General features: G+C 41.2%; 54 protein-coding genes, 2 tRNA genes and 2 pseudogenes (2 of these 58 cut by a window edge). 28 read left to right on the top strand and 30 right to left on the bottom strand.

Going from position 1 to position 57,671, the window contains the following annotated elements:
- A protein-coding gene (locus tag V7783_RS09810; RefSeq protein ID WP_335678564.1) for an FAD-dependent oxidoreductase crosses the window boundary here: on the bottom strand, positions 1-415 show its 5' end (the start). The gene continues 833 nt to the left of window position 1, outside the view; only the first 415 of its 1,248 coding nucleotides appear in the window; its start codon is at positions 413-415; its stop codon lies off the left edge, out of view.
- 176 nt (positions 416-591) lie between these two features.
- Between V7783_RS09810 and miaB the strand changes: the two genes are divergently transcribed.
- Genes miaB through lnt form a run of 5 tightly spaced genes read left to right on the top strand, consistent with a single transcriptional unit; the run spans position 592 to position 6,078 of the window.
- On the top strand, positions 592-2,037 hold the full coding sequence (miaB, locus tag V7783_RS09805) for a tRNA (N6-isopentenyl adenosine(37)-C2)-methylthiotransferase MiaB (RefSeq protein ID WP_335678563.1): 1,446 nt from the start codon (positions 592-594) through the stop codon (positions 2,035-2,037).
- Between the two features lie 51 nt (positions 2,038-2,088).
- Positions 2,089-3,126 carry a PhoH family protein gene (locus V7783_RS09800; RefSeq protein WP_335678562.1) on the top strand — a complete coding sequence of 346 codons (1,038 nt, stop codon included), beginning with the start codon at positions 2,089-2,091 and terminating at the stop codon, positions 3,124-3,126.
- A 28-nt stretch (positions 3,127-3,154) separates the two neighbouring features.
- Positions 3,155-3,613 (top strand): rRNA maturation RNase YbeY, encoded by a 459-nt coding sequence (gene ybeY, locus V7783_RS09795; RefSeq protein WP_064668080.1) that lies wholly within the window; start codon positions 3,155-3,157, stop codon positions 3,611-3,613.
- 22 nt (positions 3,614-3,635) lie between these two features.
- On the top strand, positions 3,636-4,517 hold the full coding sequence (gene corC, locus V7783_RS09790) for a CNNM family magnesium/cobalt transport protein CorC (RefSeq protein ID WP_335678561.1): 882 nt from the start codon (positions 3,636-3,638) through the stop codon (positions 4,515-4,517).
- Entirely contained in the window at positions 4,498-6,078 is a 1,581-nt protein-coding gene (lnt, locus tag V7783_RS09785) for an apolipoprotein N-acyltransferase (RefSeq protein ID WP_335678560.1), read from the top strand. Before corC ends, lnt begins: the two co-directional genes overlap by 20 nt.
- Positions 6,079-6,229: 151 nt before the next feature.
- Here the strand turns inward: lnt and V7783_RS21210 are convergent.
- Positions 6,230-6,454 (bottom strand): annotated as a pseudogene (locus V7783_RS21210) (DUF6429 family protein).
- Between the two features lie 200 nt (positions 6,455-6,654).
- Between V7783_RS21210 and V7783_RS09775 the strand changes: the two are divergent.
- Together V7783_RS09775 and V7783_RS09770 are read left to right on the top strand one after the other, a co-directional pair.
- Positions 6,655-6,894 carry an RNA recognition motif domain-containing protein gene (locus V7783_RS09775; RefSeq protein ID WP_064668085.1) on the top strand — a complete coding sequence of 80 codons (240 nt, stop codon included), beginning with the start codon at positions 6,655-6,657 and terminating at the stop codon, positions 6,892-6,894.
- Positions 6,895-7,194: 300 nt separating this feature from the next.
- On the top strand, positions 7,195-8,820 hold the full coding sequence (locus V7783_RS09770) for a M28 family metallopeptidase (RefSeq protein WP_335678559.1): 1,626 nt from the start codon (positions 7,195-7,197) through the stop codon (positions 8,818-8,820).
- A gap of 48 nt (positions 8,821-8,868) precedes the next feature.
- On the opposite strand, the gene V7783_RS09765 is transcribed toward V7783_RS09770, so the two are convergent.
- The 3 genes from V7783_RS09765 to V7783_RS09755 form a co-directional block, all read right to left on the bottom strand.
- Positions 8,869-9,813, bottom strand: coding sequence for a general glycosylation pathway protein (locus V7783_RS09765; protein WP_335678558.1), 945 nt, complete (start codon positions 9,811-9,813; stop codon positions 8,869-8,871).
- A gap of 220 nt (positions 9,814-10,033) precedes the next feature.
- A complete protein-coding gene (locus tag V7783_RS09760; protein ID WP_064668088.1) occupies positions 10,034-10,336 on the bottom strand; it encodes a DUF6172 family protein in 303 nt (100 codons plus the stop codon).
- Positions 10,337-10,495: 159 nt separating this feature from the next.
- Positions 10,496-11,017, bottom strand: coding sequence for a VC2046/SO_2500 family protein (locus V7783_RS09755; RefSeq protein ID WP_335678557.1), 522 nt, complete (start codon positions 11,015-11,017; stop codon positions 10,496-10,498).
- A 112-nt stretch (positions 11,018-11,129) separates the two neighbouring features.
- Here V7783_RS09755 and V7783_RS09750 point away from each other — a divergent pair.
- Positions 11,130-11,214, top strand: a tRNA-Tyr gene (locus tag V7783_RS09750).
- A gap of 48 nt (positions 11,215-11,262) precedes the next feature.
- Positions 11,263-11,347: transfer RNA gene (locus V7783_RS09745), tRNA-Tyr, on the top strand.
- Between the two features lie 74 nt (positions 11,348-11,421).
- Here V7783_RS09745 and V7783_RS09740 read toward each other — a convergent pair.
- A complete protein-coding gene (locus V7783_RS09740; protein WP_335678556.1) occupies positions 11,422-12,123 on the bottom strand; it encodes a M48 family metallopeptidase in 702 nt (233 codons plus the stop codon).
- A 115-nt stretch (positions 12,124-12,238) separates the two neighbouring features.
- Here V7783_RS09740 and V7783_RS09735 point away from each other — a divergent pair, with 115 nt between their 5' ends.
- The 3 genes from V7783_RS09735 to V7783_RS09725 all read left to right on the top strand — a co-directional run bounded on the left by V7783_RS09735 (position 12,239) and on the right by V7783_RS09725 (position 17,811).
- The gene (locus V7783_RS09735; RefSeq protein WP_335678555.1) at positions 12,239-13,219 is read left to right on the top strand and encodes an ion channel; all 981 of its coding nucleotides are present in this window, start codon (positions 12,239-12,241) and stop codon (positions 13,217-13,219) included.
- Between the two features lie 255 nt (positions 13,220-13,474).
- Entirely contained in the window at positions 13,475-16,822 is a 3,348-nt protein-coding gene (locus V7783_RS09730; RefSeq protein ID WP_335678554.1) for a PAS domain S-box protein, read from the top strand.
- Entirely contained in the window at positions 16,822-17,811 is a 990-nt protein-coding gene (locus V7783_RS09725) for a response regulator (RefSeq protein WP_335678553.1), read from the top strand. The genes V7783_RS09730 and V7783_RS09725 overlap by 1 nt, the downstream gene beginning before the upstream one ends.
- A 13-nt stretch (positions 17,812-17,824) precedes the next feature.
- Here V7783_RS09725 and V7783_RS09720 read toward each other — a convergent pair whose 3' ends face one another.
- Together V7783_RS09720 and V7783_RS09715 are read right to left on the bottom strand one after the other, a co-directional pair.
- Positions 17,825-18,214, bottom strand: a complete 390-nt coding sequence (locus tag V7783_RS09720; RefSeq protein ID WP_335678552.1) for a VOC family protein — start codon at positions 18,212-18,214, stop codon at positions 17,825-17,827.
- Entirely contained in the window at positions 18,214-18,879 is a 666-nt protein-coding gene (locus V7783_RS09715) for an HD domain-containing protein (RefSeq protein ID WP_404821537.1), read from the bottom strand. The genes V7783_RS09720 and V7783_RS09715 overlap by 1 nt, the downstream gene beginning before the upstream one ends.
- 138 nt (positions 18,880-19,017) lie before the next feature.
- Between V7783_RS09715 and V7783_RS09710 the strand changes: the two genes are divergently transcribed.
- Positions 19,018-20,208: a class I SAM-dependent methyltransferase gene (locus tag V7783_RS09710; RefSeq protein ID WP_301561957.1), complete on the top strand. Its 1,191-nt coding sequence runs from the start codon at positions 19,018-19,020 to the stop codon at positions 20,206-20,208.
- 34 nt (positions 20,209-20,242) lie between these two features.
- On the opposite strand, the gene V7783_RS09705 is transcribed toward V7783_RS09710, so the two are convergent.
- The 3 genes from V7783_RS09705 to hrpA all read right to left on the bottom strand — a co-directional run bounded on the left by V7783_RS09705 (position 20,243) and on the right by hrpA (position 24,881).
- On the bottom strand, positions 20,243-20,539 hold the full coding sequence (locus tag V7783_RS09705) for a PilZ domain-containing protein (RefSeq protein WP_335678551.1): 297 nt from the start codon (positions 20,537-20,539) through the stop codon (positions 20,243-20,245).
- An 8-nt stretch (positions 20,540-20,547) separates the two neighbouring features.
- Complete coding sequence (locus V7783_RS09700) at positions 20,548-20,925, bottom strand: response regulator (RefSeq protein ID WP_335678550.1); 378 nt, start codon at positions 20,923-20,925, stop codon at positions 20,548-20,550.
- 68 nt (positions 20,926-20,993) lie between these two features.
- Complete coding sequence (gene hrpA, locus V7783_RS09695; protein WP_335678549.1) at positions 20,994-24,881, bottom strand: ATP-dependent RNA helicase HrpA; 3,888 nt, start codon at positions 24,879-24,881, stop codon at positions 20,994-20,996.
- Positions 24,882-25,064: 183 nt separating this feature from the next.
- Between hrpA and V7783_RS09690 the strand changes: the two genes are divergently transcribed.
- The gene (locus V7783_RS09690; protein WP_335678548.1) at positions 25,065-25,358 is read left to right on the top strand and encodes a hypothetical protein; all 294 of its coding nucleotides are present in this window, start codon (positions 25,065-25,067) and stop codon (positions 25,356-25,358) included.
- 67 nt (positions 25,359-25,425) lie between these two features.
- Here the strand turns inward: V7783_RS09690 and V7783_RS09685 are convergent, their stop codons facing one another.
- The 8 genes from V7783_RS09685 to pspA form a co-directional block, all read right to left on the bottom strand.
- Positions 25,426-25,770, bottom strand: a complete 345-nt coding sequence (locus V7783_RS09685) for a 4a-hydroxytetrahydrobiopterin dehydratase (RefSeq protein WP_335678547.1) — start codon at positions 25,768-25,770, stop codon at positions 25,426-25,428.
- A 9-nt stretch (positions 25,771-25,779) separates the two neighbouring features.
- On the bottom strand, positions 25,780-26,577 hold the full coding sequence (gene phhA / locus V7783_RS09680; RefSeq protein WP_335678546.1) for a phenylalanine 4-monooxygenase: 798 nt from the start codon (positions 26,575-26,577) through the stop codon (positions 25,780-25,782).
- A gap of 212 nt (positions 26,578-26,789) precedes the next feature.
- Positions 26,790-27,971, bottom strand: a complete 1,182-nt coding sequence (gene megL, locus V7783_RS09675; RefSeq protein ID WP_335678545.1) for a methionine gamma-lyase — start codon at positions 27,969-27,971, stop codon at positions 26,790-26,792.
- Between the two features lie 128 nt (positions 27,972-28,099).
- A complete protein-coding gene (locus tag V7783_RS09670) occupies positions 28,100-29,143 on the bottom strand; it encodes a TIGR01620 family protein (protein ID WP_149980749.1) in 1,044 nt (347 codons plus the stop codon).
- Positions 29,140-30,555 carry a YcjX family protein gene (locus tag V7783_RS09665; protein ID WP_442961357.1) on the bottom strand — a complete coding sequence of 472 codons (1,416 nt, stop codon included), beginning with the start codon at positions 30,553-30,555 and terminating at the stop codon, positions 29,140-29,142. The genes V7783_RS09670 and V7783_RS09665 overlap by 4 nt, the downstream gene beginning before the upstream one ends.
- A 55-nt stretch (positions 30,556-30,610) precedes the next feature.
- A complete protein-coding gene (gene pspC / locus V7783_RS09660; protein ID WP_335678544.1) occupies positions 30,611-31,012 on the bottom strand; it encodes an envelope stress response membrane protein PspC in 402 nt (133 codons plus the stop codon).
- Entirely contained in the window at positions 31,009-31,242 is a 234-nt protein-coding gene (gene pspB / locus V7783_RS09655; protein ID WP_335678543.1) for an envelope stress response membrane protein PspB, read from the bottom strand. Before pspB ends, pspC begins: the two co-directional genes overlap by 4 nt.
- Positions 31,243-31,302: 60 nt before the next feature.
- Entirely contained in the window at positions 31,303-31,962 is a 660-nt protein-coding gene (pspA, locus tag V7783_RS09650) for a phage shock protein PspA (protein WP_064668107.1), read from the bottom strand.
- A gap of 187 nt (positions 31,963-32,149) precedes the next feature.
- Between pspA and pspF the strand changes: the two genes are divergently transcribed.
- The 6 genes from pspF to V7783_RS09620 are packed head-to-tail and all read left to right on the top strand — an operon-like array spanning position 32,150 to position 38,502.
- Complete coding sequence (gene pspF / locus V7783_RS09645) at positions 32,150-33,208, top strand: phage shock protein operon transcriptional activator (protein WP_335678542.1); 1,059 nt, start codon at positions 32,150-32,152, stop codon at positions 33,206-33,208.
- Between the two features lie 18 nt (positions 33,209-33,226).
- Complete coding sequence (locus V7783_RS09640) at positions 33,227-34,834, top strand: ABC transporter substrate-binding protein (RefSeq protein ID WP_335678541.1); 1,608 nt, start codon at positions 33,227-33,229, stop codon at positions 34,832-34,834.
- Entirely contained in the window at positions 34,834-35,868 is a 1,035-nt protein-coding gene (locus V7783_RS09635; protein ID WP_064668110.1) for an ABC transporter permease, read from the top strand. The genes V7783_RS09640 and V7783_RS09635 overlap by 1 nt, the downstream gene beginning before the upstream one ends.
- Entirely contained in the window at positions 35,855-36,748 is an 894-nt protein-coding gene (locus V7783_RS09630) for an ABC transporter permease subunit (RefSeq protein WP_145241450.1), read from the top strand. The genes V7783_RS09635 and V7783_RS09630 overlap by 14 nt, the downstream gene beginning before the upstream one ends.
- Positions 36,749-37,741: a peptide ABC transporter ATP-binding protein gene (locus V7783_RS09625; protein WP_335678540.1), complete on the top strand. Its 993-nt coding sequence runs from the start codon at positions 36,749-36,751 to the stop codon at positions 37,739-37,741. It begins immediately after the preceding gene.
- Positions 37,741-38,502, top strand: coding sequence for an ATP-binding cassette domain-containing protein (locus tag V7783_RS09620; protein ID WP_335678539.1), 762 nt, complete (start codon positions 37,741-37,743; stop codon positions 38,500-38,502). The genes V7783_RS09625 and V7783_RS09620 overlap by 1 nt, the downstream gene beginning before the upstream one ends.
- A 369-nt stretch (positions 38,503-38,871) precedes the next feature.
- Here V7783_RS09620 and V7783_RS09615 read toward each other — a convergent pair whose 3' ends face one another.
- The 6 genes and pseudogenes from V7783_RS09615 to V7783_RS09595 all read right to left on the bottom strand — a co-directional run bounded on the left by V7783_RS09615 (position 38,872) and on the right by V7783_RS09595 (position 43,070).
- On the bottom strand, positions 38,872-39,156 hold the full coding sequence (locus V7783_RS09615) for a hypothetical protein (RefSeq protein ID WP_335678538.1): 285 nt from the start codon (positions 39,154-39,156) through the stop codon (positions 38,872-38,874).
- A gap of 111 nt (positions 39,157-39,267) precedes the next feature.
- Positions 39,268-39,798, bottom strand: coding sequence for a hypothetical protein (locus V7783_RS09610; protein ID WP_335678537.1), 531 nt, complete (start codon positions 39,796-39,798; stop codon positions 39,268-39,270).
- Positions 39,799-39,871: 73 nt separating this feature from the next.
- Positions 39,872-40,636, bottom strand: a complete 765-nt coding sequence (locus V7783_RS09605; protein WP_335678536.1) for a hypothetical protein — start codon at positions 40,634-40,636, stop codon at positions 39,872-39,874.
- A gap of 221 nt (positions 40,637-40,857) precedes the next feature.
- Positions 40,858-41,038 (bottom strand): annotated as a pseudogene (locus V7783_RS21205) (hypothetical protein); the annotation flags it as partial.
- A gap of 168 nt (positions 41,039-41,206) precedes the next feature.
- Entirely contained in the window at positions 41,207-42,214 is a 1,008-nt protein-coding gene (locus tag V7783_RS09600) for a S41 family peptidase (RefSeq protein WP_335678535.1), read from the bottom strand.
- 352 nt (positions 42,215-42,566) lie between these two features.
- Positions 42,567-43,070, bottom strand: coding sequence for a transposase (locus tag V7783_RS09595; protein WP_442961360.1), 504 nt, complete (start codon positions 43,068-43,070; stop codon positions 42,567-42,569).
- Positions 43,071-43,233: 163 nt separating this feature from the next.
- On the opposite strand from V7783_RS09595, the gene V7783_RS09590 reads away from it, so the two are divergent.
- From V7783_RS09590 to V7783_RS09555, 8 genes are all read left to right on the top strand, one after another.
- Positions 43,234-44,025 carry a trypsin-like serine protease gene (locus tag V7783_RS09590; protein ID WP_064668116.1) on the top strand — a complete coding sequence of 264 codons (792 nt, stop codon included), beginning with the start codon at positions 43,234-43,236 and terminating at the stop codon, positions 44,023-44,025.
- A 143-nt stretch (positions 44,026-44,168) separates the two neighbouring features.
- The gene (locus tag V7783_RS09585) at positions 44,169-45,062 is read left to right on the top strand and encodes an alpha/beta hydrolase (protein ID WP_335678534.1); all 894 of its coding nucleotides are present in this window, start codon (positions 44,169-44,171) and stop codon (positions 45,060-45,062) included.
- Positions 45,063-45,454: 392 nt separating this feature from the next.
- A complete protein-coding gene (locus V7783_RS09580; protein ID WP_335678533.1) occupies positions 45,455-46,456 on the top strand; it encodes a sensor histidine kinase in 1,002 nt (333 codons plus the stop codon).
- On the top strand, positions 46,456-47,166 hold the full coding sequence (locus V7783_RS09575; RefSeq protein ID WP_064668119.1) for a LytR/AlgR family response regulator transcription factor: 711 nt from the start codon (positions 46,456-46,458) through the stop codon (positions 47,164-47,166). The genes V7783_RS09580 and V7783_RS09575 overlap by 1 nt, the downstream gene beginning before the upstream one ends.
- A 19-nt stretch (positions 47,167-47,185) precedes the next feature.
- A complete protein-coding gene (locus V7783_RS09570; RefSeq protein ID WP_064668120.1) occupies positions 47,186-48,040 on the top strand; it encodes an acyl-CoA thioester hydrolase/BAAT C-terminal domain-containing protein in 855 nt (284 codons plus the stop codon).
- Positions 48,041-48,654: 614 nt separating this feature from the next.
- Positions 48,655-50,025 (top strand): serine hydrolase domain-containing protein, encoded by a 1,371-nt coding sequence (locus tag V7783_RS09565; protein WP_335678532.1) that lies wholly within the window; start codon positions 48,655-48,657, stop codon positions 50,023-50,025.
- A 335-nt stretch (positions 50,026-50,360) separates the two neighbouring features.
- Positions 50,361-50,612 carry a type II toxin-antitoxin system Phd/YefM family antitoxin gene (locus V7783_RS09560; RefSeq protein ID WP_016710239.1) on the top strand — a complete coding sequence of 84 codons (252 nt, stop codon included), beginning with the start codon at positions 50,361-50,363 and terminating at the stop codon, positions 50,610-50,612.
- On the top strand, positions 50,609-50,869 hold the full coding sequence (locus V7783_RS09555) for a Txe/YoeB family addiction module toxin (protein WP_335678531.1): 261 nt from the start codon (positions 50,609-50,611) through the stop codon (positions 50,867-50,869). Before V7783_RS09560 ends, V7783_RS09555 begins: the two co-directional genes overlap by 4 nt.
- 143 nt (positions 50,870-51,012) lie before the next feature.
- Here the strand turns inward: V7783_RS09555 and ppiD are convergent, their stop codons facing one another.
- The 5 genes from ppiD to clpP all read right to left on the bottom strand — a co-directional run.
- The gene (gene ppiD / locus V7783_RS09550) at positions 51,013-52,917 is read right to left on the bottom strand and encodes a peptidylprolyl isomerase (protein WP_335678530.1); all 1,905 of its coding nucleotides are present in this window, start codon (positions 52,915-52,917) and stop codon (positions 51,013-51,015) included.
- A gap of 171 nt (positions 52,918-53,088) precedes the next feature.
- Positions 53,089-53,391: an HU family DNA-binding protein gene (locus V7783_RS09545; protein WP_301562686.1), complete on the bottom strand. Its 303-nt coding sequence runs from the start codon at positions 53,389-53,391 to the stop codon at positions 53,089-53,091.
- A gap of 185 nt (positions 53,392-53,576) precedes the next feature.
- Entirely contained in the window at positions 53,577-55,937 is a 2,361-nt protein-coding gene (lon, locus tag V7783_RS09540) for an endopeptidase La (protein ID WP_301561951.1), read from the bottom strand.
- A gap of 150 nt (positions 55,938-56,087) precedes the next feature.
- Entirely contained in the window at positions 56,088-57,371 is a 1,284-nt protein-coding gene (clpX, locus tag V7783_RS09535; protein ID WP_064668126.1) for an ATP-dependent protease ATP-binding subunit ClpX, read from the bottom strand.
- 134 nt (positions 57,372-57,505) lie between these two features.
- On the bottom strand, positions 57,506-57,671 hold the 3' portion of the coding sequence (clpP, locus tag V7783_RS09530) for an ATP-dependent Clp endopeptidase proteolytic subunit ClpP (protein ID WP_064668127.1). It continues 452 nt past the right edge of the window; only the last 166 of its 618 coding nucleotides appear in the window; the start codon falls outside the window, past its right edge — the gene reads right to left on this strand; it ends in the stop codon at positions 57,506-57,508.

Genomic DNA, 57,671 nt, shown 5'->3' with positions numbered 1-57,671 from the left:
AGTTATTTTCAATTAAATGACCTAGATGAGTGGTATTTATATCAAGGCAATCAAACAATAAATTATCGCCCGTTCGTTCAAACGCTTCCAGTTGTCGGTAAGGCGCATGACGATGTGCGCGCAAAGTAGCCATAGCGCCGAGCTCGTCTAATAAATTTTCTGAAAAGCGATTAATTGCCGATACGCGAATATCAACTTTGTCACTAGCAAGAACGTCAGCGGCATTAATTACACGCTGTTCAATCACCCTTACTTGGCATCCTTGTTTTGCAAGCTGCACTGCGGTAGCTGCACCGACCATCCCACCGCCGACAACAATAACCTTATTTTTCATCATTTTTACATCACTAATTTGGCTATTTTCAGTGCGTTTGATTGTATCGTACTTCTGTTTATTAGTGCGAGTGAGTTTCATCTTAATCCGCTATAAAAGACGCTTTGTTTGACTTCAATTCACAAACATAAAAACTATACTTGGATCTAAGCGGGTATCCAGCTAAAATACGCGTCCTTTAAGTAAGCGAACGTGCCACTTATCCTGTTTAGCGCACAATCGTGCCACTACCGAATTGAAAACGAGGCTATATTTCAATGAGTAAAAAGCTGCATATTAAAACCTGGGGTTGTCAGATGAATGAATACGACTCTCAGAAAATGGCTGATCTTCTCGATGCAACCAACGGCTACCAGTTAACTGATGAAGCTGGGGATGCAGATGTAATCCTACTCAATACCTGTTCAATTCGCGAAAAAGCGCAGGAAAAAGTATTCCACCAACTAGGTCGTTGGAAGCTACTTAAAGATGATAAACCTGATCTAATCATTGGTGTTGGTGGGTGTGTAGCCTCACAAGAAGGTGATTCAATTCGCCAACGCGCACCTTTTGTAGACGTAATTTTTGGCCCGCAAACTCTGCACCGCTTACCTGAAATGATCAAACAAGTGCAAGGTAACAAAGGCAGCTCTGTGGTCGATATTTCTTTCCCTGAGATTGAAAAGTTTGACCGTTTACCAGAGCCAAAAGCCGATGGCCCGTCTGCATTCGTTTCAATCATGGAAGGCTGCTCTAAATACTGTACATTCTGCGTAGTGCCTTATACCCGTGGTGAAGAAGTAAGCCGCCCGCTTGATGATGTATTACTGGAAGTTGCACAACTTGCTGAACAAGGTGTACGCGAAGTAAACTTACTAGGTCAAAACGTAAATGCTTATCGCGGCGAAACCCATGATGGTGAAATTTGTTACTTCTCAGATTTAATTCGTTATGTAGCGGCTATTGATGGTATCGACCGTATTCGTTATACCACCTCGCACCCGGTAGAATTTACACCAGACATCATTGACGCATACGCTGACGTGCCGGAACTTGTTGATCATTTACATTTACCAGTCCAAAGTGGTTCGGACCGTATTCTTAACTTAATGAAACGTGGCCATACTGCGATTGAGTACAAGTCAACAATTCGTAAGTTACGTAAAATTCGTCCTAATTTAAGTATGTCATCAGACTTTATCATCGGCTTCCCTGGTGAAAGCACTGCTGACTTTGAAGCCACCATGAACCTTATCAATGATATTGGTTTTGATATGAGCTTTAGCTTTATCTACAGCGCACGCCCAGGTACACCTGCAGCAGACTTACCTGATGATGTGAGCGAACAAGAAAAGAAAGAGCGTTTATACCTGTTACAAAATCGTATTACCCAAATGGCGCAACAGATCAGTCGCCAAATGTTTGATACAGAGCAACGCATCCTAGTTGAAGGTCCATCGAAGAAGAATCCGATGGAATTACGCGGTCGTACTGAAAATAACCGTGTTGTTAACTTTATTGGCCCACACACTGTGATCGGTCAGTTTGTTGATGTACGTATCACTGAAGCACTACCAAACTCTTTACGTGGTGACTTAATTCGTACAGAATCAGAAATGAACTTACGCCGCGCAATTACACCAGCTGAGATTTTAAGTAAAGCAGCAAAGCCAGAGCCGCAAGTAATCCCTGATGAATTAGGTGTTGCGACTTTCGTTCCGTAGGCGAAATTTACTGTGCCAGCCTTGGCTGGCACATCAAAATAGGAAGCAATTTTGAGTAATCAATTAAAAAAATTAGAGATTTATTTAGAACCCTCCGACAATAAACGTCTTTCCTCTTTATGTGGTCCGTTTGACGAAAATATCAAACACATTGAACGCCGTTTAGGTGTTGAAATTACTCATCGCGATAACTACTTTAAAATCACCGGAAAAACCACCAGCGCATTTGCCGCGATGGAAATTCTCAAAGACTTATATGTCGAAACTCAGCCGGTCCGTGGTGTTATTACCGAAATTGAAGCAAATACCGTTCATTTAGCAATCAGTGAATCATCAGCATTAGAACAAGATGAACTGAACGAGTATGGCAAAGAAGTGATGATCAAAACCCGTCGTGGGGTTATCAAGCCACGCAACGATAACCAAGGTCATTATGTCTCGAATATCTTTCGCCACGACATCACCTTTGGGATTGGTCCTGCGGGCACAGGTAAAACTTACCTAGCTGTTGCCGCCGCTGTTGACGCTTTAGAACGCCAAGAAATTCGTCGTATTTTATTAACTCGTCCTGCGGTTGAAGCCGGTGAAAAGCTGGGTTTTTTACCGGGCGATTTAAGTCAAAAAATCGACCCATACTTGCGCCCATTATACGATGCATTGTTTGAAATGCTCGGCTTTGAAAAAGTCGAAAAATTAATGGAGCAAAATGTTATTGAAGTTGCGCCACTGGCCTTTATGCGTGGTCGTACACTTAACGACGCCTTTATTATTTTAGATGAAAGCCAAAATACCACGGTTGAGCAAATGAAAATGTTCTTAACTCGGATTGGCTTTAACTCAAAAGCGGTGATCACGGGCGATATAACGCAAGTTGATTTACCTCGTGGTGCGCGCTCAGGGCTTCGTCACGCGATTGAAGTGCTTAGTGATGTAGACGAAATAAGCTTTAACTTTTTTCAATCACAAGACGTGGTACGCCATCCTGTGGTAGCCCGTATTGTTGAAGCGTATGAGCGCAACGACGAAGCTGAGCGACAAAAACGCGCCGAAAAACAGCGCGCTAAAGACTTGCTCGCAAATCAAGAGTAAGCACAACCTGCTACTAAAGAGTAATACCGTGAACACTGAATTAGATTTACAAATAGCCTGTGAGTTTGACAACTTACCTAGCCTAGAACAATTTGCGCTGTGGGCTAACAAAGCGCTGAGTCAATATCGTGATGAGTCAGAGTTGAGTATCGTGATTGCTGACGAAGAGCAAAGCCAACAACTTAATAATGACTACCGTGGTAAAAATAAACCAACGAATGTATTGTCGTTTGAATTTGAAGCGCCAGCAGGAATAGAGCTGCCTTTGGTTGGCGATTTAGTGATATGCCCAGCCATTGTATTAGCTGAGTCAATAGAGCAAGAAAAGTCATTTCATGACCACTTTGCTCATATGGTGATCCACGGATGCTTGCATTTACTTGGATTTGACCATATAAAGGATGAAGATGCGAAAGAGATGGAAAGCATTGAAAAGCAATTGCTTGCCGAATTAGGCATAGCAGACCCATATCGGGACGATATTTAAATTTACGGAGCAAATAGACGCAATGAGCGACGATAACTCGCAGACTAGCCAGGGTTCTTCTGGCAAGACCTGGTTGGGTAGAATTACCCAAATGTTGCAAGGGGAACCCCAGAATAGAGAAGAGCTGGCTGAAGTAATTGCCGATGCGCAAGTTCGGGATGTCATAGATCCTGAAACCAAAGAGATGATCGAAGGTGTGCTCGGTGTGTCAGAGTTAAAAGTGCGAGACATTATGATCCCGCGCTCACAAATGATCACACTCGAAGTTGACGCACCGCTGGAAGAAGTCATTCCAATGATGGTCGATTCTACGCATTCACGGTTTCCAGTGGTATGTGAAGATAAAGACCACATAGAAGGCATTCTACTGGCAAAAGATCTATTACCACTTATTCTGAACAAAGATGAGCTACTGCCGTCATTACGCGATTACTTACGTCCTGCGGTTGTTGTACCAGAAAGTAAGCGTGTGGATACGCTGCTTAATGAGTTTCGCCAACAACGCTATCATATGGCGCTAGTTATTGACGAATACGGTGGCGTATCTGGTTTAGTAACAATAGAAGATATTCTTGAGCTCATCGTTGGTGAAATTGAAGATGAACACGACGAAGAAGATCAACTAGATATTCGTCAACTTGCAAAACACGTGTTTATTGTACAAGCACTGACACCGGTTGATGATTTTAACGAATATTTTAAAACAGGCTACAGCACACAAGACGCTGATACCATCGGCGGAACCGTGCTTCATGCCTTTGGGCACATGCCTAGTCGTGGTGAGCTTATTGAGATTGATGGCTTTCAATTTAAAGTAACTAATGCTGATAATCGTCGATTATTGCAATTACAAGTTACCGTGCCAAAGGCTGATGATAACGACAGTGAAGACAATACTGACTAACTGCCTGCATTTAGCTAAAGATAAAAAAGCATGGCTCGCACTGGTTGCGGGCCTTCTTTTAACTTTAAGCTATGCTCCTTTTGAGGTTTGGCCCCTCACATTTGCCTGCTTAGCGCTGGCAATCTACACAACTCACACGACTGAACCTGAATCTCAGTACGGTAAAAAAGCGAGTAAGCGCGCCGCTAAATACGGTTTCATTTTTGGCCTTGGCTGGTTTGGCGCTGGTATCAGCTGGGTGCATGTGTCCATTGCCACCTTCGGCGGCATGCCTTTAATCGCTTCAGTACTACTGATGGTGTTGTTATGCGCTTATCTAGCCATTTACCCTACTTTAGCCTTTATGTTTGCCACACGCTTTGCCAGTGGCCCTAATAGCTATGGTTTGTTATTACTTAGTGGCTTTGCTGTTACTGAGTATTTACGTGGCGTGGTAATGACAGGCTTCCCTTGGCTAAGCTTTGGTTATACTCAAACCGATAGCCCGCTTAACCTACTCGCCCCCGTGATTGGTGAATTTGGCTTAACCCTTGTTTGTATCGCTATTGGCTTTGCACTCTACCGCCTGCTGTTTACAAGGAACTTTAAAGCCACAGTAGCAACGGTGCTGAGCATCGCTTTACTATTGGCTATTACACACTATACGCGTAATAACAGCTACAGTGATAAAACCATTAGCACCTTACTGGTACAAGGCAATATCAAACAGCATCTGCGTTTTGACCCGAGTGAATTTTGGACCACGATGAGTAAGTACCAAGACATGACACGCCCGCATTGGGATGCAGACTTAATCGTTTGGCCAGAAGCCGCAGTTCCTGAAATAGAAGCCCTTGCAGATAGCTATTTAGCAGGCTTAGATAGCGCAGCCTCATTTAACAACACCGCCCTCATTACTGGTATTGTTGACTATCAACGCGACACTAAAGCAATTTTCAACACCTTGATTGTACTTGGTAATAAAGAACGCGATGACGAACATGGCCATTATCAATACCTAGGTAAAAATCGTTACCAAAAGCACCAATTGCTGCCTATTGGTGAATTTGTGCCGTTTGAAGATATATTGCGCCCTATCGCTCCCTTATTTGATTTGCCCATGTCATCATTTTCTCGTGGTGACCAAGTACAAAATAACTTACATGCTAATGGCTTAAATATCTTACCGGCCATTTGCTACGAAATTGCGTTTGCGGATTTAGTGCGTGGTAATTACCACAATGATTCAGATATTTTATTTACCGTAAGTAACGATGCCTGGTTTGGTGCCTCCCACGGCCCTCACCAACATATGCAAATAGCCCGAATGCGTGCCCTTGAATTACAACGCCCACTAATTCGAATCACCAACAACGGTATTAGCGGCGTGTACGATCCAATTAGTCAAACTCAAATCAGCATGCCACAATTTGAAGCCGATACCTTAAAAGTCAACGTCAAGCTCATTCAAGGTGACAGCGTGTATAGCCAATATGGTAATTTGCCAGTGTGGATAGTAGTGGTGTTAATGGGAGTTGTGGGGATGATTGCAAGGCTCAAGGTTAAAGATGAAAGGAACTAGGGGTTTCATCGAGCAATTTCTTATAAATATACCCTACTATAAAATGCGCGGGGTAAACCCGAGCCTACGCGGACTTACCATTTGTAGCAGCGATTTTACATCGCGACAGCCTATATATTAGACTCTACAGCATGCTGTGCAGGTAAAATTGCTATTTCGTAAATAAATTCTCAAACAATAGCTCGGCTTGTTTTAGGCCTTCTTCCGTCAGTCCAACTGACTTAGCTTTGCCGATGGGGTTGTCGATTAAGCCTTTGTCGTGTAATCGATTGGTAATATTCTAATCAATTTGTTTCCATGCACGGCAATGGTCGTGCAAGGTTAAATACATCAGTGCTAATGCAGCGTCGTCTATTTTATCTGTGTCTATTTGCATGTGCTTATCCATAACGTATTAAAAATTTAAATTTTGTCATCATTTAAAAGATAACAGTTTTTACAATAGTACTTAAAAAATAATTACGGTGCTCATATCTGCCTTTGTTATGCTTTATTTCACTGGTTTGTAATTAATCATTAGGTCATACCAAGATTACTTGAGACAATTACCGCAGTCATTTTTAAATAGAGTTCATCATGAAACTATTAGTCAGAAATTTAGCTCGTACAACTAGCGAACATGATATTCGCACATTATTTAGCGCTCACGGTAAAGTTACTAATTGTAATTTAGTATTAGACAAAGAAACGGGCCAATCAAAAGGCTTTGCGTTTGTTGAAATGCCCGATGAGGCTGAAGCAAAAACTGCAATCACCGCATTAAATCAAACCAGCGTTGATAAAAGTAAGATACGCGTAAAGTTAGCAGACGCTTAATTCTGATAGCTTGATTACGCTTACGCTTGTAAAAACCAGCTTTTCAGCTGGTTTTTTTGTATCTTATACCAATCGTGTTAAGTTATTAGCCATTTATAGCGACAGATAAATAGAGTGATAACAAGGCATAAATTTCGACATGTAGTTGTTCTACTTGAGAAATTTATAACGCAGTTAGCGCTTTATTTAGCACGCTAGAATGGTTAAATATTTAAGCCGATTGGTATTATTCAGCTCTACTCTTAGTTTTTAATAAGTGGTAGGGTATCAGTCTGATAGTAAATAATTGAAAGATATCAAATGACAACAACACTTTCCAAGGTATTAACGGCAACGGCATTGCTCACCTTATTTGGCTGCTCTGAGCCTGCGCCAGAAAATAACAGCCAACAAACCGATAGCCAACCCGCGGTGGATCTTAAAAACGTCCATCAACTGATTGAAACTTTAGCGTCTGATGAGTTTTTAGGTCGAGGCCCTTTAACTGAGGGGGAAACTTTAACCATTAATTACCTTGCCGATGAATATAACAAGCTGGGTTTAACTGGCGCTTACAAAGGCAAATTTTTACAGCCTGTGACTATGGCAAAGCTGACTCCAGATCAAAACATGACATTAAAAGTTGGCGATTTAAGCTTTAATGCAGGAAGTGATTTTACCGCCCGCACCCAGCAAATTAATGAAACAATTAATGTCAGCGACTCAGACGTGGTATTTGTCGGTTATGGTATTAACGCCCCTGAATACCATTGGAACGATTTTGCAGATATCGATGTAACAGGTAAAACTATCGTCGTGCTTGTCAATGATCCTGGTTTTGCAACCCAAGACGAAAGCCTATTTACCGGTAATGCCATGACCTACTATGGCCGCTGGACTTATAAATACGAAGAAGGCGCGCGCCAAGGTGCAAAAGCCGTATTAATAGTCCATGAAACAGCTCCTGCCGCTTACCCGTGGGGCGTAGTTGAAAGCTCGAATACGGGCAGTAAATATACGCTTATAGATGATGAAAAAAATGCCTCGGATGTTCCTGTGATGGGCTGGATAGATGAGCAAGCGGCAAATGACATTTTTGCTCAAGCAGGGCTTGATTATCAAACAGAAAAGGCCAAAGCGCTAAGCCCAGATTTTAAAGCAACACCATTAAACGCTAAAGCTGACCTGACACTTAACTCTGAGATATCACAAGCGCAATCTCATAACGTGGTAGCGCAACTAACAGGTAGCGAGCGCCCTGACGAATATATTGTGATTGGCGCGCATTGGGATCATTTTGGCACTAAGCAAACGGATGACGGTGTAAAGATATATAACGGTGCAGTTGATAACGCCTCTGGCAGTGCTGCCACCGTTGAGATTGCGCGAATTCTTAGTAAAATCCATGAACAAACCCCATTTAAACGCTCAATCATATTTGCTAACTTCACCGCAGAAGAAACAGGCTTAATAGGCTCACAACAATTTGCCACCGGTGAGATTGTGCCAACCAAGCAAATGGTCGCATTACTCAACATAGATGGTATGAACGTTTTAGACGGCGTTGATTACATTCTACAGTACGGCAAAGGGATGTCGGAAATGGAAAACTACCTTGCTGATGCGGCCAAAGCACAAGGACGCCATGTTAAGATGGATCCACGTCCGCAAAACGGCCTATTTTTCCGCTCGGATCATTTCTCATTAGCAAAACAAGGTGTACCAAGTTTATTGTTTATGAGCTTAGGTGATACTGATCCTGACTATATAGCCCATAAATACCATAAAGAAGCTGATGACTATTCACCACAGTGGTCACTAGGCGGGGTTAAACAAGACATTGAGCTGATCGTTGATATAGCTTCAAAACTGGCAAATAACGGTAATTGGCCTGCATGGCAAGCTGATTCAGACTTTAAGAAGAAACGCCAACAAGAACGTCCATAAACACCTCATAAAATAATGGCTTGAATTTTCAAGCCATTATTTTATCACTTAGACATTTTTTCTATGCCGTTGAGTACTCAACAACAAAGTCTCCGCTTTAGCACCTAAATACACATAAATCGCCAACGCAATTAATAATCCCACAACTGCCAGCATCATATAAATAGCCGGTAATAAATACTGAGATTGGCCAAGCGCTGCTTTAAACATAGTCAGTAAAGCTTCAATAGACACGGCAATCAAGATAGTCGAAATAAACCGCGTTATAGTTCTACGTGTTGAGCTGTGCCTAAAGATGTCTTTATGCATCAAAATTTCTTCTTCAAGAATGGTCTTACCCAAGTCGAAAATAGCCAGTGCTAAAGTTATAAAAATAATGATACTAAAAGGCTCAAGCGGATCTTCGGCTAACGAGGTTTTAAATAACAAACTGTAAATGTCGCCAAACACCCGATAAAGTAAAAATAACACCAAGCAAAATAAGCAGCTAACAATAATGCCATAGCCTGCTTTGAAAAATGGCGTCATAGTTGCGCGGGTGCAATCGCCCATAATAAACTCAATTAATTGGGTCAAGCATACATCAATCACTAAGTAAGCTTGCTCACCATGGGAATCGTTGAGTGCTTTGACAGCCGATATACATAAATGATTAGTGGCAATCGAAATATATGGCGCAGTAAAACGAGTCTGAGATTGCTTTTGAATATCTTGAAAATAAGGCCGTTCACTTAAATCTTGTGCATCACCACGATTATTTAAGGTTTTCATATATTGGCGTTTAAAACAGACATTATTACCTAGCTGCACACCGTTTCTATCTAAACAGTATTGCAGTTCCAAAAATGGATATTGATTTACTAAATGCCGGTTGTCTTGTTGCTTTTTAATGCCATCAGCAAGGCTTGCTAAAATTGAATCGAGTAATTCATGGATCACGGGTTGGTATTCTTGGTAACGCTCAACGCTACTGATGTAACTCATTCTGGCCATAATTGAATCTCCTCACTACATTGTTAGGATCCAAAGCAATTACAGAACCAAGTTTATTTTTAATTAAAAATCAATGAATTAAAGTTATTTACAGAAGATGATTGTTGTTCTCGCACCGAGACAGTGCGTTAATTGGCTACTTTGGATAGGATTTCAAACAATAACTGCAGGCACAAAAAAACGGGCTAAGCAGCCCGTTTTTTCATCAAATCAATTACTTTTACACTTCATCATCAAAGTCTTGCACTTGACGTTGTGCAGGTCGAGCAATGATTTCAACATAGAAAGACTCTAAGCCTTGCTTTTCAATCTCGCTAATTGAATTAGTGATTTCAGCTACATGCACAACTTGCGCATCTTCAGCTGTGTTACCAAATTTACAATCAAATGCCCAGTAATCAGCATCTATTGGCAATGTTTTGTTACGCTCTCTTTTCAAATACTTTTTTACTTCATGCTTTGCAGCATCTACCATGCGAGGGTATTTGATTTTCTCATGATTCAGCGTGAATGTTTTCTTCATTACGTTCCTAATTACCTTGATTTAATGATGATGGCATAAATACCAAATAAATTGGCAACACCATTTGCAGCCATTATAGCAATTGCATTTAGTTTTTGGATGCTTTTTTTACAGTAAAGCAAATAAAGTCGTCTTGCCGATAACATTGTTAGCCTAACATTACGCTCGTGCAAGGTGCAAGGGTTGATGAAGGTCAGCATTATTCAAACTATCGTAGAATGCAGCGGCATCCATTTGCGGATGATCTAATTGAGTTTCTTTATTTAAATGGCGCTTACGCACGACCGGTTCACAATTATCGATCACTATCAGTGGAATATGCGTTTTGTCATCACGGATCACTAATGGCTCTGGTGTAAGGCATGCACGCAAACGAATGTCAGCCATACCCCCTTGCTGTAAACGTTGTGCATTATATTGCCCAATCAGCATATCAAACTGCGCAGGCGCGAGTGCTTGTTCAGGGCCTGCGCCTAACTGTTCACGTAATTGCGTTTCATTTTGGCTCGCCCCATGAGCATCAAATGGCGTTTTAGGTAAATGAAACTGACTAAAATCGAGCGCATCATGAGAAAGCATTGCTAATAACAATGCAAACTCACCACGGCGTGATTCACTCACACTTTTAGCAAGACGATTGTTTAGTTGACTCTCTGTGATTAACAAATCATCGATTTGCATAGACTTTAGCCGATTAAAGTAGGTAATGGATATTTATCGGCTTTATTTGATATTTCTTTAGCTTTTTTCTTTACTTAAATACTCACTTTGCTATTATCAGCGCCGTTGCATTGGAGGGGTTCCCGAGCGGCCAAAGGGATCAGACTGTAAATCTGACGGCTCAGCCTTCGCTGGTTCGAATCCAGCTCCCTCCACCACTTTTCTATCGCTCAGTTAAGTGGGGCCAAATGTAACAAAATTAGTGTGGAGGGGTTCCCGAGCGGCCAAAGGGATCAGACTGTAAATCTGACGGCTCAGCCTTCGCTGGTTCGAATCCAGCTCCCTCCACCACTTTTCTTTCTAGCTTTACTCTCGCTAACTTTACTCTCGCTAACTTTACTCTCGCTAGCTTTACTCTCGCTAACTCATTCAAACACCCAAGACAAACTTGCACCCTGCTCCTTTAGCCATTTTGTTGCTTGCTTATACTCAGGATAAAACTCACTGACTCGCTGCCAAAAAGCCATACTATGATTTAAATATTTCAAGTGGGCAAGTTCATGCACAATGACATAATCGATAATAGTCGTTGGTGCGCTGGCGAGTAATAAATTAAAAGTCAGCTCTCGGCGTCGATTACAACTACCCCAACGACGTTTATAAGTATGGATACGAATACTGCTCGGTAACGCTTCTGCCATTTTTATACAATAATGATGCACGCGCATTTCTATATAACTTTCGAGTTGCTCATGCAAAAACTCTTCAAGTAAACTTTGATACATAGCGTGTTGGTGTTTAACCCGCCCAGATAAGTTTAACTGCAGCGTCGGCTGGGGCTGATTTTTAACCACCCGCCATTCACAGCGTGAGTTAGTTCCATAGAGTAGCGCCATTGGCTGTGCAAAAACGAGAATACTATTATCTTTTAAAGGATATTGCCGAGTATCGAGTAACTGACTTTGCTTCTGAATTTGTGTCGTTATCCAATCACTTTTACTCAGTAACCAGCTTTCAAGTTCCTGTTTAGCAACCCCTACTGGCGCATAAACGGTAACGCTTTGTTGCTGTACTTTGATTGCCACTGTTTTGCGGCGGCGACTACGTTTCAATGTATATTCAAACAAACCTAACTCTTGCAACTGGCCAGCAGTTATTTAACTAAATGATAGGTGGCTATCTTACCCTGCAAAATAACTGCTAATCTATAACTAAGTAGAATTAAATAAAGCGACGTCACAGATGCCAGATAAGCCTTGTTGTAGTTATACCTCTCCTGATGGCCACAATTGCCAAGAAACAGACATGGGCTCGGGCTTTTGTTTTTGGCATGACGAAAAATTTGATAAGTCAGGGTTAGATCTAACCCAAAAGCTAGAACGCTATGCAAAAAAAGGGGGATTATTACAAGGATTACAATTACAACGAGCTAACCTCACGGGACTTAATTTAATAAAACAAGATGACGAGGAAGGATTTGATTTATCCTACAGTAATTTTTATCGTGCAACGTTAACCCATGCTCACCTATTTAATAATAAAATAACCCACGGCTCACTGATGAAAGCCACCTTACACAATGCAAGCCTGCATTATTGTAACCTACAAGACACCAACCTTTTGGGTATAAAGCTCAACAATACACGCATTGACAACATTAACTTAGGCACTGAGCTATTACAGGAACAACAAGCCAAAACAGCACTAAAGAAAAAAGATACAACCGCAGCACTTGACCTATTTGAACAATCCGAAGAAATATTTCGTAATTTACGCAAAGCATCCGAACAGCAAGGTCTGTTTGAGCTGGCGGGTCATTTTACTTATAAAGAACTCAGAATGCGACACGCCCAGTATCCGCGGGGCTCAAAAAAACGATTAGCATCTAGCTGTATTGATATGCTGTGTGGCTACGGCGAAAAGCCTGAAAACGTGATCCGCTTTAGCCTGTCATTAATCATTTGTTGTGCGCTGTGCTATTTTGTTTTTGGAGTGCTGGATGCAGGGCGGCTAATGCAGCTCAATACCGGTGCATCATTAAGCGATAATTTATCCGCGCTATTGAATAGCTTTTATTTTAGCGTGGTTACATTCACAACTTTAGGATATGGGGATATTACGCCGGTTGGCTTTTCCCGCTTTATTGCCGCCATCGAAGCGTTTTGCGGCAGTTTCTCTCTTGCGCTATTCGTGGTGGTGTTTGTAAAACGGATGACGCGATAATTATTTCATACTTTAAGTGCATAAATTAATAAATAGTTGCGGATAAATACCGACTATAATACTGGTTATAAATAGTGCTATCATTGCTTTTAACAAAACTTAGTAACTTGATTTTACATAGCTTTTAATTTTGTAAATTTTTGTAGCAATGCATGTAAATGGACGGTAAGCATCTGGCACAAGAATTAATTATTTGTATCAACCACAATTTCAGAACTATTAACTGCGACTGAAATTATAATGTATTGAGCCATTATGCTGTCTGTTTTTTTTATTACGGATCAAGATCCTAGTCTTATTATCAATGGTGTGTACGACCCATTTTTAGTAACAATGTCGGTTTTAACGGCTATTTTTGCCGCTTACTTTGCCGCTTATTTGATCGACATTGCAAAGGAAACACGTTTTAAAGGTTATCAAAAACTTGCCAACTCCACGGCATCCTTGGTACTCGCTGGCGGTATTTGGAGTATGCACTTTATTGGCATGCTCGCATTCTCACTTTGTACAAATATTAGTTATGATCCAGAACTGACGTTGTTCTCGTTTATCCCCGCTTTTTTAGCCTGCTTAACGGCCGGATCGCTACTCGTTAAAAGTAACAGCACAATTATGAGTTTAGTCGTCCCTTCTATTTTACTTGGCGCAGGCATTGGCACCATGCATTACAGCGGTATGGCCGCAATGCAACTAAGTCCTTTACTACGTTATGATCCTCTCATGTTTGGCCTATCAATTATCGTTGCAGTGCTACTGGCGTTTGTTTCTTTATATTCGCGGTTTAATATTGCTAAGCACTTTCCATCTTTCACTGCTGTGCAAACGCGGTTGATTAGCGCCACTATTTTAGGCTTTGCTGTTGCGGGCATGCATTATATGGGCATGGCCGCCACCCGGTTTGTCGCAACCTCACCATTAATTGGTGATGACAGTGATAGTTCAGAACTCACATTTGTTGCCATTAGTGTGGTGTTTGCCACCATTATTTTAACCGCGATTGTTGCGATTATTAACGGCATGGTGCGTTATCGCATGTTGCTTGAAGAGAAAACCGGTAGTGAATCAAGACTAGCCGCAATTTTATCAACCGCAATAGATGGCATAGTAACAGTTGATCATCACGGACAAATTCTCAGTATAAATAATGCGGCTAAATTAATTTTTGGTTGGCAAGAATCTGAGCTAAAAGGTAAAAATGTTAAAATGTTAATGGCTGCTGAGGTTGCTAAACAACACGATACCAATGTAACAGAAGCAAACACTCTTGATATCTCAGCAATCATTGGCGTGAACCGTGATATTTTAGCAAAGCACAAAGATGGCCATTTATTTCCTATTCGCTTAGGGATTGGTGAAGCAACCCAGCCAGGCCAAGATTCTATATTTGTTGGCTTTATTACCGACTTGACCGAGCAACGTAAATTACAAAAGAACCTTGTCGAGAAAGAACAACAATATCGCTCGCTGATGGACAATATGCCTGGGGTCGTGTTTCGCTGCGAACTGAATCAAAATTGGAGTATGATTTTTATCAGCCCCAGCATCAATGAAGTGACCGGTTACCTGCCGTCTGAATTTATTAATAAACACATAGAATTTGGTAACTTAATTTTCAACGATGATATACCGCGGATCAACCAATCAATTGAAGAGGCCATTGCTAGCAAATCGCAATATTCAATTGAGTACAGATTACGCCACCGTAATGGCAAATTGATATGGGTGCTTGAAAAAGGCAGTTTTGAATTTGATCAGCAAGGTCAAGCCATCTGGATAGATGGTGTCATTGTTGATATTAGTGAACGCCGTGAATACGAGGATAAGTTAAAGCTTGCCAAAGTAGCCGCTGAAGATGCAGCCCAAGCTAAGCAATCATTTATGGCTAATATGAGTCATGAAATTCGCACACCAATGAATTCGATCATTGGTTTTAGTGACTTATTGATGGATACCCCACTTGATCAAGCCCAACAAAAACACTTAATAACCGTTAACAATGCAGCACGCTCGCTGCTACGCCTTTTAAATGAAATTCTGGATTCAGCAAAACTGGAAAAAGGTAAGCTGACAATTGAGCCAGTGCATTTTAATCTACAACCGGTGCTCGATAGCATTATTTCAACATTTTGGTTAGAGGCGAAAAAGAAAGATCTTGAGTTAACCCTAACGATTAAAGATTCAGTACAGCAGGCTTATTACGGCGACCCAGATCGTCTTCGCCAAGTGTTAACTAACCTAATTGGTAATGCGGTTAAGTTTACTGCACAAGGCTCCGTGAATGTTAGCGTTAGTACAACACAGAACAATCAGTTATTTTTTGAAGTGCAAGATACCGGTATTGGTATCGCCAAAGATCGTCTTCAAGCGGTATTTCAACCTTTTGAACAAGCTGATGGCACAACAACACGACGCTTTGGCGGAACAGGCCTTGGTACTACCATCTGCAAACAGTTAGTTGAATTAATGGGTGGCATGATCAACGTAGTCAGCGAAGAAAATAAAGGCAGCTGTTTTTACTTTTCATTACCGCTGGAGCCTGGCGATGAAACTCTGGTCAATTATTTTGATGGATTGCACACACAGCTACCACCGCTGCGTATTTTAGTTGTTGATGATATTGAGCAAAATGTCGAGTTATTACAATTATTACTCGCTCGAGATCATCACACAATCAGCACCGCGAGTAATGGCTTTGAAGCCCTAGATACGTTTGAAAAACACGATTTTGACGTTATTTTAATGGATATACATATGCCTCACTGCGATGGCATTACTGCAACCCAAAAAATACGCGAAATAGAACAACAGCGGCAATTAAAGAACACACCAATCATCGCCCTAACCGCCAGTGTTTTACAACAAGATAAATTAACTGCGAAAAAAGCTGGTATGAATGGCTTTGCTAATAAACCCGTTGATATTAATCAACTCAACCAAGAAATATCGCAAGTGCTTGGTTTTGGGCTTAAAAAAGAAATACTAATTGAACAAAGTGATCCTAAAGCAAAACACATTGATTTCAAAAAAGGTGCTCGGCTTTGGGGCAGTAAATGTAAGCAGCTAACGCAAATACAACGTTTTGTTGATGAGCAAAAAATACTCTGTGATGCCCTCTTTAGCGGCGGAATTAATGCATTAGATGATCCACACAGCAGTCTACATACGTTAAAAGGGCTAGCAGGTAATTTAGGTTTGCCCACTATGATGAAATTATTCTCTGAACTTGAAAAAGCGCCATCAGCGCAGCAGCAAACTGAAATTATTGCACAACTGCAGACAGAGCTGAGCAGCGTAAACGTATTACTGCGCGAAAACACTTTAGCCTGTAAACCCGCTACACTTGCAGATAACGAACAAGTAACGCAGGCGATTTCACTAGCGGAATTTAAAACACTGTGCGAGCAGTTATATCAACATGCTGAAAATGCGGAATTAAATGATGAGCTATTAACAAAAATTAAAACCTATGCGCCGCTCAATTACCAAAGCGATATTGACAGCATCATTGAGTTTTTTGACCAGTTTGATTTTGACAGCGCTCAAACTAACTTAGAGTCGTTAATTTCGTTACTTAACCAAACAGTAAAGATGGAGGCAAATTGATGGATTTTAATACTGAACGTCCGCGTGTTTTAATTGTTGATGATGAGCCCGCAAACCTTAAAGTAATGCGTGAAGTATTGGGTAATCAATATCGCCTATCTTTTGCCAAATCAGGAGATGCTGCACTTGCGTTAGTTGAAAAAGAGCTACCAAAGCTTATTCTGCTCGATATCATGATGCCGAACATGAGTGGGTTTGAAGTATGCCTGCGCTTAAAAGAGAACCCGCAAACACAACATATTCCGATTATTTTTGTCACTGCTCTTGCCGATGAAAGTGATGAATTTAAAGGTTTTGAGATTGGCGCTGTAGATTACATTACTAAGCCTATCAGCCCTGCTATCGTGCGTGCTAGAGTTAAAACCCACTTATCCTTGGTGCAAGCTGAACAATTAAAACAAGCCCATGTAGATTTAGTCCATCGCTTAGGCTGCGCCGCCGAATACAAAGATACCGATACCGGTGAGCATATTGTTCGCATGAGTAAATACAGTAAAATTTTAGCACTGGCTTATGGCATGAATGAACAACATGCTGAGCTACTCAGACAAGCTGCCCCGATGCACGACATAGGTAAAATCGGCATCCCTGATGCAATACTACTCAAACCGGGTAAATTAACAAGCGACGAGTTTGAGTATATGAAAGAGCATGCGCAAATTGGCGCAAAAATATTAGCCAATTCACCATCGCCATTATTGCAACTGGCACACCTACTTGCCATGGAGCATCATGAAAAATGGGATGGTTCTGGTTATCCAAAGGGTCTAAAAGGCGAGCAAATTTCTATTGAAGGGCGAATTGTTGCGATTGCCGATGTATTTGATGCACTGACCTCTAAACGCCCGTATAAACAAGCTTGGAGCATTGATGAAGCGCTTTCGCATATGCGAGGGCAAGCTGGCAAACACTTTGATCCACAGCTCATTGCGTTATTTGAAGGCCAGCTAGGTGCGATTTTAGAAGTGTACTCACACTATCAAAATTAACCCTGTATAGGTGTTATATATTCGCAGTTATGTAAACATGGTCATGGGAGGTAATTTCATGGCTATTGCCACTTAAATCTTGAAAATAAACCGAATATGTCAGCTGATGATCTGCAAGCACAGTTTTAATATTTAGCTCATGGAAATGCTTGAGCCAAGCGATAAACTGCTCTCCAGATGCACCAAACGCAATACCTTTACTTTTGCCTTCGGCCTCAAATAGCGCTAAACGGACAGTCGCACCAGTATCTTCTAAGGTTAAAGGCCCTTTCCCTTCATCCCAAACAGCCAGCTCAGGCACAATATGAAAACCTAATACCGTTTTGTACCACGTGACCGCTTGCTCAAGATTTGCCACATTTAAATGGCAATGATCGACACCAGATAAATAAGGGAGTGCCATTAGCCTATCTCCGATTTAAGTTGTTCAATAAACACCTGCATATACTCAGTACGACGTGCGGCTTCTGCTTTTGCTGAGGGTGTATTCATACTTTTTGCAATATGTAATAGCTTGATGAAGAAGTGATCCAATGTATACAAAGTATCATCAGCTGTTCGGTGCTGGCAAAATGGATCTTCTGGATGATACAAATTGCGCCCGATTGAGCCCCCTACTTTCATACAACGGCTAACGCCAATCGCCCCTAATGCATCCATTCGGTCGGCATCTTGGACAATTTGCGCTTCAACACTTTCAATCGCGATATTAGCACTAAAACTGTGTGCAGCAATGGCGTGATAAATAGCACTGAAGTATTGCGGGTCATAATTAATCGTGGTTAAAAAAGCAATAGCCTTATCTGCTGCCATCGTCGATGCTTTAGCTCGATCAGGGTGATTTTTTGCAACAGCAACGCAATCATGTAACCATGCCGCTGGTAAAACAATGTTCATATCCGCCTGCTCAGCAACACATAACTGCTTCGCGACTCTCACTACGCGTTCTATATGAGTTATATCGTGGGCGACATCAGCACTTACTAACGACATAATGAAGGCACGACAATGATTTTCTAGCTGTTGTAACGGCTCAGATAATGCTAAAACGGGCAAACGTTGTTCCATAAATTCTGTAATTTCAAATTAATGCATTGAATTACCATTACTTTACCGCGGTTATAGGGGGTTGTGCAAAACATTCATTGTATGTTCGAGCCTGCTTCACTAAAATACGCTCTTAATTTATCCGTAATGAGAAGCCTAATGTCATCTGTCGTATACCTAGAAGCTGGTCGTGAAAAATCACTAAAAAGAAAACACCCTTGGTTGTTTTCAAAAGCCATCAAAAAAATAAAAGGTAAACCGAGTTTAGGTGACACAGTAACCATTCACGATAACAATGGTAAATATTTAGCCACGGCGGCTTACAGCCCGCACTCACAAATTCGTGCCCGTGTTTGGAGCTTTGATGAAACAGAAGTCATCGACCAAGCTTTTTTTGAGCGTCGTTTACGTCGCGCATTAGCTGCACGCGAGCAAGTAATTGCTGAGGGTGGCTTAACCGGGTTTCGTTTATGTGCCGCCGAGTCTGACTTTTTACCAGGCGTGACCATTGATAAATTTGACAACTTTTTAGTGTGTCAGTTATTAAGTGCCGGTGCAGAGCGCCATAAAGGTGAAATAGTGGGTGCTTTAATTGATATTTTCCCAGGCTGTAATGTCTATGAACGCTCTGATGTCGATGTGCGCAGCAAAGAAGGTTTAGAGCCAACCATGGGCGTGTTATGGGGTAATAAACCCGAGCAACCCGTATTAATTGAAGAAAACGGCTTTAAAATTGAAGTCGATATTCTTGAAGGTCATAAAACGGGGTTCTATCTTGATCAACGTGATAGCCGTGCTGCATTGGAGCGTTTTGTAAAAGATAAAAAAGTACTTAACTGCTTTAGTTACACGGGTACATTTTCATTATATGCACTGCGCGGCGGCTGCGAACATGTAACTAACGTTGATGTATCACAACCTGCACTTGATACCGCTAAGCGCAATGTTGAGCACAACGAGTTAGATTTAAACCGTGTTGATTTTGTTAAACAGGATGTGTTTAAGCTATTGCGCCAATATCGCGAAGACGGTGTGTTATTTGATACTATCGTGATGGACCCACCAAAATTTGCCGATAACAAAGCACAGCTAACAGGCGCATGTCGTGGTTATAAAGATATCAATATGATTGCCATGCAAATTCTAAAACCTGGTGGCACCTTGCTAACGTTCTCATGTTCGGGGTTAATGGATCAAAACTTATTTCAAAAAGTAGTTGCTGATGCAGCGCTTGATGCAGGCAAAGATTTATTGATCATGGAACGCTTAAATCAAGCGGCTGATCACCCTATCGCAGGTAGCTACCCTGAAGGTTTTTATTTAAAAGGCCTGATCTGTAAAGTGTACTAAACTGACTGCAATGAATTAACCTAAGTTCATCAGGTTAATTGAACTGCATTATCTCAAGCCCCGCAGTTACCGTGCCATCACTCTCTTTGCTGGCACGAATTACCCTCGCGGTTGCATCCAATGGTGCAATAGCGGGGCTAGTAGAGTCAATATTAACCTTTACAATGGTGCCCAGTTCAAGTAATTCATCCAAATGAACTGACAGCCCTGTCGCACTTAAATCGACACAGACTACATCAAATTGTTGATCCGCAATTGGCTCAAGAGTCGTTAGTTTGGCACGGGCATTTAATTGCATACGTCTAAAGTTACGTTTATCTTCATTGAGCATTTGACCTCCTACACCACAGTATTTATTTTTTCCAACAACCCCACTACAGAAAAAGGTTTCACCACATACGCATCACAACCGGCATCAAACCCGGCTTGTTGTTCTTGTGCTGACTCTAATCCCGACACCATCACAATAGGTATATCGCGCGTTTCAGGGGTATTCTTCAGCATTCTACAGGTATCGTAGCCATCTAAACCGGGCATACAAACATCAAGTAAAATAGCATCCGGTGGATTGGCAATGGCCGACGATAAACAGCTCTTACCTGATTCAGCATAACTGAGCTCAAAATCCGCTGATAAAGCGACTTTAAGCATCTCAAAATTAAAGTATTCGTCGTCTACAACCAGTAAACGCGGGTGTGTATTAGCGGATGAGCGCATGATTAATACAGTTCCTTCTCATCTTACAAATGTTTCCTTCGTGTTAGGTACGCTAATTGGTACTTAACTCAATCAATTTCTTTCAAAGCATTTAGCACACGTTTTGCTGAAATTGGATACGGCGTGCCTAGCGTTTGTGCAAACAGTGATACTCTAAGCTCTTGTTGCATCCAAAAAACATCCTGCAATTGTTGTGGTACAGGCATGCCTTGTGGCACTTTGTTCAACAATTTTTGATACTCTTGCGCAACTTTATCTAATTCAAGTACACATAATCTGTCACGATTTGGGTCAACAGGCAACTTTTCTAGGCGCTTTTCTATCGCTTTTAAGTAACGAATGAGATCGCTGAGTTTGTCAGCCCCATGACTTGAAACAAAACCTTTAAAAATTAACGATTCAAGTTGGCTTTTAATATCACCATGTGCGGTGATCATGGTTAAATCAACCCGCCCTTTCATCTTTTTATGTAATGCATGGGCAATACTAAGCACTTGCTCCACTTGAGTGGCAATGGCCACAACCGCATCACCAAGCTCACCACGAATTTGCTCTTTTACTTGCTCAAACGCCTGCTCAGTACGAACATCGCCTAATTTTACCAATAGACTATCAACGCCTGCGGCAATACAGTCATCAATTAAATCAGCAACTTTACCAAACGGATTAAAATATAGACCTAATTTGGCTTTATTGGGTAAGTTTTGTTGTAAATACTTTATTGGCGACGGTACGTTCAGCAACACTAAACGGCGCAAGCCTTGCTGGTGTGCGGCTTGGGCTTTAATTTCATTATCAAATAATTCCACTGCCGCAGATGACTTTTTATCCACCAGCGCAGGGTACGCTTTGATTTCATACTGGCCTTGTTTTTTCACATAGGATACCGGTAACTTACCAAAATCCCATTGCAGCAGGTCGCTTTTCTCAATGCCTTTATCAGCAACTTTAGACAAGGTTTGCGTTACTTTACCCTGTAATTGTGCTTTGAGTTTAGCTAAATCCATGCCTCGCGCAAGTACATTGTCTTTATCATCACGTACTTCAAACTGTAAACGTAAATGTGTTGCTAATGTGGTGAGATCCCACGCATCCGGCTCAACTTTTACCCCAGTCATGCGCAATAATCGTGTACTTAACGCTTCAATGAAGTTGCCTTGCATTGGCTTAATGGCAGCCAGTACGGCATCCGCATAATTTGGTGCTGGCACAAAGTTACGACGTAACGATTTTGGTAACGACTTAATTAAACCAGTGATCAACTCATGACGAAATGCCGGGATATGCCAGTCAAAGCCAGCTTCTTCCACTTGGTTTAATAACGCCACCGGAATTTGCACTGCCACACCATCCACCGCTTGGCCGGGATCAAAGTGATAGCTCAGTGGCAACATTAAGTTACCTTGTTGCCATACATCAGGGTAATCAAATTCAGTAACGCTATTGGCTCCGTGCTGCATTAAGTCATCACGGGTCATGTGCAAATACTGTTTATCCTGCTGCTTTTGTGTTTTATACCATTTATTAAATGCCGCGCGGTTGTTGATCTGAGCTGGAATTTTCTTATCGTAAAACTCATATAAGGTTTGCTCATCAACTAAAATATCACGACGACGGCTTTTATTTTCTAGGGTTTGAATATCTTCAATTAATTCACGATTAAATTGTAAAAACCCTTCATTTTGACCTAAATCTTGCTCAACTAGCGCGCTGCGAATAAATAACTGGCGACTGACTTTTGGGTCTATATTGCTATACACACAGCGACGTTTAGAGACAATAATCAGCCCGTACAGCACTTGCTGCTCAAAGGCAATTACCGCACCGGGCTTTTTCTCCCAATGGGGTTCACTGTAACTACGTTTTACTAAATGCTGCGCAAGTGGTTCAACCCAATCAATATTAATTTTTGCATTAATACGGGCATAAAGTTTACTGGTTTCAACCAGCTCTGCCGACATCAACCATTTAGGGCTTTTCTTGAATAACCCAGAACCAGGGAAGATATGAAACTGGCTATTACGCGCACCTTTATAAACTTGCTTATCATCTTTAAAGCCAATGTGACTTAACATACCGCTCAGTAGCGCTTGATGGATTTTATCGCCATCGGCAACATTGGTGGTGGCTTTCATGCCCATTTCATTACACACTGTACTGAGCTGATAAACAATATCTTGCCATTCGCGAATACGCATATAAGCGAGCATATCTTTTTGACACAGCTTTCTGAATTGGCTATTGCTCAACTCGCTTTGCTGTTCTTCTAGGTAGTTCCACAAATTTAAAAAGGCGATAAAATCTGAATCTGGATCGTCAAAACGGCCATGTTTTTCATTGGCTGCGGCGCGCTTTTCCTGCGGACGCTCGCGAGGGTCTTGAATCGACAAAGCCGCCACAATAATAATAACTTCGCGCAGTGCTCCCAGTTTTTGCGCTGTCAGCACCATTTTTGCTAAACGCGGGTCAACCGGTAAACGGCTCAATTCAATACCCGATTTAGTAAGCTGCGTATTGCTGTTGTGCCGAGTTGGTTTAACCGCTTCAAGCTCTTCCAGCAAAGTTAAACCATCGTTAATATTACGGCTATCTGGGGCTTGTACGAATGGAAATTGCGCCATATCGCCTAAGCCTAAACCCAACATTTTTAAAATAACCGACGCTAAGTTAGTGCGCAGTATTTCTGGATCGGTAAATTCTGGACGTGAATTAAAATCATCCTCAGCGTATAAGCGAATACAAATACCCGCTTCAACACGGCCACAGCGGCCTTTTCGCTGATTGGCACTGGCTTGTGATATTGGCTCAATCGGTAAACGCTGCACTTTGGTACGATAACTGTAACGACTAATTCGTGCGGTACCGGGGTCTATTACGTAACGAATTCCCGGCACGGTCAGTGAGGTTTCAGCTACGTTGGTCGATAAAATAATATGCCGGCGACTGTGCGGGGCAAAAATTCGATTTTGCTCTGCATTCGATAACCGCGAATACAGCGGTAATACATCAGCCCCTTTTAAATTACGTTTGCTTAATGCATCAGCAGTATCACGAATTTCACGTTCGCCATTTAAAAAGATCAATATATCGCCAGGGCCTTCTTGACAAAGTTCATCAACAGCATCAAATATGCCTTGGAGTTGATCGCCCTCTGCTTCCATATCGTTTTTATCAATCTCAACAAGCGGCCTGTAACGTACATCAACAGGGAATGTTCGCCCTGATACTTCAATGATTGGCGCATCATTAAAGTGCTTTGAGAATCGCTCTGGATCGATGGTCGCCGAGGTAATAATTACTTTTAAATCGGGACGCTTTGGCAATAGGTTTTTTAAGTAACCTAAAATAAAGTCAATGTTTAAACTGCGCTCATGGGCTTCATCAATAATGATGGTGTCGTACTGGTTTAAAAATCGGTCTTGTTGAATTTCCGCCAATAAAATACCGTCAGTCATTAACTTTATATAGCTGTTATTTGAAACTTGATCACTAAAACGAATTTTAAAACCCACTTGCTGACCAAGCTCACACTGCATTTCATGAGCAATCCGATCTGCGACACTGCGCGCTGCAAGTCGTCTTGGCTGAGTATGACCTATATAGCCATCAACGCCGCGACCAAGCTCTAAACACATTTTTGGAATTTGCGTGGTTTTACCTGAACCGGTTTCACCGGCGATGATCACCACTTGGTTATTGGCGATAGCCTCTTTAATATCGTCTTTTTTCTGACTGACAGGGAGTTGTTCTGGGTAAGTAACTTTAGGTAACTGGGCTAAGCGTACCTCACGCAATTGTTGGCTACGAGCAATATCGGCAGTGATTTTTTCAATCACAGCGGCTTGTTTTGTTTCATCGGTTATTTTTTTTATGCCGTGAAGGCGTTTTTTAAAGATGAATTGATCTTTTCTTAAACACGTTTTTAGCTCACCAAACAATTGACCTAGGTTAACCACCCGCGACTACCTTCTAAAATTTGAATAAAGACGCACGATTGTAGCAAACTTCGCCGCGAGGGTTAACGTTGCTGCGATATAAAATAATATAAATGATCAAACTGCTGATAGTAGGTGTTTTCTGATATTGTAATGGTATTAAAAACCATTGAATAATTTCGTGCTACAGGGAAAGGATTATAAATGTCAGATAAACCTTGGATCAAAATTTATAATGAAGTCGACTCCGATTGCATTTTAGGCAATAAAGCCGGTTTAAGCACTTTAAGAGATGCCATTGATTACACGCTTGATAATCGTATTTACAGCGTGGAAGAAAATTTTCAAGCTGATTTTAAATCGATCATATTAGTTGATAAAAACTGGCAACAACCTAAGCCGGAAAAACTACCGCTTTGGCAGAGTGCGTTATTGGTCATAATACTCAGTGTATGGGCAGGCTTCCTGCCTATTTACGCACTCTGGTCACTATTTTAAATAATAAAAAAGGCGCAAATTAAGCGCCTTTTATGTTCTTTGGGCAGAACAGTATTTTGTGTTTTATTTATAAAGCAGCAAAAACTTCATCTGTTTTAGCAGCGCAAATAAAATCATTCTTGTGTAAGCCTTTAATCGAGTGGCTCCACCAGGTTACAGTTACTTTGCCCCATTCAGTTAATAAACCTGGGTGATGACCTTCATCTTCTGCCATATCACCTACTTTATTGGTAAATGCGATAGCTTGTTTAAAGTTTTTAAATTTGTAAACACGCTCTAATTGCATAATACCGTCGCGTACTTCAGGCACCCAATCAGGGATCATTTTAATTAGTTCAGCTAACTCAGCATCTGATACTTGTGGTGCGTCTACGTGACAGGCTTCGCATTTTTGTGCGCTTAATGATGACATCTTAAATCCTTAACTTGCTAATTTTTCTTTAGGAGGAAACTTTGGGTCATGTAACCCTAATTTTTTTGCTTGCGCAACTAACGCCATAATATCCAACTGTGAAATATCAAATAAATCATGGATAGAATTAATGGTGTAGTACAATGGCTGCATAATATCAATTCGATATGGCGTACGTAATACATCCAACACGTTCATTGGGTTGATCTCAGGCTTGTCTGAGTACACATATTGTGTCTCCCCTGGGCTTGATAAAATGCCGCCGCCATAAATTCGCAGGCCTTCATCGGTCTGCATTAAGCCAAACTCAACGGTAAACCAGTACATACGCGCTAAATAAACACGATCTTTTTTCTCGGCCGCATACCCTAACTGACCATATTTGTGAGTAAACTCAGCAAAATCAGGGTTAGTTAGCATGGCGCAGTGACCAAATATTTCATGGAAAATATCCGGCTCTTGTAAGTAATCAAACTCTTCTCGGCTTCGAATAAACGTAGCAACGGGAAACTGTTTGTTCGCTAACAGACGAAAGAATTCATCAAAATCAATTAGCGCCGGCACAGGTGCTACTTGCCAACCCGTTGTCGCTAATAATACCTCGTTAAGTTCACTTAACTGCGGAATACGATCATGAGGAAGGTTTATTTTTTTAAGGCCTTCCATATACTCATTACACGCTTTGCCTGCAATGCATTTTAATTGTCGTGCGACTAATTCTGACCATATTTTATTTTCTTCTTCGCTCCAATGGATCACCCCATTTTCATCTGGTGTCCTGGAGGTGTATTTACTTGCTTTAGCCATAATAACCTTCTTGGTGTTAAACCGGTATCGGTGTCAACGTGTTAAGGGGATACTAAGCAAATGTAAGACAAAGTTTAATAGCTAAGCCAATATCAGTAATTGGCTCCGACCCAAACATTGTACACATTTAATTACACCTAAAGATCAAAATGTTTACACCCTTTATTTTAAAAGGCTTATAACCAACTTTAATGTAAACTTAAAATTACGAATTAACCAACGCAAGTAAAGGCATGGTTAAGATCGTTAATTATGTCGTTAACATCTTCAAGACCAACAGATAATCGGATCAAGCCATCGCTGATACCTGCTGCAGCTCTTTCTTCTGGTGAATACGGAGAATGGGTCATCGATGCTGGGTGCTGAATAAGTGTTTCAGCATCACCTAAACTCACAGCAAGCGTGCACAGCTGGGTACTATTAATGAACTGCTCGCCATCTTTGAGGCTGCCCTTTAACTCAAAAGCAATTACGCCACCTGCGGCTTTCATTTGCTTACCTATAAACTTAAATCCAGGGTGAGATGCAAGCCCCGGGTAGTAAACGGTATTCACTTGTGGGTGCTGCTCTAAATACTCAGCAATCACTTGCGCGCTCTCACAATGGCGCTGCATTCGTATGGCTAATGTTTTTAAACCACGGTTTATTAGCCAGGCATCATGAGGACTAATGGTTGCACCAATGTCTTTAAGTACCGTCATTTTAATTAAGTTTATATGTTCATCTGAGCCACACACTAACCCTGCGACCACATCACCATGGCCATTTAAATACTTAGTGGCGCTGTGAACAATCAAATCAATGCCGTAATCCATTGGCTTTTGCAGTAACGGGGTAAGAAAGGTGTTATCTATTACGCTAATCAAGTTATGCTGTTTTGCCACTTGTCCTATTAGCGCTAAATCAATCACTGCCATCGTTGGATTAACTGGCGTTTCAGCAAAAATCATTTTTGAATTTGGCTTAATTGCATCACGTAATTGTTGTTCATCGGTCATATCCACAAATGTCACTTCAATTCCCCAGCGCGGTAACATATGCGCAAAGAATGCAAACGTACAACCGTATAAAGCACTTGATGCCACTAAGTGATCGCCTTGTGAGAGAAAGCTTAATACCGATGCTGATACAGCGCCCATTCCCGTTGCGGTGGCCGCAGCGGCTTCACAGCTTTCAAGTTGTGCAACCTTTTGTTCAAGCTCTGTGGTGGTTGGGTTACCTAAACGGGTATAAATATAACCGGGCTCTTCACCAGCAAACCGCGCAGCCCCTTGCGCGGCACTGCTAAAATGAAATGTTGATGTTTGATACAAAGGCGACGTTAGCGCGCCATGAGGATCGTTGGCTTTTTCTGGCCCATGAATGCATTGGCTGTCGATGTGGAGTGTGTTCATAGTTTGATCTTTTTTGATTATTATTAATATGATAATCAAAGCGTATCAGCTGATAGATAACAAGCATGCCGGATGCTCAGATGGCTATCTTCTGTACAGTGACACAAAGACACTGTACAGATATCTTGTCAGTTTGTGTCTGCTGAGCTCTCTGTGGTCGCTTTCTTACGAGACACAATCTTACTCGCAATCAACTGCGCGGTGCCTTTGAGTAAACTACGCTTGTGCTCAAGTCGCGGTAATGGGCGGCTTAACTCCATCGCTTTATAACCAATGCGTGCCGTAAAAATACCCGCGCTCAAGCCTTGTGCTGCTCGCCCTGATAACTTGCCTAATAACTCAGCACTGAGTGCCGTTGCAGCTAAATCAGATACTAACTCAGCACTGCCAACAAACATCACCTGCTTGATCAACATACGATACAATTTTATGCGACTGGCATAACCAAAACCAATCCCGTAAACCTTACCGATTTGCTCAATCAATTTAGTGCCGCGCCACAGCACAGCCATCATATCCACCAGCGCTAAAGGGCTAAGCGCCACCAATAAACCAGACTCCGTAGCAAAACGGTTGATCAGTTTTTTCGCTTGGGTATCTTGTTTCACTAATAAACTATCAGCGTACAAAGTCATGATCTCTTTATCGCTATGATGGCTATCAATACTGGCTTTAAACTCGTCAAAGCCGGTTAATTGCTGATGTTTATTGAGCTTTTCAAGCCAAGGTAATGCGCCTCCCACTTGTTCGCTATTCAGTAGTCTATCTGCCTCATGGCGATGCAATTGATTGCGCTTTAAACTACGCAACATTCTATACTCACGCCATAATAGCTTGCCTAATAACAACACCCCGCTCAGCACTGCAATTAAATATACGCTGCCTAAGATGATGGATTGCTGAAATGTCACAACCATAGAAAATATAAATTCAGCTAACACTAAAGTTATAAAGCTAATAGCAAACACGGCTTTAAGCGTTTGCCATTTTGATTTTTTATAAACTGGCGCTAAATCAATTTCCTCGTCCAGCGGCGCGTCATTTACGTGTTGATCTTCATACTCACCTTGCTCAATTACTTTTGCTGGGGTCAAGGTGAGTTCATTCCCTAAAGGCTGTTCACTGGTATCAATACGTCTACCAGCTTGAAATCCTGATGTGGTCTCGCTCATGTTAATTTGTCTCCTAACAGGTACTGCATGACATGATCCAAACGAATGTGTTTTAACTGCTTATCTGGGCTTGGCATTGGCGCAAAGGATAAAAATTCAAAGCCATGACTTGGCCACTCGTCTTTACCCAGAATTCGCAGTGGTGGTTGCGGCGGTAAATAAGTCAACCATTGCGACTCTAATAACGGCTTACCATAAATACAATTTAGGGTTTTGCCTTGTTCAACCACTTGCTTTGGCGTAGTTGCAGCAATTGATGACATCGCCATAGTTTCAATTTTAACGCCATCAAATTTTAAATGGTTACTTTGCTCATGCACTAACGAATCAAGCAGCAAGGCTAAGTCTTTATGGTGCGCGCTACTGATGTGATCCGATTTATTGGCGGCAAATAATAGTTTATCGATATTTGGTTTGAACAAACGTTTTAAAAAGCCGGTTTCGCCATAGTTAAAGTGAGCAAGTAATTGTTTGATCACATCACCTTGCTCTTGCAACGTCTCAGGCCCTTCATTGAGCGCACTGAGTACATCAACCAGCACGATTTGCCGATCAAAATTTCGAAAATGCTGACTATAAAACGGTTTAACCACTTCTTTGACATACGCATCAAAGCGTTTCTTTAAATGCGCTAAGTTCGAGCCCGCAATAATTTCATCAGTAAACTTGGCTACAGGAAAAAACAACAGCAGTGGCGCGCCTTGTAATTCACCTGGCATCAACATCCGCCCTGGTTGCAACATGGCAAGCTTAGTGTCTTTTTTAAGACCGATTAACAGCGTTTGATAATGCGCTGCAATCTCGCTTAACGCGTTTTCATCAACGGGGGCATTTAGATCAAGTTCACTAAGCGCAGTTAAAAATGCCTGTGCTTTTTCAACCCGAGGAGCGCGCTGTAACAATGCATATTGCTGCTCGCTCCATTGTTGATAATTTTGCTCTAACATAGGTAAATCAAGCAACCACTCACCAGGGTAATCAATAATGTCTAAGTACAAGGTTGATTGCGGTGCAAAATGACCTCGTAAACCAGAATCACTGCGGTATTTAATGGCAAGGCGCAAGGTGTTTATGCGTTCAGTTGAGGCAGGCCAGTGTGGCTGTCCTTCAAGCGGTAATAACGCACTTAGGGCTTTTGTATAATCAAATGTCGGAATGGTCAGCGCTTGTTGCGGTACAATTTTTGTAGCGATATGACGCTGTTGCTGCATCACATCAAAAAACGGTAAGTTTTTATCAGTCGCTTGGCTAGTCAAATGCTTCACTAAGGCGGTAATAAAAGCGGTTTTACCACTGCCACTGAGGCCAGTAACCGCTAATTTCACATGTTGGTCTAAGCTACGATGTACGGCTTTTTCAGCCTTCCCTTTAAGCTTATTAAAGGCGTTTTTTGCAGATGAAGTATTTATCATAATGAGCTAGCACTTCAGCTACATAATTACTTAGTCTAAAGTGCTATTAAATCCTTTATAGCTTATTGATTTCACGGCTAACCGTAAACTCTGTTGAAGTAACATAACGTTCCATTTCTTGTAAACGCATATCAACACGTCCTAAACGGTCTTTTAAATCTTGTAAAGCACGACGTGGTGGCTCACCTTTTTGCCATACTTTAAATTTTACTTCAAGTGGATCTTCGTGTTGCTGTGTATCAGTCTTACCATGAGCATTAGCTGGCTTTTTATCTAAAATAAACCAAGCGGCTATGTAAGCAACAACAAACAGCGGGCCACCCGCTAATAACACTGCCGTTACTACGATAATACGTACTAACCACAATTCCATATTAAAATAATCACTGAGTCCGGCACATACACCAGCTATTTTGCCACGTACGGGGTCTCTTAACAGTTCACGTTTAGTACTCATACTTTACGCCTCCACTGTGGGGCCTCTTGATCAAGTAAGGCTTCTAATGTTTCAACTCGTTCCGCCATTCTTTCGGCTTTATGTGCAAGTTCAACAAGTTGGCGATGTTCATGCTCGCTCAAACCTTGACTAACTTGCTTTTTACTACGGTAATGTAGAATAAGCCAAAGCGGAGCTACAATAACCATAAAAATTATGATTGGTGGCATTAAAACTTCTGCATCGAACATGATATTCTCCTATCAATCCGTTATATGTTTAAGCACTGGGGGCTATGCCCCCATTTATTATTATTTATCAGCAAGCTTCTTTTTAAGCGCTGCTAGTTCGTCATCAATCTTTTCATTTTGCTGTAAATCAGCAATTTCATCAGCTAATGACTTTTTGCCTAAGTCGTACGATTCTACTTGTGATTCTAGTCCATCAATCTTAGTTTCGTAACGTTCAAAGCGATTTAATGCATCTTCAACTTTAGAGCTGTCGAGTGCTTTTTTCACTTCAAGGCGCGACTCAGCTGAGCGTTGACGCAGAATAATCGCCTTTTGACGTGCTTTAGCGTCGGCAAGCTTGTCTTGTAACGTACTTACTTCTTGTTGCAGCTTATCAATGTGCGACTCTACGTGGTTAAGCTCTTCTTCAACCGCGGTTACCGCTTGCGCTGATTTTTGCTTTTCAAGCAGTGCAGCACGGGCTAAATCGTCACGATCTTTGCTCAGCGCCAGCTCCGCTTTATCTTGCCACTGTGCAACTTGCTCTTTAAGTGTATCAACGCGACGTACGAGTTCTTTTTTCTCTGCTAATGTTTTTGCAGAGGTTGAACGTACTTCAACTAACGTGTCTTCCATCTCTTGGATGATAAGACGTACCATTTTTTCAGGATCTTCTGCTTTATCTAAAATGGCATTGATATTAGAATTAACAATATCTGCAAAACGCGAAAAAATTCCCATAACATTTACCTCTGTAGTGTTTAACTTAATTGGTCTGCAGTTACTATTACAATATGCTTGCCAACTTTATAAAACATAAAATACAGTAATAATTTCATAATGTTAAACTAAAAATACAAATTCCTTTAGTTCTCCTTGATTATGAAATACACTAACTGTTAGTAAAAATGACTAAGAGTTAGGGAATATGAGCCAATTTCGCCAACAAGATAATTTACTCGGCCAATCAGACAGCTTTTTAGCTGTGCTTGATCAGGTTTCACAACTGGCAAGTTTAGATAAACCAGTGCTGATTATTGGTGAACGCGGTACTGGTAAAGAGCTAATCGCCGCGCGATTGCACTTTTTATCAAAGCGATGGGAGCAAAATTACATTAAGCTCAACTGCGCCGCACTGAATGAAAACCTACTCGAAAGTGAATTATTTGGTCATGAAAGCGGTGCCTTTACTGGCGCAAGTAAACGCCACGAAGGGCGATTTGAGCGCGCTAATGCCGGCACCCTATTCTTAGATGAATTAGCAAATACCTCCGCCATGGTGCAAGAAAAACTGCTACGGGTGATTGAATACGGTGAATTTGAACGCGTAGGTGGCAAGCAAACCGTCAAGGTTGATACCCGCTTAGTCTGCGCAACCAATGAAGATCTCCCTTATCTAGCCGAGCAAGGCGAATTTAGAAGCGACTTACTCGACAGGCTCGCTTTTGATGTAATTACCTTACCGCCACTGCGCGAACGTCCTGACGATATTATGCTACTGGCTGAGCAATTTGCGATGAATATGGCTCGAGATTTAGACTGGCAACTATTCAGTGGTTTTACTCGCAGCGCTGTGGAAATACTGCAAGGCTATGACTGGCCAGGTAATATTCGTGAGCTTAAAAATGTGGTTGAGCGTAGCTTGTATCGTCATGGCAGCGAACATATTCCCGTTCACCAGATTATTTTAGACCCATTTGAAAGTCGCTTTAGACCAAAACAACGAATTAAAAAACTACCTACTAAAACTGTTGAAGCTGCGCCTATTGCCGTTGTCAGCGATGAGCCGATTGTTGCAACAACACGCCCACAATTTCAGTTTCCATGTAGTTTAAAAGACCTGTCAAATGAGTTTGAAATAGATTTAATAAAAAAAGCGCTTGAATATAGTCAATTTAATCAAAAGAAAACTGCAGAAGTACTTGGTTTGACGTATCATCAACTACGAGGCTATTTAAAAAAATACAACTTGTTAGATCAACAATAATAGTCAGAGGCTAAACGAGTGTATAAATTATTACTTGGTATCTTAACGGTATGCCTAACAGGTTGCTTAGACACCAAAGAAAAAACGTTAGAAGAAAAGAATCAGGGCTTAGTTTATTGCGCTGAGGCTAACCCTGTGTCGTTTAATCCCCAAGTGACGACCACAGGCTCTACCATTGATATTATTGCTAATCAATTATATGACCGTTTGATCAGTATTGACCCGGTTACGGCTGAATTTAAAAGCGAGCTGGCCACTGATTGGAAAATAAGTAAAGACGGTAAATCGGTCACCTTTACCTTACGTAAAGGGGTAAAATTTCATACCACCGCTTACTTTACCCCCAGTAGAGACTTTAACGCTGATGATGTGATCTTCACCTTTAGCCGCTTATTCGATGTATACAACCCCTATCACTTTGTTGGTGATGCCAATTACCCTTACTTTCAAAGTGTGGGGATTGATCAACTGATCCGCCAAATTGTTCGCGTGTCTGACTACCAAGTAAGGTTTGAGCTTTTTAATGCCGAGAGCAGCTTTTTAGCCAATATGGCGACAGATTTTGCCGTAGTGTTATCGCGCGAATACGCCATGCAGTTAAAACAACGTGAGCAGCTTAATTTGTTTGATCAGTACCCTGTTGGTACTGGCCCTTACATTTATAAAGAGTATCGTCGCGATCACTTAGTGCGTTATTACCGCAACCCAGATTATTGGAAGCACCCAGTGGTACTTGAGCAGTTGGTTTACGACATCACGCCTAATGGCACAACGCGAATTGCAAAAATGCTGACAAAAGAGTGCGATGTTACTGCGCATCCAAGCAGCGCGCAGCTGAGTATTTTAGCGCAACGTGACGACATCAACGTGCAAAAAGAAACCAACTTAAACGTAGGTTATTGGGCGTTTAATACCCAGCGCCCGCCTTTTGATGACTTACGTGTGCGCCAAGCATTGGCCCATGCCATCGATATTGAAAAAATCATGCAGGCCGTTTATTACGGCAATGGTATCCGTGCACAATCTTTATTACCGCCCACATCATGGGCGTATCAAGCACAACCTAAGTTACCAGGCTTTAATCCGGATCTGGCTAAAAAGTTATTAATTGAAGCCGGGTTTCCGAATGGCTTTAATATGACCATTTGGGCAATGCCGGTGAGTCGTATTTATAATCCTAATGCACGTAAAATGGCTGAGTTAATGCAAAGCGATTTACGAAAAATTGGTGTAAATGTCAGTATTGTTGAATATGAATGGAATACCTTTATTCAGCGTATTGGTGAGCATCGCCACGATAGCGTGTTATTAGGTTGGGCTGCAGATACACCGGATCCTGATAACTTTTTCAGCCCACTGCTAAGTTGCACAGCGGCTTTTAGTGGTAAAAACCCTGCAAATTGGTGCAACCCTGAGTTTGATTTACTGCTCACACAGGCACTCGACACCACCGATTTAGCCAAACGTAAAACCTATTATCAGCAAGTACAAGCTATGCTGATACGTGAACTGCCACTACTGCCCCTTGCCCATGGTATGCGTTTTCAAGCCAGCAGTGCCGATGTTGAAGGCATTCCACTTGGCCCATTTGGCGCCATTTCCTTAGCCAACGCGAGGAAAAAATAATGGTTTTACATTATATTTTACGTCGTTTAGGCTTACTGTTATTTATGATGTTTACCTTAAGCTTATTTACTTTCTCACTGAGTTATTTGTTTCCCGGGGATCCGCTCAGTAATTTAAGTGGCATCAGCAATACCAGCTTTTCACAAACCAGCGAACTACAAGAAAAGTATCATTTTGATGATAATTATTTGATCCAATACTTTGCTTTTCTAGCGCGTATTGTACAAGGTGATTGGGGCGTATCATTTGCCTCTGGTGATAGCGTTTTTAGCCATATTATCGACCTGTTCCCAGCAACTCTAGAGCTGAGTATTTATGCATTAATTATCTCGGTAGTAGTTGGCGTGCCAGCAGGAATATTTGCAGCTGCATACCACCGCCGCTGGCCAGATAAACTGGTTAATTCGACAACTTTAGTGGGTTACTCAATGCCTGTGTTTTGGTTGGCATTATTATTAATTATGGTGTTTTCATTGCAACTAGGCTGGTTTCCCATGTCTGGGCGGATGGGGCTGCTCTACGAGATACCTTTTGAAACTGGTTTTATTTTATTAGATATTATATTGGCCGATTTTCCCTACTCCGGTATGGCAATAGTGGATGCCTTGCATCACTTAACTTTACCAACCATCGTCCTGGCCATGTACCCAACCACAGTATTGGTGCGCTTTACCCGCGACTCAATGTTAAACGTACTAGATCAAAGCTATATTAAAACCGCGCGTGCCAAAGGCTTAAACCGTGCCCAATTAATTATTCATCACGCCCTGCGTAATGCGCTGTTACCAGTAATAAAACAAATTGGTTTGCAATTTAGTACCTTGATCACCCTAGCCATGATCACGGAAGTGATTTTCTCGTGGCCTGGCATTGGTCGTTGGTTGATTGATAGCATTTACCAGCGCGATTACCCCGCCATTCAAGGTGGTTTATTAGCGGTATCGATGTTTGTAATTCTGGCTACGATTATTGCAGAATTAACCTATACCTTGTTCGACCCGCTGTCACGGAATCAAGCGCATGGCAAAGTTTAATTTATTTTCAGAAGAGTCAAACAAATCGCCACTGGCGCGATTTTGGCGCAAGTTTAAATCCAATCACCCCGCCTTAGTTGGGTTATGGATTTTTATCGCCTTCGCAATTTTGGCTGCCGCCGCACCACTGATTGCACCCTATGGCGTAAACCAGCAACACAGTGATGCCTTATTGATCCCCCCTTCATGGCATGAAATGGGCGACGTGCGGTTTATACTCGGCACAGATGACTTAGGTCGCGACGTATTATCACGATTAATGAATGGTGCAACCTATACCTTTGGTTTATCAGTGATTGCAGCACTTATCACTACTATCATCGGGGTTTTAGTGGGCACCTTCGCGGGCATTAGCCGTGGTATTCGCTCCAGCTTTTTAAATCACCTGCTCGATATAACTTTATCGATACCGTCTTTATTATTGGCGATTATTATTATTGCAATATTAGGCCCCGGCCTGATGAATACCGTGTGGGCAATTATTTTAGCGCTGTTGCCGCAATTTATTCATTCAGTGCGCAACCTTATTGTTACTGAACTGAACAAAGACTACATCACTGCCTTTAAACTCGATGGCGCCTCAAATTGGCATATTCTCTCCCGTGGGATTTTCCCCAATATTTATGAGCACATTGTGGTTATTTTTACTATGGCACTGTCTACCGCTATTCTAGATATTTCAGCGTTGGGTTTTTTAAAACTAGGCGCACAACCGCCCACCACAGAATGGGGGGCAATTTTAGCAGAAAACCTAGGCTTAATTTATTTGGCTCCTTGGACCGTTGGCTTACCTGGGGTGTTACTCTTTTTAGCGGTGCTGTCGACCAATTTAGTGGGTGACGGACTACGCCAAGTGCTCAAAGCACGTAAGGCTGACTAAATGCAATTACTTGATATACGAAACTTAACCATAGAGCTGCGTACCTCAGATACCGTGATCCGCGCCGTTGATAGAGTAAACTTGAGCCTTAAAGAAGGCGAAGTTCATGCATTAGTCGGCGAATCCGGCTCAGGGAAAAGCTTGATCGCCAAAGCCATTGTTGGCGTTTTAAATAAGCGCTGGCATATCACCGCCGACCGCATGCACTGGCGCGGGGTAGACTTAATGCGCTTATCAAGCGAGCAGCGACGGAAAATTGTTGGCAGCGATATCGCTATGATTTATCAAGATCCCAGCCGCTGCCTTGATCCTACTGCGAAAATATTTGAGCAAATTGCCGAAACCTTACCTGAAATAGCAGGGTCTGGTTTTTTCTTAAAACGTAATCGGGAACGCAAAGACCGTGTTAAGGCCTTGATCCACAAAGTGGGGATTAAAGATCACGAAAAAGTACTGTCAAGCTATCCACATGAGCTCTCAGAAGGCGTGTGTCAAAAAGTAATGATAGCCATGGCGATTGCCCGCACTCCTAAGCTACTGATTGCCGATGAACCAACCACCGCGCTGGAAAGTACAACCCGCGCGCAAGTATTTAGGTTATTAAAAAGTTTAAACCAGCTCAAGAATATGTCGATTTTAATGATCTCCCATGAACTGGAAGAAATCGTCAACTGGTCCCATGGTATGCATGTACTGTACTGTGGGCAAATGGTCGAGGCAGGTCCAACTCAACGTATTTTTAGCCAGCCACGCCATCCATATACGCAAGCATTATTAAAAAGCTTACCTGATTACGAGCAAGGGCTTGCGCACAAAGAACCGTTTTATGCACTTAAAGGCACCATTCCCACTTTGCAGCATTTACCAATCGGCTGCCGACTTGGACCTCGCTGCCCACAAGCACAAAAGGCTTGCGTAGTCACACCGCCTTTAACTAAACAGCATGGTCACAGCTATGCGTGTCATTTTCCGTTAATTAAGGCGATGAAATAATGCAGCCTCTGTTAAAAGTGCAAGCCTTATCAAAAAGCTTTAACCTTAGAGCGGGGCTATTTTCACGCAAACGATTTGAAGTATTAAAAAATATTTCATTTTGCTTAGAGCAAGGTGAAACTCTGGCGATTATTGGCGAAACAGGCTCAGGTAAAAGTACCCTAGCCAAGTTATTAGCCGGTGCCGACAGCGCCGACACCGGACAAATATTGCTTGATGGCACTATCATTGAAGACAAAGGCATACGGGATCAACAATGTCGCCATATCAGGATGATTTTCCAAGACTCGGAAGCCTCGTTAAACCCAGGCCTCACCATTGGCGAAATGCTCAACGACTGCCTGCAATATAACACCAACTTAGACAAACTAAGTCGCGCTGAAAAAATTAGAGCCACCTTGAATAAGGTTGGCTTGCTGAACGACCATCAACATTATTACCCACACATGTTCAGCGGCGGTCAGTTACAACGCGTCGCCCTCGCCCGCGCGTTAATCCTCGACCCTAAAGTGGTGGTGCTCGACGAAGCCCTCTCCTCACTAGACCCATCAGTGCGCGCGCAAACAGTTAACTTGCTATTAAAACTGCAACAAGACACTGGCCTGAGTTATATTTTGATCACCCATCACTTAAGTCTTGTACGTCATATTAGCGACCAACTGGTGGTACTTGATCACGGTGAAATCGTTGAATACGGTAAAACTAGAGATATATTTCAAAATCCAAAATCAAAAGTCACCCAGAAATTGTTGAGTTGTTGAAAAAGAGAAAGCTGTAAGCCGTAAGCTATCAGTTTTAGAGCAGCCCGGCGTTAAATTTTGCCTATGGTTGTATGTTGAAGAAAAAGGTTCTAGGTGCTAGGTGAAAGGTCCTAGGAAAAGCCAGAGCAGCCCGGCGTTGAATTTATCACTGTAGGTTGGGTAGAGAGCAACGAAACCCAAAATTTAGTTTGTGAGCTGTTACGCAGCTCAGAGCGAGAAGCAGACGTCCAGACAAACTCGTTTTTGGACAAAAACGAGTTAGAGTATTTGTTCGGTAACGCCCAAATAAGGGGCTGATTAATAGTTTGCTAAAATGAGAAGCGGAGCGGAACCGAGCAAACTGTTACCAGTCCCGCTTTATTTGCCTTGTTATGTTGCTACTTTAAACCGCTCGTATTTTGTAGCATGTTCGGGTTGGCTCATTAAGTTTGCAGCATTAATCATATGCTCCCAAAACAAAACTCCAGGACTGGTGTTGTTTTCCATTACACCATCTAATTCTTCCATAGCCAAACGAAGCTCATTTACTGATAAGTACTGTAAAAAATCGTCTTTGCTGTAACCAAAATCAGACTCTTTAATATCTGAGGACAAAAGTTTATACGCTGCTAGCAACTCTTCTGATATTAGCTTCCACTTCTCAGTTGTACTCATAACTCTCCTAGCAACATAACGCCGTAAATAAACGGCAAAAAATAGTTGGCTAAAATTTGTGAGATACGAGCAAAGCCAACTGTTTTTTGTCCGCACTTTTAATTTACCTTGTTAGGTGTATGTATTCCAAATTAGAGTACACAATACAAAAATTGAAAATGTTGCATAAATGACGATACCGAACCAAAAGCAACCGGGTGATTCACAGCGCTTAACCGTAATTGATTTAACTTCTATTTCTCCAGTTTTTACTGCATGAATGCAATAAACAAGTAAAAACGGACATAAAAATAAAAACGCTATAATCGCTACGAAGTCACCGAACCCCTCGTATTGTGGTGTAAACACAAATACCAAGAAAGTAAAAATACAACCTAAAAGAAAAATAGTTTTCAAAAGCCGCGAGGTATTCAACCTTAAATTAGTTATTGCTTTGATTACAACGTTATCATCGTTTTTAACTGAATCAATTGATGACTTACACATAAAACTAGTTTTTGGGCAGATACCTTTATTTCTATTGTCTATTTCTTTCAGTACAGTTTGATATCTATGATGATATTTATCCCGATCAATATGCTCTAAAACATCTAACAGTTCCTCATGAGTATATTGAGAATAAATTGGTTCAGAAGTAAACACCAAGTACACCTAACGCCCGCATTTGCGCCTGGTTTGGAGCGCAGCGGAAAACCAGTCCGACAACATGCGCTTGTTAGCCATGTTGCTCCGCTATAGCTCTAAGCCTTATTTCTAATCCATCTTTGAGCTGCTTCATATTTTTAAAGAAAATTACCGGATAGTCTTTGAGGTCGAACTCTAGTTTAGTTCCGTCTTTAGCAATGTAAATTGGCGTTTTACCAATCCCTTGAGCATAGCCAGCCTCGTAAAACACATTGGGTCTTGAATTGGTTAGATCAACAATTACGAATTCAGCTTTTTCAATAGATTCCAAAATTCGATCTGTAATTCTTTCATTTGACTGTGCCTCATCTACTCGCTCCGCCTGAATACCACACCGGCCTGCACCTTCTTTTATAGCATCAAGAACATCCTCAAGCTCAGGATTCTCTGGATTTATAGCCATCGCAATGAAAGCATAATTTCTTTCTATATTCGCTTCAATTTGTGGTTCATTATGGTTTGGAGGCTGCTGCTCGACCGGTGTTCTAAGCACACCAATCGTTTGATCAATCATATCTACCACTTGGTTCACAAGGCTCATACCATACGGCGGATCAAATATCATGGCGAATGGATCGACATTCTGCATCACAATGCCGCCAACAGCAGGAGGAGGGCCGATTGTTAAAGTATGAAAACACCTAGCCTGAATAACCTCCTGGCGAACCCAAACCTTATTTTGGTTTATGTAGGATCTAAGCTCACCTCGACGCACCTGATCTCGATAAGAGGCAGACCAATCCAGGACCGATTGTTTGAACTCATCGAGCTTTTGAATTTTTTCTTCGATTTCCAATCTTGTAATTCCTTTTGTATCTTACGAGCCTGTAGGATAACCCGTTTTTAATTTATTTTTATTGATGCATTAACCATAGCCGAGTTCCTATTTTGATTCAATTAGTTACTTCAATTTTTCGTAAAATATAAAAAGAGGGTCTGCTGTTGCTTTAGTTGGTGTTTTGGAAGGGATTGCAGGTATTTGAGTCGCTATATTTTGGCTTAAAAGGGCTTCTTTTTTTAATGCAGCCTGTTTTGCAGCTTTTCTATGTTATGAACAAGGCAATACAATTGCCGCAGAATGAAGTGAAGGCATTCACTTTCGTTTGTCCGCGCAAGGTCAGTTTATTCATGCCTTTATTGACTGTAATATTCCGCCTTTTATTTAAAGGAAAGCAGGCTCAATACAATCAAGTCGTTTGCCATTTCTTTATAAAAGCTGCCGTCACCCCATTGGGCTGTCTATATTCATTAAGGGAGATGAACCGCCCATTGCGGACCGCATGATGGGTGGTGTGGGGGCTGGAGGTTAGAGACCTCCGGCTACCCGATTATGGTGCTAGTTTCAGCCTACTCGTCCCATTGTTTCTTATTTATGTTTACGATACTTTTCTGCTGAACTCTTGGCTAAGAGGTAAGCTTTATCAAAAGCATTAGTTGATGAAGTTTTTATATTTGGTAAAACACCTGTACCTTCCCAATTAGTTTGAGTAATAGGGTTAATAGCGCGACCGGTAGGAACATTAATACTAAATAGTTCATTTATTTCTATTGGACCTCCTGGGTTTGCACCACCACCTGTACTTTCACCTACAATTGTCGCTCTTTTTCGAGTCTTAAAATTATAAGCGAACTCTTCAGCTCCAGAAAAAGTATACTTACTTGTAAGTACAAACAATGGAACATCAGGCATACGTTCAGAAGGTAATTCATCAAGAGTCCAAAACTCTTGAGTCCTATTACCTTTCCTCCAATATAAACTGTTTAAATGAGTTTTTTCACCAAAGAAGTAACTACAAATATATTGCACCATTTCAGGAGAGCCGCCATCATTTTTTCGAAGGTCAAAAATAACGGCATCCGTATTCTTAATAACCTTTAATACGCCGTCAACTGTTTCTTTTGCTGAATCAAAGCCACTAAAATATCGAAAATCGATATACCCGACATTACCTTCTAGAATTTCAATCTTTTTAAAACCGTAATTCTCTTTTTGTTCTTGTTTTAAATACTCTAAATACGGGTTACTTGATTGCATTTGCTCTGGTTGTGATTTTTGAGGTTTTTTAACTCTAACTTCCATATGTTTATCATGGTTTATTTTTTGCAAATCAATAGTTAATTGTTCTGCAAATTTACTCGCATCAATAATTTCTCTATATTTCCCAGATTTAAATTGCTCTTGTATGAAGTTAGCATTTTTCTGTGCAACCTTAGGAAAAACGTAATTTTCGATAATGATCTTAGAAATTCCCTCTATAACTTCTTTACGTTGTTCCTTATTTAATTCAATGCTTTTTGATTGAGTAACCGAGGAAAATATTACGGTTGTTAGTAGAACTGACAATAGCTTAAAGCGAGGTATTGAGTAGAACATGAAACTTCCTTATTAGATGGTGATATAAAGCACCATAACATTTTAGTATTTATGCGACACGCAGTTTGTGTTGCATAATCGCTTGTTGGACTGAGGCGCTACCTGCTCGGTGTATAGAGTTGGTGTTGTTTATGCTATTGGAATTTGTTTTTTATGGCCTAAGTGACATCAAACCAATTTCATTGGCGTGTCTATCGTATCTAAGCAATCCCTGCGCTACTCAGCGTTTATTATGTGCCTATTAAACCTAATGTTTAACCGTTAAGTAATGATCTTTTTCTCACGCACAGTCGCTACAAGCCTGAGCAGTTAAGCAGGTTAACTCATTGATTTGATGCAGCAGGCAAGGCTGCTAACTCGTTCGCGCTATTTTATTTGTCGCCATATCTAAATTCATCACACCAATAAATCGTAAGATACCCGCCTTGCATGACTGGCAAGGCCAATGCGGTATTAATGGTTCTTGATCTGCCTTCGGCTTCACCGCTTTGAATGGGGTTACTGATGCTTGAGCCTTTATTAATCCTAACTTTCGCTTGCGACACGCATTAGCTAAAAAGCCATAGTGGCGAATGCGCATAAACCCTCTTGGCAATACATGTTGTAAGTAACGCCGTAAAAAGTCATCACAGCTCAGTGTCATGACTTTATCCCGGTTGTTATCTGCATAATCACGATATTTAAAGCTCACTGACTGCTCATTCGCTGACACGAATCGCGATTCTGACATCCCCCCCTTTCGGGTGTAACGTGCTAGGTAACTAACTAGCTTTTCACTGTATGTTAAACAGGCTTTGCTATAGGGAAAATGGGGTCGCGTCTTGCTTTTTGCCACTTTCTTTTTGAATGGCCGCATCAATGCACATAGCGGTTTAATTTCCATCTCAATTATTGATGTTTTCTCATAAGCGAAGCGCCTCTTAATCTCTTTGTGAATTATCACTACATCTTAATCGAGTTGCTTTTAGTGCGACTGAAAGATAGCATTAAGCTCCATCCTAAATAATCATGGACGAATTTTGAAAGCTTGGCTTCTCCTCTTTTTGTGTATTTTTTCTATTGCTAGTCATGCTGTTATCAAAAGGCATGATGTTCCCGCTGAAAACTACTTATTAAATGATGCACCGAAATATCTCATTGACTTGCCTCACGAGGGGCACGGAGTATTAATTCATGAGCAATGGGTTGTCACTGTGGCACACACTATTTTTTATGACTATAGAGGTAAAGAGTTAAAAATTGGTTTAAACCACTATCAAATAGAAAACGTGTTTATTCACCCTGAATTTAAAAAACCGAGTAAAAGTCTATTAAGTGGTGATTTAGCACCTTTAATGAGCTTTTTAAAAGCTAGAAGCGACATCGCATTAATCAAGTTATCGAGCCCAGTAAGCAGTGTTCAGCCTGTTAGTCTATATAAAAATACAAATGAGGCAGGCAAAGTAATCACTGTATTTGGTAAAGGCGCTACTGGTGATGGACTCAAAGGCGAAGTGCTTGAAACTAAATCATCAAAACAATTAAATCAATTTCAGAATATTGTAGATGGCGCGCAAGCAAATTGGCTGACATTCAAGTTTGACAAACCACCCAAAGTATTGGCTTTAGAAGGAATGCATGGCTCAGGGGATAGTGGTGGGCCTTCTATAATCTATCGAGAGAACAAACCTTTTTTAGTGGGGCTTTCTAGCTGGCAATTTGCATATGGTGACATTTCCGATTTTAAAGCTGGATTGTATGACACTACCGCTTACCAAGTAAGGATTTCAAGTTATGTAAATTGGATAATGGAAATAATGCATCATGAATAGCATTCCCCATTCTTTGCTTTTAGCTCGATGCTATTTCGATCTTTATACTCAAATTTAAAATAATGAAAAATTTAACACACCTATTCATGCTAGTGCTTTGTATTTTCTTTTTGTCAGGATGCACTTCAATGGGGAGTTACGTCATGTCTAACCCTGACGTGTATCTTTCTGAGACTGAACTTATAAAAGTAAAGCCAAGTGAAATTGGTTTTAAAAAACATACTTTTTGCTCCGCTAATTCTTCGCAGTGCATTACATACTTGGCTGCTTCAGCTTATCAAGCTGCTGATTTTCCAACTGGAAGTGCACCCTATTACAACCTTCATGCGACAGGTAATGGTGTTGAAAATACTATTTCACATAGAATGCCACCTGCTACATTTAATCGGTTTAAAGGCACCGCATTGCTACTACATGGTTACGGTGGTAGCAAAGAGGTAATGATGGCTACGGCTATCTATTTTAGAGCTCTTGGCATGGACGTTGTGATCCCAGACCTGTTTGGCCATGGGGAATCAACAGAAGCTTTTGCCTTCGCTGCAAAAGAACATACTATTTTAAACGAACTACTTGCACAGCTATCTTTGAAACAAACAGATAAGCGTATTATTGCAGTAGGTCATTCTATGGGCGCGCTTACAGCTACAAACCTGTTATCTTCACAATACATTAACGCAGCTATTTTACTGGCACCCATGATGAGCTTTGAGCTGGCCGCCAGAGAGTACTTACCTTACAAGTCTTCTCTACTGAATAAACTGTTTCAAAACCAGCTAGATGATATTGTTAATCAAACGATGACTAACGCAAAAGTAACGGTTCAAGAAACTGACTTACTTTATAAGCTAAAAAGCACTGAGAAGCCTGTACTTCTAATAAACTCAAATGTAGATACCCTCTCACCCCCAGCTTATTTTTCGTCAATTCAAAACGAACTGGTAGAGAAAGTTGTATTTAAAAATCGCTCACATTCAAGTTTAATGGTGTTTGGTAGTAATGATATAAGTGAAGTTGAACACTGGTTGCTGAAGTTATAAAAGCAATTTCGTTGGGGTTTCGTTGCACATTTCCCAACCTTCGTGTCTTACACAAAAGAACCCGAGGTAAACTCGAGGCTACAACACCACACTCCCCTAGTGCCTAGTTACCTAGCTCCTAGCACCTGGTTATCTAGCACCTTTAACCTTGGGAATAAAATGGGGTCACCCATTAGAAAGTTCCAGTCAAGCAGGTAGCTGTGTTTACGATTTAAAGTGAGTTAATCTCTTCTTTTTTTAGCGCTTACTTGGATGTAACAGTGCGACTAAAGCAAATAACCATTTAGCATTGAAAAGAGACCATTCAGCAATATTCAGGGTGCTTTTCGACGCTAAATGCGTACCATGAACATATTCATTAACTACTTGTCTTGATTATGGTCAATCTCATATTGCAGCGAAACGAATATTTCGCAATTTTAGCTATCGTTGCCGCAATAAGCTTTGCTATCAGCCTTACTGATTGGACGCAGCGGGGCATGCTGTTGTCGGCGAATATCGCGCTTTCTTCTATTTTGGCTGTTGTGCTGATCTACTGGCTACCTATGATGATAAGTTACGTACTCATTATCCGTTTCAAGATAGGCAATTGGCCGCTGCAATATATCGGTTTTTACGGGTTGATGGTAATGGGCTGCTTATATTGGGGTGTACTCAGAAGTGGAATGTTAAATACCCATGCATTTTCACTGTTTGAGGCGCTAACAATCGCACTGCCTTGGTCTAGCGGTATTTTTGTGGTGGTTAAGTTCTACCTTTCCCAAAAGTTGCTAAAACAAGAAAAACAGCTTCGCCAACTTGCTGAAATTAAGTTATTACACAGCCAGTTAAACCCGCACTTTATGTTCAACAGCCTCAACACAATCGCAGCCTTTGTACCAAAACAACCAGAAGTAGCACAGTCTTTGGTTCATAACCTCGCTGCGGTATTAAGGTATTCATTAACGCATTCAGTAACAAACGGAAAAATACCGAGCAAAGTATCCGTTGCAGATGAGCTTGTCGCACTAAATCAATGGTGTGAGATAGAGCAGAGCCGATTTGGGGATGCGCTTCTCATCGACTTTGATATCGACGACGCGTTGTTGAGCGAAGTAATTCCGCCAATGATTTTACAGCCGATTTTAGAAAATGCAGTAAAACATGGCAACAGCAGGCCGCTTCACATTGATGTATTAATCAAAAAGTTAGCGAACCAGTTAGTGTTCAAAATCAGTGACAATGGGATGGGCTTTAAGGAGCAGGACATATTGGGTTCGTTAGGCGCGGGACTCGGTCTTTCGATCACCCGCTCAAGGTTAAAGTTGGAAGTAAATGCCGACCTTAGGCTTTGTAACGACATGCAGACTGGCGGTGCAGTTGTCAGCTTTTCACTCACACGAGGAACAAAGTAATGTTGAACATTGCGATTGTGGAAGATGAACAACCTGCCATTGATAAGTTAACTGAACAACTTGGCCAGATCACTAAGCACAATCTAGTACTAACTTGTAACACGGCATTAGCATTTCTTGATGCACATCAAGAATTTGTGATAGATATTGTGTTTGTAGATATTAACTTGCCCGAATGCAATGGTGTCACTTTGGTCGAAGAACTACAAGGGGTGGGGTTTTCAGGTGCGATAATTTTTACCACGGCTTACAGTGAGTTTGCGGTTGAAGCCTTTACGCTCGGTGCGGTTGATTATCTGCTCAAACCGTATAGTACTGAACGCCTAGCGCTCGCTTTATCGAGAGTCAATCGTGTTATAACGACAGGGTCAGTCGCTACTTTAACGAGTAAGATAGCGGGGAAAACATCGCTAATTGATGTCAGTAATATCGAACTTATAAAGCTGGAATACGGTCAAGCCATCGCGTTTAGCAATGGACAGCAATATCCCATTGATGGCTCCCTTGAGGAGATCCAACACCAATTGCCAACACATTTCTTAAGAGTTCACCGTCATGCCATTGTAAACCAAAGTGCGATAACTGCGTTTGAACGCTGGGTTACAGGGGGTTACCTTGTAAAATTGCGTGATAGCAATTTGCAAGTTGTGACCAGCCGGGGCGGTGCAAAACTACTCAAACAACAACTGAGCAACACAGGGCTCAGCTAACTCAAAAAAAGGTAATAAAATGATTAAAATTATGATGCCATTTTCTTTGGTAGGGATTCTTGCGGCCTGTTCAAATACGACTATTCCTGATGTTAAGCGCCAGTTTATCGACGATGGTCAGACTCACCCACTGGTTGTGGTGTTAGGTGGCAGCGAAGGGGGAAATACACTCGCTAATCCTCAGTGGAAACCATTTTTAGATGGGTTTAATGATATTGGTATCTCAGTAGCGGCACTTGGTTATTATGGCACTGAAAATACACCGAACAGTGCAGCTGAATTATCTTTGGATGACATAGCCAAACGGATAAAAGCATTGAGTGCAGATCCAAAGATAAACCAAAACTGCGTGGCGGTATATGGCTTTTCTAAAGGAGCAGAGCTTGCATTGTTACTCGGTGCGCACTTTGATGAGATAAACCATGTTGTGTCCATCATGCCTAGTCACGTAAGCTGGAATGCTGTTAAGACCTTGTCTTCTCGCTCGAGTTGGACGCTCAGCGGCAATGCTCTGGACTACATTGATGCACCACTGCTGTCATGGAAAATGCAAAAGGGGAATGTAACGGGTGAGTTTACACCTGCCTTTGAGGCTGCATTGGCTGAGGCAACTCCTGAAGCAATTGCAGCCGCTCGTATCCCGGTTGAAAAAACCAATGGGCCAGTGCTACTGGTCTCTGCCAAACACGATGAAATTTGGCCATCGTACAGAATGGCTGGATATATAGAAGCTGGTTTACATGAAGCTAGTTTCTCTCATCCATTTAAACATATCGCACTTAATTCGGGTCACTACAGTTTTAACAAAAAAGTGAAAACTGAGGTAAATCAATTTTTAAGCGAAACCTTGGTAGCACGTTGCGCGAATAAGTAGTAATGAATTAACCCAGTTTTTATATTCTTTGTCGTTGCAAAGTTTATCGAGCTGCAGGTAGCGTTGTGCCTGCAGCTTTTAATCACTTTTTGTATTTTGCCGGTGTGATCTGAAACTCTAATAAGATGAGATTGATCAGCATAGTCGCAATCTAGTAATAATGATCGAAGTCTTTCTTTTTGTGCTTATTGACTTGTATTCCGTTGAGTGGTTAGAAACTGAGCTTCCCCTGATAAAGTAGACATTGAGTGGCTAGTTGATTTAACTCGTACCATCTAAGTAATATAATAAAAGAAGCTTTTATATAAAAACAACCTCCCCTTCTAATAATACTTATATTTAGCAATAACTTACCCTTTACTATTAATAGAAAATACTAAAATAAGAATGTTACCAAGTTAAGATAAAAAATGCTCTCTGATAAAGCTGTTACATTCACTTGTCCATTATGAGCAAGTATACTTTCATCAAAATTAAAATAAGCCATTGAATAATAGCAATTTTATTTATTAAATTGCAAACAACTGTGATATATGCAATATTACAGACTACAAGCGTAATCTAACCGTACTTTTTATTTACAGGCATGCTAGATGATTAAGGGAACATAGTTTATGGGAAAAAATATATTTTTTTGTCTTTGTATAGGGTTGTATGGAATAAAAGCTATCGCACAACAACACAACTTTGCTGAATTAATGCAGTGCCATAACTCTTCAGAAGCCCCAGGTATGGCTGTTAGGTTAGAACAGTCAGGTAAACATATTTATAGTGGTGCAATTGGTTTGGCAAATATTAATACTGAGAGGCCTCTTAACGTAGATGATATATTTCAAATAGGTTCTGTCACGAAAACATTTACTGCTGTAGCAATCTTGAAACTATCGGAAGAAAAAAAACTATCGTTACAAGATACATTAGCGAAATTTATTCCTGATATTAACCCTGAGTTTAGATACTTAACGATTGATAGAATTTTAAGCCATACTTCTGGTCTGCCAGATTACTTAGGGGACCCTTCAGTAAGTAAAATTTATGATAAATATGCTTCTATTGATCAAGTTATACAAAATATAAGTAAACAACCTCTTAACTCAGAGCCTGGTAAAAAATATAGTTATTCAAATTTGGGTTACGTCTTTCTGGGAAAAGTCATTGAAATTGCTTCTGGGACTCCATATGACCAGTTCATGTCCAACACATTTTTTAAACCTCTGAAAATGGATAATACTTTTGTTATTACTAAAGGAACATCTGCTGGGGAAGTAAACGGCTACACTACTAGTCGCAATGAGCCTAAAAAGTATATTAATCCGGAAGATTCAACAGAAAGGCGATGGAATGTTGATCGTAGTTGGATCTATTCTGCGGGCGCTATTGCTTCTACACTTGCTGATATGCACCTTTGGCAAAATGCATTAAAGTCAGGGCAGATAATTTCAAAAGAAAACTATAATCTAATGACCTCCAAGGCATTATTAAATAATAATGCGCATGTGGATTATGGATATGGCTTAGATATATACAAAATAAGTGGATTAGATAGCTTTAGCCACCAAGGTCAGGTTCCCGGATTTTTTGCTTGGCATGTCTATTTTCCAAATGAAGATTTAACCGCTACAGCGTTAACCAACATCGACACAAAACACCCAGGCCCCGCTTTATTAGACATGATAGCACTACAACTAAATTTATCCCCTAAGCCAGTAAATAGTCAAAAAATAAAGGCTATAGCAGCATCTTTAGTTGGCAGTTATCGTTCTTCCGATTCAAAAACTTTAACCATTTCGTTCGAAAAAGGTACACTTTATTCTCAATATGAAGGTGAAAATAAACTAAAAATCATACCACGGGAAAACAACTCGTATTCTTATGAGTGTACTGAAAATTACTTTCAGCTTAGAGAAAATAATGGGAAGCATGAAATCGTCCCAGTGTATTTATATCAAGGTGAGCAAGATGCACTTGTTAAATTAGAATTATGAAAAATAGACTAAGGTTATCAACGGTTGCTCATAACACTTTGCGGCCTAATTTTCACCTCAATGACTGGCATATTTTAATTATTTTCTCATAAGCGCAGCGCCTCTTAATCTCTTTGTGAATAAATCACTTAAAGGGCTTTATGCGGCGCTTTTATATGAGAGTAATGCGCGAGGTAAACTCGAGCCTACAAGCCACACTCCCCTAGCACCTAATTACCTTTAACCTTTAACCTTTAACCTTGTAACTAACTCCTGTGTCTTAATTTAAAGTGACTTATTATTTGTGCATAGGCTATACTGTACAAATTAACGTACATGAACATTTTGGAGTTGTTATGGATGCTATTAGTTATACTGCTGCTCGCGCTAATTTAGCGAGTACCATGGCGCAGGTATGCGATGATCATGCGCCGATTATTATTACCCGTAAGAGTGAAAGTCCGGTGGTTATGATGTCGTTAGAAGATTATAACGCCATGCAAGAAACCACTTACCTACTTAGATCCCCCGCCAATGCCCGCAAGCTTTTGGAGTCAATTGCCGAGCTTGAGCAAGGTGAAGGCACGCAAAGAGAGTTAATTGAGTGAAATTAACCTTTTCTACTCATGCGTGGCAAGAATACCTTTATTGGCAAGGCCATGATAAAAAAATACTGAAACGTATAAATTTATTAATTAAAGATATTCAACGCAGCCCACATGAAGGGTTAGGTAAGCCTGAGCCATTAAAACATGGTTTATCAGGATATTGGTCTCGCCGCATAAATGATGAGCACAGAATAGTATACAAGTACCAAGACGACACGCTTTTAATCGCACAACTAAGGTACCACTACGGCACTTAAAAAATTACAATCATTGCGCAAGGTAAACTCGCGCCTACAACACCACACTCCCCTAGTGCCTTTAACCTAGCACCTTTAACCTTTATATTTTGCTCACAAAAAAAGCGCCATTAGGCGCTTTTTTCGGTTTGCTTAATTAAGCATTACTCTGTGGCGGCTTGCGCTTTAGGTAAGTTTAATTCTGCGTTTGCTTTTAAAGCTTCAATGAATACCATGTAGTTTTTGTTAACTTGGGCCATGGTAATATTTTGCTTAAGTTGCGCTTCAATTTCACCTTCAACAGTGGCGTTAGTCACGGCTTTTAAGGCTACAATTGCGGCATCACCGTTGTTTAATTCAACTTTTTCAACTACAGGTGTGTCAGTTGGGTGAGCCATTTTAAAGGCGTGTTGAACGATTGCAGGCGATACTGTGTAAGCTTGGCGAGTCAGTGCTGCTTCTTGACGTAGTTCTAAGCCTTGCTCAGTTACTAGGTCATTTAAGCTCTTGCCTGCTTCAATTTCTGCATACAGTGTTGTTGCTTTTTCTTTAGCAAGTTCTGATGCTTTTTGGCTTACTAAGCGTGCTTTAATTTGCTCAGATACATCAGCAAGTGCTTTGGTTGCAGCTGGTTTGTGCTTTTTAACACGTACTACCACAACATGCTCATCACCTACTTCGATAACTTCTGAGTTCATTTTATCTTCAAGTACATCTGGCGAGAAGATTGCAGCCGTTACCGCTGGTGTATTAAGCGGTGCTGGTAAAGCATTGCGGTCTACAAGTTCAGTCATTTGTACTTCAACACCGGCAACTTCTGCAGCGTCAATTAAGGTATCTGAAATTTCAAATGCAATGGCGCCCATTTCTGTTTGCTTTTCATAGAATGCATTTACTTTTGCAGTGCGCTCAAGTTCAGTACGTAAATCAGCTTTAACAGCGTCATAGGCTTTAACCTGCTCACTTTGAATATCAGTTAACTGAATGATGTGGTAACCAAACTCAGATTGTACTACATCTGAATAATCGCCTTTATTTGCTAATGCGAATGCTGCATCTTCAAACGCAGGATCCATCATGTCGCGTTCGATCCAATCTAAATCACCGCCCATTTCAGCACTAACGATATCATCAGATGATGATTCAGCTAATGCAGCAAAGTCAGCGCCTTGCTGTAGTTGTGCTAATAAGTCTTCTGCTTTTGCTTTGGCGGCATCATCGTCTTCGCTGTTATCAACTAAGATATGCGCTACACGGCGTTTTTCTGGTTCAATGTATTGCGCACTATTTTGCTCGTAATACGCTTTAACGTCTTCTTCGCTTACATTGGTATCAAGTGTTAGGTTAGCTGCATTTAAATCAATGTAGCTTACTGATACTTGCTCTGGCGCTAAAAATTGTGATGTATTCAAGTCATAGTAATCAGCAATTTCTTGCTCACTTACAGCGACATTTTCTTGTAACGACTCTTTACTGATCACAACATAATCAATACTGCGTGTTTGTTGTTGTAGTGCTACAGCACTGGCCAGTTCACTATTTAAGGCAAAGTCAGTACCTGCAACCGCTGATATTAGCTGGCTACGAGTCATCTCTTCACGTAAATATTCACGAAATGCATCTGGCTGGAAGTTCATTTGACGAATAACTTGTAAGTAACGATCGTTATTAAACTGGCCACCAATTTGGAAGTATGGCAGTTCTAAAATCGCTTTTTTAACACTCTCGTCACTAACACGTAAACCGAGTTCTGCCGCTAGTTGTGTTTGCAATTCTTGTTGTACTAGACGGTCAACAACGCCTTGACGAATTTGTGCCATGTAATTTGGATCAGCTGCAATTTGTGCAAAGTATTCGCCAAATTGTTGCTCTAAACGTGCACGTTCGTTTTGGAACGCACGGCTAAATTCGGTTTGGCTAATTTTAACTCCATTTACTTCAGCTACGGGCTGCTCTGTGGTTTGACCTAAATAACCACCGATCCCTGCTAAGGCAAAAGATAAAATCACCGCGCCTAAAATAACTTTAGCTACCGGTCCTTGCGAACCTTCTCTGATTTTCTCAAGCATTTATTTATCTCTATTCTATTCGAGGCAGAAATCGCCTTGCTTATGTAAAAAAAGCGTATCTTACCAGATACGCTTTTTCACTTGAAGCAGTAGGCGAGAAAGATAGTTAATTAAGCTGTAAAAGCGATTAACTTCTTACACTGCCAAAACTAACTCACTAAAGAGCAGTGATTAGCTATTACATGCGTCTTTAAGCGCTTTGCCCGCTTTAAAAGCTGGGATAGTCGCTGCAGCGATTTGAATTGTCTCGCCAGTTTGTGGGTTACGGCCAGAACGTGCAGCACGCTCACGTACTGAGAAAGTACCAAAACCAACAAGTGCTACTGAATCGCCATCTTTAAGAGCGCCAGAAACAGCCTCGATGAATGAATCAAGTGCACGACCCGCAGCCGCTTTAGAAATGTCAGCATCAGCTGCGATTTGATCGATTAATTGAGATTTATTCACAATATCATCCTCTTTCATTGTTATTATCAAGAGCGATTGTTTTTTAAACTAACATCACTATTTTGAAAATTTTAGAGCAAACTTTTTCATGCTCATACGATTGTAATTTTTCTTAAGCCTAGGCCACATAAGGCCTAGGCTTGAAAACCAGTGCTTAACTTATCATATCATCTAGATTTGAAAAGCCCTTTAAAGCACTTTTTTTCGCTTTTTTACTGGTTTTTAGGTGTTTCGACCGAAAAACTCTCAACTGGGTGTACTAAAGCCAGTTTTAAAACCTCATCAATCCACGTAACTGGATGAATATCAAGTCCTGCCAATACATTGTCAGGGATCTCTTTTAAGTCACGTTCGTTAATTTTTGGAATAATAACCGTTTTAATACCACCACGGTGAGCAGCTAGTAACTTTTCTTTTAAGCCACCAATTGGTAAAACTTCACCACGTAATGTGATTTCACCCGTCATCGCCACATCAGCTCGTACAGGATTACCGGTTAAGCTTGACACTAAACCTGTAACCATCGCCGCACCGGCACTTGGGCCATCTTTTGGCGTAGCACCCTCAGGTACGTGTACGTGGATATCACGTTTTTCGTAAAAGTCACTGTTGATACGAAATGCATCAGCACGATTTCGCACAACTGTCATAGCTGCTTGAATCGACTCTTGCATCACATCACCCAGCGAACCGGTGTAACTTAGCTTGCCTTTACCTGGTACTGCAGCACATTCGATGGTCAGTAAATCACCGCCCACTTCGGTCCATGCAAGTCCAGTTACTTGGCCAATACGGTCGCCATCTTCAGCTTTACCGTAATCATAGCGTTGTACACCTAAAAACTCTTCAAGGTTATCAGCATTGATAGTGACGGTTTGTGTGCCTTTTTCAAGCAAGATATTTTTCACCGCTTTACGGCATAATTTAGAAATTTCACGCTCTAAATTACGCACGCCCGCTTCACGGGTGTAATAGCGAATAATGCCGATAATTGCGCTGTCTTCAAGGATCAGTTCGCCGTCTTTTAAGCCATTGCGTTTAACTTGTTTAACAATTAAATGTTCTTTAGCAATATTAAGCTTCTCATCTTCGGTATAACCCGATAGGCGGATGACTTCCATACGATCCAATAACGGGCCTGGAATATTAAAGCTGTTTGATGTTGCCACGAACATTACATCAGATAAGTCATAATCAACTTCTAAGTAATGATCTGCAAAATGACTATTTTGCTCTGGATCAAGTACTTCAAGTAATGCTGAAGCGGGATCGCCACGCATATCAGATGACATTTTGTCGATTTCATCTAATAAGAATAATGGGTTTTTAACGCCCACTTTACTCATATTTTGAATCAGCTTACCTGGCATTGAGCCAATGTAAGTACGACGGTGACCACGAATTTCCGCTTCATCACGCACACCACCTAGGGCCATACGAATATACTTACGCCCTGTTGAACGAGCAATCGATTGACCTAATGATGTTTTACCTACCCCTGGCGGACCGACAAGGCATAAAATAGGCCCTTTAAGTTTATTGGTACGCTGTTGCACGGCGAGGTATTCAATAATGCGTTCTTTGACTTTATCAAGGCCGTGATGGTCGCTATCTAAAATCTTTTGTGCGCCCGCTAAGTCTTTTTTCACTTTCGAGCGTTTTTTCCATGGCACATTAATTAATGTGTCAATGTATGAACGCACTACGGTGGCTTCTGCCGACATTGGCGACATCATTTTAAGCTTAGCAAGCTCTGAATTGGCTTTTTCTTGCGCATCGCTGCTCATGCCTGATTCTTCGATACGTTTTTTCAGCGCTTCGAATTCATCGGGTACGTCGTCAAGTTCACCAAGTTCTTTTTGAATGGCTTTCATTTGCTCATTGAGGTAATACTCGCGCTGCGATTTTTCCATTTGCTTTTTAACGCGGGTACGAATTTTTTTCTCAACTTGCAGTAAATCGATTTCACCTTCCATCAACGCCATTAAGTATTCTAGGCGCTCTGTCACATTGGTGATTTCGAGTACTTTTTGTTTTTCAGGTACTTTCAATGGCATGTGCGCTGCCATAGTATCAGCAAGGCGCGGCGCTTCATCAATGCCACTAACCGAGGTTAATACCTCAGGTGGAATCTTTTTGTTAAGCTTTACATAACCTTCAAACTGACTAATCGCACTGCGAATGAACACATCTTGTTCTTGCTCATCAATTTCTTCTGAGCCAATAAACTGGGCGTTGGCAACAAAAAAGTCTTCATTATCAATAAAGCTTTCTAGTTTCGCGCGTTGCGTGCCTTCAACCAATACTTTAACTGTGCCATCAGGTAATTTAAGCAGTTGTAAAACGGTGGCAATAGTTCCCACACGGTAAATATCATCCTGCTCAGGCTCATCCACGGTCGCGTCTTTTTGCGCAACAAGGAAAATTTGTTTGTCTTTATCCATTGCCGCTTCAAGGCATTTAATTGATTTTTCACGGCCTACAAAAAGCGGGATCACCATGTGCGGATATACCACGACATCGCGCAGTGCTAGCACCGGGATTTCGACTCGATCTGTTCTCTCAAGCGTCATTATTTTTCTCTTCGCTCTTCATTTATTTTAAAGATTACTCAAGTATATGGGGATAACCTAAGTAAAGTTCAACAATTTAACGTAACTGGATTAAATAAATTATAAAAAAAGGAGCACTAGGCTCCTTTTTAATATCAAAATGAGTAAATTTTACTCAGATGCCGCTTTATCTTGGCTGGCACTTTGATAAATCAAAATAGGATCTGATTCACCTTTGATCACGGTTTCGTCAATTACGACTTTACTGACGTTTTCCATTGAAGGAAGCTCGTACATAGTATCGAGTAACACCGCTTCAACGATTGAACGAAGACCACGTGCACCTGTTTTACGCTCCATCGCTTTATGAGCGATAGCACGCAATGCGTCATCACGGAATTCAAGTTCAACGTCTTCCATACCAAATAATGCGCCGTACTGCTTTGTTAAGGCGTTTTTAGGCTCATTTAAAATTTGCACTAAAGCTGACTCATCAAGTTCAGTTAACGTTGCCACTACTGGTAGGCGACCGATAAACTCTGGGATCAAACCGTATTTTACTAAATCTTCTGGCTCAACATCTTTAAATGTATCACTTAAAGAACGACTCGCCGCAGATTCTTTTACGTTTACCCCAAAACCAATACCGGTATTTTTGTGGCTACGCTGTTCAATTACTTTATCAAGACCGGAGAATGCACCACCACAGATAAATAAGATCTTAGAGGTATCGACCTGTAAAAACTCTTGCTGTGGATGTTTACGTCCGCCTTGTGGTGGCACTGATGCCACAGTCCCTTCAATCAATTTAAGTAGTGCTTGTTGCACGCCTTCACCTGATACGTCACGGGTGATTGATGGGTTGTCAGATTTACGTGAAATTTTATCAATCTCATCGATGTAAACAATACCACGTTGTGCTTTCTCAACGTCGTAGTCACATTTTTGCAGTAGCTTTTGGATGATGTTTTCAACATCTTCTCCCACATAACCGGCTTCGGTTAATGTGGTTGCATCAGCCATAGTAAATGGCACATCAAGTAAACGTGCTAATGTCTCTGCTAATAATGTTTTACCGCTACCTGTTGGGCCAATAAGTAGGATATTACTTTTACCTAACTCAATGTCGACCTTGGTGCTTTGATTACGTAATCGTTTGTAGTGGTTATAAACCGCTACTGACAATACTTTTTTAGCGTGATCTTGACCAATAACATAATCATCTAAATGATTACGAATTTCTTTTGGTGCAGGCAGTTTATCAGAGGTATTGTGCTTAGGCGCAATGTCTTTGATCTCTTCCCTGATAATGTCATTACACAGCTCAACACATTCATCACAAATGTATACTGAAGGCCCTGCAATGAGTTTACGAACTTCATGCTGGCTTTTGCCACAAAAAGAGCAGTATAACAATTTATTACTTTTGTCGCCGTCTGTAGGAGTGTCAGACATTCAGCTACCTCATCTTATACGTTGGCTGCCAAACTACTTAGCAGCTATTTCAATACGTTTTACTATACCAAAAATCTTTGGTTTTCACAGTGTAAACGACTTCAGCAAGTAGCGTTAACTACTCGCTGTTATATTTACTTACTTTCGCGATTAGTAAATACCGCATCAACTAAACCATAATCAACGGCTTGAGTTGCGCTCATAAAGTTATCACGGTCTGTATCTTTTGAAATCACATCTAATGGTTGGCCAGTATGCTCTGCCATTAAACGGTTTAATTTGTCTTTAATAGACAGGATT

The sequence above is a fragment of the Pseudoalteromonas sp. genome (assembly GCF_036960685.1).
In the GTDB taxonomy this organism is placed as follows: Bacteria; Pseudomonadota; Gammaproteobacteria; order Enterobacterales; family Alteromonadaceae; genus Pseudoalteromonas.
The sequence above is the reverse complement of the archived record's forward strand: the minus strand, read 5'-3'. Positions and strand labels throughout refer to the sequence as shown.

Coding starts and splice junctions, on each gene's coding strand:
- V7783_RS09615 (WP_335678538.1), bottom strand. CDS start 39,156: ATGAGTACAACTGAGAAGTGGAAGCTAATATCAGAAGAGTTGCTAGCA.
- pspB (WP_335678543.1), bottom strand. CDS start 31,242: ATGTTCGATGCAGAAGTTTTAATGCCACCAATCATAATTTTTATGGTT.
- V7783_RS09705 (WP_335678551.1), bottom strand. CDS start 20,539: ATGCTCAATGAAGATAAACGTAACTTTAGACGTATGCAATTAAATGCC.
- clpX (WP_064668126.1), bottom strand. CDS start 57,371: ATGTCTGACACTCCTACAGACGGCGACAAAAGTAATAAATTGTTATAC.
- pspC (WP_335678544.1), bottom strand. CDS start 31,012: ATGAGTACTAAACGTGAACTGTTAAGAGACCCCGTACGTGGCAAAATA.
- corC (WP_335678561.1), top strand. CDS start 3,636: ATGAGCGACGATAACTCGCAGACTAGCCAGGGTTCTTCTGGCAAGACC.
- V7783_RS09710 (WP_301561957.1), top strand. CDS start 19,018: ATGTCATCTGTCGTATACCTAGAAGCTGGTCGTGAAAAATCACTAAAA.
- V7783_RS09765 (WP_335678558.1), bottom strand. CDS start 9,813: ATGGCCAGAATGAGTTACATCAGTAGCGTTGAGCGTTACCAAGAATAC.
- V7783_RS09635 (WP_064668110.1), top strand. CDS start 34,834: ATGGTTTTACATTATATTTTACGTCGTTTAGGCTTACTGTTATTTATG.
- pspF (WP_335678542.1), top strand. CDS start 32,150: ATGAGCCAATTTCGCCAACAAGATAATTTACTCGGCCAATCAGACAGC.
- V7783_RS09775 (WP_064668085.1), top strand. CDS start 6,655: ATGAAACTATTAGTCAGAAATTTAGCTCGTACAACTAGCGAACATGAT.
- V7783_RS09665 (WP_442961357.1), bottom strand. CDS start 30,555: ATGATAAATACTTCATCTGCAAAAAACGCCTTTAATAAGCTTAAAGGG.
- V7783_RS09565 (WP_335678532.1), top strand. CDS start 48,655: ATGGGAAAAAATATATTTTTTTGTCTTTGTATAGGGTTGTATGGAATA.
- V7783_RS09755 (WP_335678557.1), bottom strand. CDS start 11,017: ATGCAAATCGATGATTTGTTAATCACAGAGAGTCAACTAAACAATCGT.
- V7783_RS09720 (WP_335678552.1), bottom strand. CDS start 18,214: ATGGCACTCCCTTATTTATCTGGTGTCGATCATTGCCATTTAAATGTG.
- megL (WP_335678545.1), bottom strand. CDS start 27,971: ATGAACACACTCCACATCGACAGCCAATGCATTCATGGGCCAGAAAAA.
- V7783_RS09700 (WP_335678550.1), bottom strand. CDS start 20,925: ATGCGCTCATCCGCTAATACACACCCGCGTTTACTGGTTGTAGACGAC.
- V7783_RS09690 (WP_335678548.1), top strand. CDS start 25,065: ATGTCAGATAAACCTTGGATCAAAATTTATAATGAAGTCGACTCCGAT.
- V7783_RS09735 (WP_335678555.1), top strand. CDS start 12,239: ATGCCAGATAAGCCTTGTTGTAGTTATACCTCTCCTGATGGCCACAAT.
- V7783_RS09570 (WP_064668120.1), top strand. CDS start 47,186: ATGATTAAAATTATGATGCCATTTTCTTTGGTAGGGATTCTTGCGGCC.
- phhA (WP_335678546.1), bottom strand. CDS start 26,577: ATGGCTAAAGCAAGTAAATACACCTCCAGGACACCAGATGAAAATGGG.
- V7783_RS09585 (WP_335678534.1), top strand. CDS start 44,169: ATGTCTAACCCTGACGTGTATCTTTCTGAGACTGAACTTATAAAAGTA.
- V7783_RS09670 (WP_149980749.1), bottom strand. CDS start 29,143: ATGAGCGAGACCACATCAGGATTTCAAGCTGGTAGACGTATTGATACC.
- V7783_RS09560 (WP_016710239.1), top strand. CDS start 50,361: ATGGATGCTATTAGTTATACTGCTGCTCGCGCTAATTTAGCGAGTACC.
- V7783_RS09770 (WP_335678559.1), top strand. CDS start 7,195: ATGACAACAACACTTTCCAAGGTATTAACGGCAACGGCATTGCTCACC.
- V7783_RS09730 (WP_335678554.1), top strand. CDS start 13,475: ATGCTGTCTGTTTTTTTTATTACGGATCAAGATCCTAGTCTTATTATC.
- V7783_RS09760 (WP_064668088.1), bottom strand. CDS start 10,336: ATGAAGAAAACATTCACGCTGAATCATGAGAAAATCAAATACCCTCGC.
- V7783_RS09600 (WP_335678535.1), bottom strand. CDS start 42,214: ATGTTCTACTCAATACCTCGCTTTAAGCTATTGTCAGTTCTACTAACA.
- V7783_RS09715 (WP_404821537.1), bottom strand. CDS start 18,879: ATGGAACAACGTTTGCCCGTTTTAGCATTATCTGAGCCGTTACAACAG.
- V7783_RS09595 (WP_442961360.1), bottom strand. CDS start 43,070: ATGCGGCCATTCAAAAAGAAAGTGGCAAAAAGCAAGACGCGACCCCAT.
- V7783_RS09575 (WP_064668119.1), top strand. CDS start 46,456: ATGTTGAACATTGCGATTGTGGAAGATGAACAACCTGCCATTGATAAG.
- V7783_RS09630 (WP_145241450.1), top strand. CDS start 35,855: ATGGCAAAGTTTAATTTATTTTCAGAAGAGTCAAACAAATCGCCACTG.
- lon (WP_301561951.1), bottom strand. CDS start 55,937: ATGACGCTTGAGAGAACAGATCGAGTCGAAATCCCGGTGCTAGCACTG.
- V7783_RS09625 (WP_335678540.1), top strand. CDS start 36,749: ATGCAATTACTTGATATACGAAACTTAACCATAGAGCTGCGTACCTCA.
- pspA (WP_064668107.1), bottom strand. CDS start 31,962: ATGGGAATTTTTTCGCGTTTTGCAGATATTGTTAATTCTAATATCAAT.
- V7783_RS09685 (WP_335678547.1), bottom strand. CDS start 25,770: ATGTCATCATTAAGCGCACAAAAATGCGAAGCCTGTCACGTAGACGCA.
- V7783_RS09725 (WP_335678553.1), top strand. CDS start 16,822: ATGGATTTTAATACTGAACGTCCGCGTGTTTTAATTGTTGATGATGAG.
- miaB (WP_335678563.1), top strand. CDS start 592: ATGAGTAAAAAGCTGCATATTAAAACCTGGGGTTGTCAGATGAATGAA.
- V7783_RS09620 (WP_335678539.1), top strand. CDS start 37,741: ATGCAGCCTCTGTTAAAAGTGCAAGCCTTATCAAAAAGCTTTAACCTT.
- ppiD (WP_335678530.1), bottom strand. CDS start 52,917: ATGCTTGAGAAAATCAGAGAAGGTTCGCAAGGACCGGTAGCTAAAGTT.